At 59.1% G+C, this 54389-nt stretch carries 63 protein-coding genes and 2 pseudogenes (2 of these 65 running past the window's edge); 20 read left to right on the top strand and 45 right to left on the bottom strand.

Annotated features, from left to right (window positions below):
- The 3 genes from hemN to AB4O41_RS28355 all read right to left on the bottom strand — a co-directional run.
- On the bottom strand, positions 1–1073 hold the 5' portion of the coding sequence (gene hemN, locus AB4O41_RS28365) for an oxygen-independent coproporphyrinogen III oxidase (RefSeq protein WP_460145574.1). 316 nt of this gene lie to the left of the window's left edge; 1073 of the gene's 1389 nt are visible here — the first part of the coding sequence; the start codon lies at positions 1071–1073; the stop codon falls past the left edge of the window.
- Between the two features lie 22 nt (positions 1074–1095).
- Positions 1096–2442, bottom strand: a complete 1347-nt coding sequence (locus AB4O41_RS28360) for an oxygen-independent coproporphyrinogen III oxidase (RefSeq protein WP_460145573.1) — start codon at positions 2440–2442, stop codon at positions 1096–1098.
- Between the two features lie 117 nt (positions 2443–2559).
- On the bottom strand, positions 2560–3003 hold the full coding sequence (locus AB4O41_RS28355) for a CopD family copper resistance protein (protein WP_460145572.1): 444 nt from the start codon (positions 3001–3003) through the stop codon (positions 2560–2562).
- Between the two features lie 228 nt (positions 3004–3231).
- Between AB4O41_RS28355 and pseH the strand changes: the two genes are divergently transcribed.
- Positions 3232–3786 (top strand): UDP-4-amino-4,6-dideoxy-N-acetyl-beta-L-altrosamine N-acetyltransferase, encoded by a 555-nt coding sequence (pseH, locus tag AB4O41_RS28350; RefSeq protein ID WP_460145571.1) that lies wholly within the window; start codon positions 3232–3234, stop codon positions 3784–3786.
- Positions 3787–4330: 544 nt separating this feature from the next.
- Here the strand turns inward: pseH and AB4O41_RS28345 are convergent.
- A complete protein-coding gene (locus AB4O41_RS28345; RefSeq protein ID WP_460145570.1) occupies positions 4331–4885 on the bottom strand; it encodes a TetR/AcrR family transcriptional regulator in 555 nt (184 codons plus the stop codon).
- Positions 4886–5011: 126 nt separating this feature from the next.
- On the opposite strand from AB4O41_RS28345, the gene AB4O41_RS28340 reads away from it, so the two are divergent.
- Both AB4O41_RS28340 and AB4O41_RS28335 read left to right on the top strand, forming a co-directional pair.
- Complete coding sequence (locus tag AB4O41_RS28340) at positions 5012–5632, top strand: DJ-1/PfpI family protein (protein ID WP_460145569.1); 621 nt, start codon at positions 5012–5014, stop codon at positions 5630–5632.
- A 416-nt stretch (positions 5633–6048) separates the two neighbouring features.
- Positions 6049–6579 (top strand): DUF2867 domain-containing protein, encoded by a 531-nt coding sequence (locus tag AB4O41_RS28335; RefSeq protein ID WP_460145568.1) that lies wholly within the window; start codon positions 6049–6051, stop codon positions 6577–6579.
- Positions 6580–6758: 179 nt separating this feature from the next.
- Here AB4O41_RS28335 and AB4O41_RS28330 read toward each other — a convergent pair whose 3' ends face one another.
- Together AB4O41_RS28330 and AB4O41_RS28325 are read right to left on the bottom strand one after the other, a co-directional pair.
- Entirely contained in the window at positions 6759–6899 is a 141-nt protein-coding gene (locus tag AB4O41_RS28330) for a transposase family protein (RefSeq protein WP_460145567.1), read from the bottom strand.
- 40 nt (positions 6900–6939) lie between these two features.
- A complete protein-coding gene (locus tag AB4O41_RS28325; RefSeq protein WP_460148447.1) occupies positions 6940–7194 on the bottom strand; it encodes a hypothetical protein in 255 nt (84 codons plus the stop codon).
- Between the two features lie 237 nt (positions 7195–7431).
- On the opposite strand from AB4O41_RS28325, the gene AB4O41_RS28320 reads away from it, so the two are divergent.
- Both AB4O41_RS28320 and AB4O41_RS28315 read left to right on the top strand, forming a co-directional pair.
- Positions 7432–8124 (top strand): SOS response-associated peptidase family protein, encoded by a 693-nt coding sequence (locus tag AB4O41_RS28320; protein ID WP_460145566.1) that lies wholly within the window; start codon positions 7432–7434, stop codon positions 8122–8124.
- 139 nt (positions 8125–8263) lie between these two features.
- On the top strand, positions 8264–8677 hold the full coding sequence (locus AB4O41_RS28315; protein WP_367375161.1) for a CBS domain-containing protein: 414 nt from the start codon (positions 8264–8266) through the stop codon (positions 8675–8677).
- A 132-nt stretch (positions 8678–8809) separates the two neighbouring features.
- Here AB4O41_RS28315 and AB4O41_RS28310 read toward each other — a convergent pair whose 3' ends face one another.
- The gene (locus AB4O41_RS28310; protein ID WP_460145565.1) at positions 8810–9064 is read right to left on the bottom strand and encodes a hypothetical protein; all 255 of its coding nucleotides are present in this window, start codon (positions 9062–9064) and stop codon (positions 8810–8812) included.
- Positions 9065–9792: 728 nt separating this feature from the next.
- A complete protein-coding gene (locus AB4O41_RS28305) occupies positions 9793–9987 on the bottom strand; it encodes a hypothetical protein (RefSeq protein ID WP_030130625.1) in 195 nt (64 codons plus the stop codon).
- 188 nt (positions 9988–10175) lie between these two features.
- Here AB4O41_RS28305 and AB4O41_RS28300 point away from each other — a divergent pair, with 188 nt between their 5' ends.
- Positions 10176–10370, top strand: coding sequence for a hypothetical protein (locus AB4O41_RS28300; protein WP_460145564.1), 195 nt, complete (start codon positions 10176–10178; stop codon positions 10368–10370).
- A gap of 265 nt (positions 10371–10635) precedes the next feature.
- On the opposite strand, the gene AB4O41_RS28295 is transcribed toward AB4O41_RS28300, so the two are convergent.
- The 4 genes from AB4O41_RS28295 to AB4O41_RS28280 form a co-directional block, all read right to left on the bottom strand.
- Positions 10636–10866 carry a hypothetical protein gene (locus AB4O41_RS28295; protein WP_367375158.1) on the bottom strand — a complete coding sequence of 77 codons (231 nt, stop codon included), beginning with the start codon at positions 10864–10866 and terminating at the stop codon, positions 10636–10638.
- Between the two features lie 127 nt (positions 10867–10993).
- Entirely contained in the window at positions 10994–11329 is a 336-nt protein-coding gene (locus AB4O41_RS28290) for a hypothetical protein (protein WP_460145563.1), read from the bottom strand.
- A gap of 75 nt (positions 11330–11404) precedes the next feature.
- Positions 11405–11641 carry a hypothetical protein gene (locus tag AB4O41_RS28285; RefSeq protein ID WP_038982782.1) on the bottom strand — a complete coding sequence of 79 codons (237 nt, stop codon included), beginning with the start codon at positions 11639–11641 and terminating at the stop codon, positions 11405–11407.
- 98 nt (positions 11642–11739) lie between these two features.
- Positions 11740–12966 (bottom strand): RtcB family protein, encoded by a 1227-nt coding sequence (locus AB4O41_RS28280; protein ID WP_460145562.1) that lies wholly within the window; start codon positions 12964–12966, stop codon positions 11740–11742.
- Between the two features lie 91 nt (positions 12967–13057).
- Here AB4O41_RS28280 and AB4O41_RS28275 point away from each other — a divergent pair, with 91 nt between their 5' ends.
- Positions 13058–13297, top strand: a complete 240-nt coding sequence (locus AB4O41_RS28275; RefSeq protein ID WP_095054805.1) for a hypothetical protein — start codon at positions 13058–13060, stop codon at positions 13295–13297.
- Positions 13298–13308: 11 nt separating this feature from the next.
- The gene (gene osmE, locus AB4O41_RS28270; protein ID WP_460145561.1) at positions 13309–13668 is read left to right on the top strand and encodes an osmotically-inducible lipoprotein OsmE; all 360 of its coding nucleotides are present in this window, start codon (positions 13309–13311) and stop codon (positions 13666–13668) included.
- A gap of 58 nt (positions 13669–13726) precedes the next feature.
- Here osmE and AB4O41_RS28265 read toward each other — a convergent pair whose 3' ends face one another.
- A complete protein-coding gene (locus tag AB4O41_RS28265; protein WP_460145560.1) occupies positions 13727–13945 on the bottom strand; it encodes a DUF2188 domain-containing protein in 219 nt (72 codons plus the stop codon).
- Between the two features lie 221 nt (positions 13946–14166).
- On the opposite strand from AB4O41_RS28265, the gene AB4O41_RS28260 reads away from it, so the two are divergent.
- Positions 14167–14529, top strand: coding sequence for an NUDIX hydrolase (locus AB4O41_RS28260; protein WP_460145559.1), 363 nt, complete (start codon positions 14167–14169; stop codon positions 14527–14529).
- 44 nt (positions 14530–14573) lie between these two features.
- Here AB4O41_RS28260 and AB4O41_RS28255 read toward each other — a convergent pair whose 3' ends face one another.
- The 8 genes from AB4O41_RS28255 to AB4O41_RS28220 form a co-directional block, all read right to left on the bottom strand.
- Positions 14574–15347 carry a 1,6-dihydroxycyclohexa-2,4-diene-1-carboxylate dehydrogenase gene (locus tag AB4O41_RS28255; protein ID WP_460145558.1) on the bottom strand — a complete coding sequence of 258 codons (774 nt, stop codon included), beginning with the start codon at positions 15345–15347 and terminating at the stop codon, positions 14574–14576.
- Positions 15348–15553: 206 nt separating this feature from the next.
- Positions 15554–16567, bottom strand: a complete 1014-nt coding sequence (gene benC, locus AB4O41_RS28250; RefSeq protein ID WP_460145557.1) for a benzoate 1,2-dioxygenase electron transfer component BenC — start codon at positions 16565–16567, stop codon at positions 15554–15556.
- A gap of 10 nt (positions 16568–16577) precedes the next feature.
- Positions 16578–17066 (bottom strand): benzoate 1,2-dioxygenase small subunit, encoded by a 489-nt coding sequence (gene benB, locus AB4O41_RS28245; protein WP_460145556.1) that lies wholly within the window; start codon positions 17064–17066, stop codon positions 16578–16580.
- Positions 17063–18427 carry a benzoate 1,2-dioxygenase large subunit gene (gene benA, locus AB4O41_RS28240; RefSeq protein ID WP_460145555.1) on the bottom strand — a complete coding sequence of 455 codons (1365 nt, stop codon included), beginning with the start codon at positions 18425–18427 and terminating at the stop codon, positions 17063–17065. Before benA ends, benB begins: the two co-directional genes overlap by 4 nt.
- 241 nt (positions 18428–18668) lie before the next feature.
- Positions 18669–19628: an AraC family transcriptional regulator gene (locus tag AB4O41_RS28235; protein WP_460145554.1), complete on the bottom strand. Its 960-nt coding sequence runs from the start codon at positions 19626–19628 to the stop codon at positions 18669–18671.
- Positions 19629–19820: 192 nt separating this feature from the next.
- Positions 19821–20750 carry a catechol 1,2-dioxygenase gene (gene catA, locus AB4O41_RS28230; RefSeq protein ID WP_460145553.1) on the bottom strand — a complete coding sequence of 310 codons (930 nt, stop codon included), beginning with the start codon at positions 20748–20750 and terminating at the stop codon, positions 19821–19823.
- Between the two features lie 55 nt (positions 20751–20805).
- Positions 20806–21096, bottom strand: a complete 291-nt coding sequence (catC, locus tag AB4O41_RS28225) for a muconolactone Delta-isomerase (protein WP_460145552.1) — start codon at positions 21094–21096, stop codon at positions 20806–20808.
- A 10-nt stretch (positions 21097–21106) separates the two neighbouring features.
- Positions 21107–22267, bottom strand: coding sequence for a muconate cycloisomerase family protein (locus AB4O41_RS28220; RefSeq protein WP_460145551.1), 1161 nt, complete (start codon positions 22265–22267; stop codon positions 21107–21109).
- Positions 22268–22394: 127 nt separating this feature from the next.
- On the opposite strand from AB4O41_RS28220, the gene AB4O41_RS28215 reads away from it, so the two are divergent.
- On the top strand, positions 22395–23285 hold the full coding sequence (locus AB4O41_RS28215) for a LysR family transcriptional regulator (RefSeq protein WP_460145550.1): 891 nt from the start codon (positions 22395–22397) through the stop codon (positions 23283–23285).
- Between the two features lies 1 nt (position 23286).
- Here AB4O41_RS28215 and AB4O41_RS28210 read toward each other — a convergent pair whose 3' ends face one another.
- From AB4O41_RS28210 to AB4O41_RS28185, 6 genes are all read right to left on the bottom strand, one after another.
- The gene (locus tag AB4O41_RS28210) at positions 23287–23538 is read right to left on the bottom strand and encodes a DUF1652 domain-containing protein (RefSeq protein ID WP_460145549.1); all 252 of its coding nucleotides are present in this window, start codon (positions 23536–23538) and stop codon (positions 23287–23289) included.
- 188 nt (positions 23539–23726) lie between these two features.
- A complete protein-coding gene (locus AB4O41_RS28205) occupies positions 23727–24626 on the bottom strand; it encodes a polysaccharide deacetylase family protein (protein ID WP_460145548.1) in 900 nt (299 codons plus the stop codon).
- 169 nt (positions 24627–24795) lie between these two features.
- Positions 24796–25743, bottom strand: coding sequence for an ABC transporter substrate-binding protein (locus tag AB4O41_RS28200; protein ID WP_460145547.1), 948 nt, complete (start codon positions 25741–25743; stop codon positions 24796–24798).
- Positions 25744–26071: 328 nt separating this feature from the next.
- Positions 26072–26230, bottom strand: coding sequence for a hypothetical protein (locus AB4O41_RS28195; protein WP_007895518.1), 159 nt, complete (start codon positions 26228–26230; stop codon positions 26072–26074).
- A 60-nt stretch (positions 26231–26290) separates the two neighbouring features.
- The gene (locus AB4O41_RS28190) at positions 26291–26602 is read right to left on the bottom strand and encodes an AzlD domain-containing protein (RefSeq protein WP_162830927.1); all 312 of its coding nucleotides are present in this window, start codon (positions 26600–26602) and stop codon (positions 26291–26293) included.
- The gene (locus AB4O41_RS28185) at positions 26602–27300 is read right to left on the bottom strand and encodes an AzlC family ABC transporter permease (RefSeq protein WP_460145546.1); all 699 of its coding nucleotides are present in this window, start codon (positions 27298–27300) and stop codon (positions 26602–26604) included. Before AB4O41_RS28185 ends, AB4O41_RS28190 begins: the two co-directional genes overlap by 1 nt.
- 393 nt (positions 27301–27693) lie before the next feature.
- On the opposite strand from AB4O41_RS28185, the pseudogene dapA reads away from it, so the two are divergent.
- Positions 27694–28568: pseudogene (dapA, locus tag AB4O41_RS28180) on the top strand (4-hydroxy-tetrahydrodipicolinate synthase).
- Between the two features lie 60 nt (positions 28569–28628).
- Positions 28629–29012, top strand: a complete 384-nt coding sequence (locus tag AB4O41_RS28175; RefSeq protein WP_460145545.1) for a DUF2784 domain-containing protein — start codon at positions 28629–28631, stop codon at positions 29010–29012.
- Between the two features lie 15 nt (positions 29013–29027).
- On the opposite strand, the gene AB4O41_RS28170 is transcribed toward AB4O41_RS28175, so the two are convergent.
- Together AB4O41_RS28170 and AB4O41_RS28165 are read right to left on the bottom strand one after the other, a co-directional pair.
- Positions 29028–30605: a sensor domain-containing diguanylate cyclase gene (locus AB4O41_RS28170; RefSeq protein ID WP_460145544.1), complete on the bottom strand. Its 1578-nt coding sequence runs from the start codon at positions 30603–30605 to the stop codon at positions 29028–29030.
- Between the two features lie 148 nt (positions 30606–30753).
- The gene (locus AB4O41_RS28165; RefSeq protein ID WP_460145543.1) at positions 30754–31281 is read right to left on the bottom strand and encodes a DUF3087 family protein; all 528 of its coding nucleotides are present in this window, start codon (positions 31279–31281) and stop codon (positions 30754–30756) included.
- A gap of 227 nt (positions 31282–31508) precedes the next feature.
- Between AB4O41_RS28165 and ppnN the strand changes: the two genes are divergently transcribed.
- Positions 31509–32882 carry a nucleotide 5'-monophosphate nucleosidase PpnN gene (gene ppnN, locus AB4O41_RS28160; protein WP_367375143.1) on the top strand — a complete coding sequence of 458 codons (1374 nt, stop codon included), beginning with the start codon at positions 31509–31511 and terminating at the stop codon, positions 32880–32882.
- 191 nt (positions 32883–33073) lie between these two features.
- On the opposite strand, the pseudogene AB4O41_RS28155 reads toward ppnN, so the two are convergent.
- The 12 genes and pseudogenes from AB4O41_RS28155 to AB4O41_RS28100 all read right to left on the bottom strand — a co-directional run.
- Positions 33074–33226, bottom strand: a pseudogene (locus AB4O41_RS28155) (DUF6124 family protein); the annotation flags it as partial.
- A gap of 484 nt (positions 33227–33710) precedes the next feature.
- Positions 33711–35138: an FAD/NAD(P)-binding protein gene (locus tag AB4O41_RS28150; protein ID WP_460145542.1), complete on the bottom strand. Its 1428-nt coding sequence runs from the start codon at positions 35136–35138 to the stop codon at positions 33711–33713.
- A gap of 14 nt (positions 35139–35152) precedes the next feature.
- On the bottom strand, positions 35153–35920 hold the full coding sequence (locus AB4O41_RS28145; RefSeq protein ID WP_460145541.1) for an ABC transporter ATP-binding protein: 768 nt from the start codon (positions 35918–35920) through the stop codon (positions 35153–35155).
- A 3-nt stretch (positions 35921–35923) separates the two neighbouring features.
- Positions 35924–37264, bottom strand: a complete 1341-nt coding sequence (locus tag AB4O41_RS28140; protein ID WP_460145540.1) for an ABC transporter substrate-binding protein — start codon at positions 37262–37264, stop codon at positions 35924–35926.
- 25 nt (positions 37265–37289) lie between these two features.
- A complete protein-coding gene (locus AB4O41_RS28135; protein WP_217858502.1) occupies positions 37290–38339 on the bottom strand; it encodes a branched-chain amino acid ABC transporter permease in 1050 nt (349 codons plus the stop codon).
- A 4-nt stretch (positions 38340–38343) separates the two neighbouring features.
- Entirely contained in the window at positions 38344–39225 is an 882-nt protein-coding gene (locus AB4O41_RS28130) for a branched-chain amino acid ABC transporter permease (RefSeq protein ID WP_460145539.1), read from the bottom strand.
- Complete coding sequence (locus AB4O41_RS28125; RefSeq protein ID WP_460145538.1) at positions 39225–40001, bottom strand: ABC transporter ATP-binding protein; 777 nt, start codon at positions 39999–40001, stop codon at positions 39225–39227. The genes AB4O41_RS28130 and AB4O41_RS28125 overlap by 1 nt, the downstream gene beginning before the upstream one ends.
- On the bottom strand, positions 39998–40903 hold the full coding sequence (locus tag AB4O41_RS28120; RefSeq protein WP_460145537.1) for an AMP-binding protein: 906 nt from the start codon (positions 40901–40903) through the stop codon (positions 39998–40000). The genes AB4O41_RS28125 and AB4O41_RS28120 overlap by 4 nt, the downstream gene beginning before the upstream one ends.
- Before the next feature lie 139 nt (positions 40904–41042).
- Entirely contained in the window at positions 41043–42446 is a 1404-nt protein-coding gene (locus tag AB4O41_RS28115) for an LLM class flavin-dependent oxidoreductase (protein ID WP_460145536.1), read from the bottom strand.
- Positions 42446–42883 carry an acyl-CoA dehydrogenase gene (locus AB4O41_RS28110; protein WP_460145535.1) on the bottom strand — a complete coding sequence of 146 codons (438 nt, stop codon included), beginning with the start codon at positions 42881–42883 and terminating at the stop codon, positions 42446–42448. Before AB4O41_RS28110 ends, AB4O41_RS28115 begins: the two co-directional genes overlap by 1 nt.
- 10 nt (positions 42884–42893) lie before the next feature.
- Positions 42894–44096 carry an SfnB family sulfur acquisition oxidoreductase gene (locus AB4O41_RS28105; RefSeq protein WP_460145534.1) on the bottom strand — a complete coding sequence of 401 codons (1203 nt, stop codon included), beginning with the start codon at positions 44094–44096 and terminating at the stop codon, positions 42894–42896.
- A gap of 155 nt (positions 44097–44251) precedes the next feature.
- Positions 44252–44815 (bottom strand): helix-turn-helix domain-containing protein, encoded by a 564-nt coding sequence (locus tag AB4O41_RS28100; RefSeq protein WP_448724523.1) that lies wholly within the window; start codon positions 44813–44815, stop codon positions 44252–44254.
- A 15-nt stretch (positions 44816–44830) separates the two neighbouring features.
- Between AB4O41_RS28100 and AB4O41_RS28095 the strand changes: the two genes are divergently transcribed.
- The 7 genes from AB4O41_RS28095 to AB4O41_RS28065 all read left to right on the top strand — a co-directional run bounded on the left by AB4O41_RS28095 (position 44831) and on the right by AB4O41_RS28065 (position 52150).
- Complete coding sequence (locus tag AB4O41_RS28095) at positions 44831–45838, top strand: DMT family transporter (RefSeq protein WP_460148445.1); 1008 nt, start codon at positions 44831–44833, stop codon at positions 45836–45838.
- 236 nt (positions 45839–46074) lie between these two features.
- Entirely contained in the window at positions 46075–49005 is a 2931-nt protein-coding gene (locus AB4O41_RS28090) for a monovalent cation/H+ antiporter subunit A (RefSeq protein ID WP_460145533.1), read from the top strand.
- Positions 49005–49349 (top strand): Na+/H+ antiporter subunit C, encoded by a 345-nt coding sequence (locus AB4O41_RS28085; protein ID WP_008029186.1) that lies wholly within the window; start codon positions 49005–49007, stop codon positions 49347–49349. Before AB4O41_RS28090 ends, AB4O41_RS28085 begins: the two co-directional genes overlap by 1 nt.
- Complete coding sequence (locus AB4O41_RS28080; RefSeq protein WP_460145532.1) at positions 49346–51031, top strand: monovalent cation/H+ antiporter subunit D; 1686 nt, start codon at positions 49346–49348, stop codon at positions 51029–51031. Before AB4O41_RS28085 ends, AB4O41_RS28080 begins: the two co-directional genes overlap by 4 nt.
- Complete coding sequence (locus AB4O41_RS28075) at positions 51028–51516, top strand: Na+/H+ antiporter subunit E (protein ID WP_460145531.1); 489 nt, start codon at positions 51028–51030, stop codon at positions 51514–51516. Before AB4O41_RS28080 ends, AB4O41_RS28075 begins: the two co-directional genes overlap by 4 nt.
- Complete coding sequence (locus AB4O41_RS28070) at positions 51513–51791, top strand: K+/H+ antiporter subunit F (protein WP_008012107.1); 279 nt, start codon at positions 51513–51515, stop codon at positions 51789–51791. The genes AB4O41_RS28075 and AB4O41_RS28070 overlap by 4 nt, the downstream gene beginning before the upstream one ends.
- Entirely contained in the window at positions 51788–52150 is a 363-nt protein-coding gene (locus tag AB4O41_RS28065; RefSeq protein ID WP_460145530.1) for a Na+/H+ antiporter subunit G, read from the top strand. Before AB4O41_RS28070 ends, AB4O41_RS28065 begins: the two co-directional genes overlap by 4 nt.
- 124 nt (positions 52151–52274) lie before the next feature.
- Here the strand turns inward: AB4O41_RS28065 and AB4O41_RS28060 are convergent, their stop codons facing one another.
- From AB4O41_RS28060 to AB4O41_RS28045, 4 genes are all read right to left on the bottom strand, one after another.
- Positions 52275–52712 carry a DUF3995 domain-containing protein gene (locus AB4O41_RS28060; protein WP_123360815.1) on the bottom strand — a complete coding sequence of 146 codons (438 nt, stop codon included), beginning with the start codon at positions 52710–52712 and terminating at the stop codon, positions 52275–52277.
- A 235-nt stretch (positions 52713–52947) separates the two neighbouring features.
- The gene (locus AB4O41_RS28055; protein ID WP_460145529.1) at positions 52948–53964 is read right to left on the bottom strand and encodes an ABC transporter substrate-binding protein; all 1017 of its coding nucleotides are present in this window, start codon (positions 53962–53964) and stop codon (positions 52948–52950) included.
- A gap of 119 nt (positions 53965–54083) precedes the next feature.
- Positions 54084–54287 (bottom strand): hypothetical protein, encoded by a 204-nt coding sequence (locus AB4O41_RS28050; protein ID WP_123360817.1) that lies wholly within the window; start codon positions 54285–54287, stop codon positions 54084–54086.
- A protein-coding gene (locus tag AB4O41_RS28045; RefSeq protein WP_460145528.1) for a hypothetical protein crosses the window boundary here: on the bottom strand, positions 54287–54389 show its final stretch. The gene runs 368 nt beyond the window's last position; the window shows 103 of its 471 coding nt (coding positions 369–471); its start codon lies off the right edge, out of view; its stop codon occupies positions 54287–54289. Before AB4O41_RS28045 ends, AB4O41_RS28050 begins: the two co-directional genes overlap by 1 nt.

The raw sequence follows: 54389 nt of genomic DNA, 5'->3' as shown, positions 1-54389 counted from the left end.
TGATCGATACGGGCGTAATACTGCGAAAGCTCCTTGACGCTCTGGCTGTAGCTGTCGCCGACCTTGCCGATCGAAGACACTCCCAGGCCGATCAAGTCGCAGTCGGCATGGGTCGAGTAGCCCTGGAAATTGCGTTGCAGGGTGCCATGGGTGCGGGCCAGCGCCAGTTCATCATCCGGCAAAGCGAAATGATCCATGCCGATATAGACATAACCGGCCTCGGTCAGACGGCGGATGGTCAGTTCCAGCAATTCCAGCTTGCGCTCAGGTGGTGGCATGTCCGCCGGGCGAATCAGCCGTTGCGCACGCACCAGCTCCGGTAAGTGGGCGTAGCTGTAAGCGGCAATCCGGTCCGGACGCAGAGCGATGATCTTGCCGAGGGTGACGTCGAAACTGTTCACCGTTTGCAGTGGCAGGCCGTAAATCAGATCGACGCTGATCGACTTGAATTGCGCCTCACGCGCCGCCGCGACCAGCGCATAAATCTGCTCTTCACTTTGCTGGCGATTGACCGCCGCCTGCACGTCGGGATCGAAATCCTGCACGCCGAAGCTCAGGCGATTGAACCCCAGTTGGCGCAGCGACTGGATTTGCTCGGTGCTGATGGTGCGCGGATCGACCTCGATGGAAAACTCATGGTCATCGCTGTCGTCCATGTCGAACGCCTGGTGCAGGCAGTCCATCAGGTCCGCGAGCTGTTCACTGGTCAAATACGTCGGCGTGCCCCCGCCCAGGTGCAGCTGCGTGAGTTTGCGCGTGCTGTCGAACAAGGCCGCCTGCATGGCGATTTCACGCTTGAGATACGTCAGGTATTCGACGGCCCGATGGGTTTTCTGGGTGATGATTTTGTTGCAGGCGCAGTAGTAGCAAAGGCTCTTGCAGAACGGGATATGGATATACACCGACAATGGCTTGGGCACCGCCGCCAGGTTGCTGTCGGAGGCGGCACGCTGATAGTCGTCGACGGCAAACGCCTGATGAAACTGCGGCGCCGTGGGGTAAGAGGTGTAGCGCGGCCCGGGGCGGTCATACTTTTCGACCAGGGCTCGATCGAAATCGAATGCAGGTTTCATGATCAATCAACTCGCAGTTGGGTTAATGCGTTGCACTGCCCAAATCCTTTTCAAACAGGTTGCAGATGGCATCTGCTTCCGGCCGGCCGGCGGGAAGAATGCTGATGAAACGGTCCGACAATTCAATCAATCCGTCACGACTCAATTGCTCCAGCAATGGCCAGACAGATGCAAAATACTTGGGGAAAATCAGCCCATAGCGCCGCTCGATGGCGCGGATATCCAGCTCTTGATCACACGCCAGTCGCTCCATGACCATGTGTCTTATCTGATCCCCCGCCTCGAAACGCCAGCCACGAGACGTCGGCAATTGGCCCCGGTCCAGCTGCTGCTGATAACGCTCGATCGCGTCGGTGTTTTGCGTATACAAATCGTCGATCTGACTGATAGCCCCCAAACCGAAGCCGATATGGTCGCAATAACCGTGACGGGTAAAACCGTCACAGGTGCGACGCAACCGGCCGCGCTCCTGAGCGATCGCCAGATCATCATCGGGCCGCACAAACTGCCCCATTCCGATGTAGTGATAACCTGCGCCCATCAACTGTTCGAAGGCGATCTGGCGCATCGCGCCTTTATCGTCCTGGCTGCACAGTTCCCTGACCTTGTCGCCGAGCCTTGGACGATAACGGCGTGGTGGTCGCGCATAGTCGAACACCATCAGCCTGTCCGGCTCCAGCTCAATGATCGCCGCCAGTTTCTGCGCGAAGCTTTCTGGCGTTTGCCAGGCATGACCAAAACCCAGATCGACATTGATCGATCGATAACCAAAGGTGCGGGCAGCATCGATCAGTGAATGAATGGGTGCCGGGTTCTGGTAGCAGGCCACCGACATGTCACAGTCGGTATCGATATCCGGAACGCCAATGCTGACGTGATTGAATCCCTGGTTGCGTAGCGCGCCCATGGTCGACCAATCGGTAGAGTGAAGGTCGACGTCGACGCTGTAGTCGCCGCACTCATGCTGGAGAAAGTTGAATCGACCGCGCAGATGATTCATCAGGCGCTCGAGATGAGCGATGGTGGGTGTTCCGCCGCTCAGATGAAATTGTTCGACCCGTTGCTCCGCTCCCAGATGACAACCGACGAGGTCGATCTCCTGTTCCAGGCGTTGAAGGTACTGTTCGATGTCGTCGTGCTCGCAGGCGACATCGCGCGGGGAACAAAAGGCTGGCTTGAGGCTGGAAGGCAACTGCACGTTCAGGGCGATCGGGCGTCGTTTCTGGCGGCTGACGCGCAAGGCACGAAGCAAATCCAGAGAGCCGATGCCGTCATGAAACTTTTGCGTGTCGGCATGGCAGTTGGGGTCGAGTACGCCCTGATCGCACCGAGCGATCAGATCGCCGGGGGCGTGAGAAAAATCGAGCATGACAGGTCTCCGAGACTGGCTGCGGATCAACAGTGTCCGGGATTGGCGAGCAATGCTCCTTGACTTGTATCAAGCGCAAGCCAAGTGCTTGCAGGACAGACCTTGGGGCAAGACCGCTCACCACGTCAGGTAAAACATACCCTTGGCCAGCAGTACGATGACGACCATATGGCAGAACACACTGGCATGGATGAAATGCAGGTATCGAGCGTTCATTCGGCCGCTTTTGAACAAAAACATGGCAGCCAGGAAATGCAGCAGCACACTCACGGCGACCATGATTTTCAACAGCAACAAGGTGCTGAACGATGAGGCCATTGGCGTTGCAAGGACGGGCAAATAGCGCAGCCAGACCATGCCCAGCCCCGCGCCGAACAATACCAACAGCACCCATGGCATCAGGGTGCGGGCTCGGCGGCCAATACCCTCCTCGACCAGCAACATCACCTTGGCGGGCAACTGTTTGCGGATGCTTTCCAGAAAAAGGACTTCGAAAAACACCGTGCCGATAAAGATCAGGGCGGCAAACAGATGAAAGGTTAGAAACAGCGGATAGAGCATGAATGTTCTCCCTCTATTCAGCTGTCGGTTTCTCCAGAGAATACAGAGCAGGTCGACTCAGGCGATTGACATCAATCAAGAAAACCGCGAATCCCGGATGCGTCCTGGCCGCGTGTCGCGAACGCAAGCGGCGACCCTGTTTTTGAAGGCATTGCAAAACTATTTGATGGTGTCGTCTTGAGTATTTATTAAACTCTTTCGTTATCACATCCACGCAAGGACATCTGGATGCAATTTGTCCCATTGATTGACGCCAGCCACGCCGTTCAAGCTCATGTGCGCACGCTTCGAAACCAGGAAGATGTTCGAAAGTACATGTACACCTCCCACGAAATTACAGAGAGCGAGCACGAGGGTTGGTTGACCTCGTTGAAGGGAAACAATCGCCAGGCGGTGTTCGTAGCCACGAGAAATGGACAGGCCATCGGTATTGTTTCGCTGAACGCCATTAATGCCATACAGAAAACAGCTGACTGGGCGTTCTACCTAGACACAGAGATTCAAGGAAAAGGCTTGGGGAGCATCGTGGAATTCTGGATGCTTGACTATGCATTCAATGAAGCCGGCATAGAGAAGCTCAATTGCGAGGTCCTGGAAACAAATCCGCTGGTGATTAAAATGCACCAAAAATTTGGCTTTGAAATTGAAGGCGTTCGACGCAAGAATATTCTAAAAGACGGAAATCGGATTGACGTGATACTCCTCGGTATCACGAAAGAAGAATGGAAAAACAAGCGCCCCACGCTTGAACCTCTGATCCTGCGTCTGAACAAACAGGGATGAGAATGGTGAGTGTTCAAGACCGCGTTGCCATGCTGGTTAAATCGTAAGCGTACGGGGAATACGCCCTGTGCAGGGTATGCGTGTGGTGAAGGCCATACTCAAGTTAGTGCCGTAGGCCAGTGGCATGGACGTTAGCCCTAGGAGACCAATGGCGTGCACTAGAGCTGGAGATTGGTAGATCGCGTTAGCTAGGCGGCTTGCCTTGAAGGGAATGGCGTTCAAGCAGCCATTCGGCGAAGGAATTGAGTACTGCCGAGAATTTAGCTGCCGTTGAGGTTGGATTTTTGGCGTGCTTTAAAAAATACTCGATCTCAGGTCTCATCTTCGGTGCTAGCCGGAGGAAGTGCTCCACATGATCCTCAAGTGTAAAAGGCCATGATTGGTCGTGCTCCAGACGTAGGACGTTCGTCGACCTTATAGCCTTGCGGGATGACTCCCGTTGTAGTCGACGCAATTCAATGACATCCGTTGCATGCTCGATCTTATCAGCACACTTCCCTAAGACGGATGCGAAGTCTCCATTAATCGCCATTGCTATAGCGACTTAGGCCCGCCACGGTGGAAGAGCCCCTTCGAAAAGTGAAAAGGCTCGATACAGGAAACTGTTGAAGCGAGCGGCGTCACGCCGCAGCCCTGCCTGTTGACCACCAATCAGGCACAGATGGGCCACCTGACCAATCACTTCTGCTTCGCCTGGCATATGGACCAAGCGGCGGCACGTCCGTATCGCGAAGTCCAGTCGTCTTGTATCAACACGCTGCTGAAACTCGCCTACCAACGGATCGTGCCGCGACCAGGCTCGGATGGAAACTTCCCGCAAAGGTTGTTTCTCAGCGGCAATACTCAAGTAGCGTTTCAAGGTTTCGCCCGCGCTACGACCCTGCGCCGCATAAGCGAGCATGCGCTCCGTGTAGTCTTCTTCCCAAGCGGCCAGCAAGGTGCGGACAAAGTCTTCGCGATTGCGGAAATGGTGATAGAACGATCCGCGGGTCACATTCAATCGGCGCGATAGACTCTCGGCCGAAACGCCAATATGCCCTATTTGGTCGAGGGCCTCAAAACCAGCCGCGATCCAATGGTTACGAGTTAGTTTTCTCACCAGTTATTTCGCTCCATATTTAGCGCCATACAGACTGTGTATGGTGCGCAACCGATTGATACGCTGCGAACACCAGCAAAGATGGCCGTTGCGTTTTGCACGCCAGCACTTTTCATGGAGCTCGCCTTGAAGAAAATCGCTCTGGTTGCTTTCGACCAATTCACTGATATCGACCTATTCCTGATGTGGGACATTCTAGGCCGCAACACTGAGGACTGGCATGTCCGAATATTGGGTTCCAGCTCTATTGTGCGATCGGCGCACGGCCTGCCTGTTTCGGTACACGGTCCGCTTTCCGAGGCCAATAGTGCCGACGCGGTATTGTTCGTCAGCGGCAAGGAAGGGATACCCGCTGCACTTGCCGCCCCAGATTTCCTGCCGTCGTTTGAACTTGACTCCAGGCGCCAGCGAATCGGCTCCATATGCGCCGGAGCTTTCATTCTCGAACGGCTTGGGCTGCTCAGCGGCCAAGCAACTACACACCCGGATGCACGATCGAGCTTGCAAGCTCTGGGACTTGAGCTCGTGGACCAGCCTCTTGTATGCCAGGGGAACGTTGCAACCGCTGGCGGATGCCTTTCGGCGCTCTATCTGGTGGGATGGTTGGTTGAATCCTGGTTCGATGTCGACAAGCGCCGTGCGACGTTGCTCCCTGTTCTGCCAGCTGGGCAGCAAGAGCTCTATGATGCCTTGATCGGGCTCAGTATTCGACAAGGAGAAGTTGGAGCCTCAACTACATCCAGTTAGTCCATGCTCGCTCAGCGAGGCTCTGGACCTCATCAAGGCGTGGACATTGGTTATCCGGACGGCATCGCCACGACACATGCGAGCTCCGCTCCTGGTGCGCTACTGCGCCTGGAACCTGAAGTTGCCGTGAACCCCACACTTGAATACGTACCTGATAGCCTAAGTAGGCACGCCGCAATATGGAAAAAGAGCCGCTTGTACAGCGAGATTCCTCCACTATGCAGATACCTCGTGTGCTTGGGAATGAGCAGTGAGCGCGGTTGTCCCTGCCCGGCTTGAAAGTCGGTAACCATCACTTCTAAGCTAGACAAGCACTTACAGGGCGACAAGGAGCGTTATACGACAAACCATCGCAACAAGAAACGCGACATGGCATGTCGTCTAATTAGTAGTTAGAACTCAGGAGAGATCCCCCGATGCCCCGAGAATTTGAGCTCATCATGTCCGTGCCAGTCCCCTCAAGGTCCGGCATCACCCACCTTTACAAGTCGATGAACCTGGCGGACGCTTTTGCGATTCGGCTCCCTGCGGGCACATCTAGCAATCCAGATTTGCTAGCTCGATTCATCCTTTCCCACCAGCCATCCTGGATCGGATGGCTCATGAAAGTCCGAGACACTATCGTTGCCTGTTTTGGTCTCAAGACAGCCAAACATTTGGCATTACTTGCTAATCGGATTGGAATCTTCAAGGTCTACAGCACGAACCAGACTGAAATCGTGTTGGGAGAGGACGACAAGCACCTCGACTTCCGGATATCGATCCTATGTTCTGGAGAGGCAGAACCAGAAGGCAGTCGCCAGCTCGTTTTTTCAACCGTGGTCCAGTGCCACAACCGTCTAGGCCGGGCCTACATCTTCGTTATTGCCCCATTTCACCGCTTGGTTGTTAAGGCCAGCCTCCTCCGTGCAGCGCGCGTCGGTTGGCCTCTGGCTACCTGCCCCTAAGGCTGAGAGCGCTGTGTGCCCCCTGAGGTCTAGCCCTTCCATCGAAAGGCTGTTCTGGCAAGCCTGGCCAAGTCTCTCATGTCAAACGTTGGGCCTCTAAGATTCATTGTAAGCGTACGCCCAACTCACCTTGCGTTAGTCAGGCCGGCACCCACTCATGCGGTAGCAGTTGCCCGATCTCACTCGCCCGCCCCGTCTTCATGCACCAGAACTTTCATCCGATTGGCACGGCGATTGGCAAAGAGATAAGCACAGTGCAGCTTCGCCGCACCGAACACAGCAATGACCCGGGCTAACGCGGTCTCGGTACCAGCACGCATGTCCATCGGTCCAGTGGCAAGCAGATGGCGTCGATGCGAATCATCGCAACAGGTCTCGCAGAAAGGTGGCACAGGCGGCAGCGCTTTCGGCCGGCCAGTTCACTTTGACGGTGCCACGCGGGTGCTGGATTTCAACGCAGATGCTCGATGAAGGAGCCAGGGGATGCCCTCCGGCTAGCTGAAAAGGCAGCGGAATGAAAGCAGGTTGCAGCGCCATGGCTTTGCTCGTTTGTACCCGAATCCATTTATGGACGAGGTTCGCGTTAAGGCTGTGTTTCTGCGCAACGCTGGCAATCGAAGCTCCGGGCTGGGCGCACTCCTGGACAACCTGGGCCTTGAAGGATTTGGACTAGGAACCGCGTTGTGGCTGCATGGAAAGACCCGCTTAAAAGGCTAGAAATGGTATCCGCTTAAATTAGGTGGACACCATCGCCTTTGGCGTCGAGGCCAGAAAGGTGAGTTGGCCGGACGGTTACGTTAGATCACCCTGAAACCATTGTCTAAGCTTAAGCTTCAGCATGAGGGCTCAGCCATGTGCGGACGACTTTCGCAGTATCGAGGTGTTCACGAATTCGTGGCGGCGCTGAGTATGCCCAACGCCTTGGTCAATAATGCTGGCGATCAGCCGCTCGAGCTCTACAACGCCGCACCGTCGACTCAGCTCGCCCTCTTCCACGAAGAAAGCGGCGTGCTGCATGCCGACAGGGTTTGTTGGGGCTGGCGACCGCATTGGGCCAGGGATCACGCGACACCGATCAACGCCAGGGTTGAGAAAGTCGCCCACGACCCATTCTTCAAGGAGATATGGCCGCACCGGGCAATTATTGCCATCGACAACTGGTTTGAATGGGTTTACGAAGGCGGTCCGAAGAAACAGCCGTACCTGATCCGTCGCAAGGATCGTGCGCCGATCCTGTGCGCCGCCATCGGTCAGTATCCAAGGTACGAAAAGGAGTCGGACGAGCATGATGGCTTCGTGATCATCACCGCGGACAGTCAGGGCGGCATGGTGGATATTCACGACCGTCGGCCAGTGACGCTCAATCCCGAACTGGCCCGGGAATGGATTGCCCCATACACGCACAAGGAGCGCGCTGAACAGATACTCCTGCAGCAAAGCGAACCTTGCGACGTCTTCGAATGGTTCAAAGTGGACGTGGCCGTGGGCAATGTGAGGAACCAGGGCTCAGAACTGATAGAGCCTATCGACGGCCCGCGCATATGACTCGCCCGCCTGAATCTCCTGTGACGCCCCGCCACCATGACGAGCGGAGCTAAAACAATCTGAACCCGCACTTCCCCTCCAAAGTCGAAAAAAATGGCAGCCCTTAATCACTGAAGCATCACTTTAAAGGAGTCTTTTCATGAAGATTTCGGAAGTTATGACGAAAGATGTTTTAACAGCCAAGCCAAGCCAGACGATCCAGGAGGCCGCAAACATGATGGCCAGGATCGATAGCGGCGCCATCATGGTTGAGCAACAAGAGCGTCTGATTGGCATGATCACGGACCGGGATATAGCCATTAGAGCCGTAGCCGAAGGACTCCCCGGCAAAACCCCTATCAGTAAAGTAATGACTGGCGGCATCCGCTATTGCTTTGAGGATGAAGACATAGAGCAGGTGGCAAAGAACATGGCGGACGTGCAACTGCGTCGCCTGCCCGTGCTCAACCGAGACAAGCGTCTGGTTGGTGTCGTATCGCTGGGAAACATTGCCAGCACTCGATCTCAATCTGCCGCTGCTACGGTTTTGCGCGGGGTGGCACAGGCTCATTGACCGGGCCGCTCGCCTGGCCTGGGATCCCGTTCGAAACCCGGCTTCAGGGTCAGGCGAGTCCTTCAGCACATCCACCACAACCGTCTCGCAGAGATAACCTTCCGCTGGGTCATATGTTTATTGCACGACACATCAGTTGGGCTCGACGAGCAGGTCTTTGTCCTCCGCGCCTAGCGCCGGCTCTTGATCTTCCAATTTGTCGGTTTCACGCTTCTTTTTCAGCCGGGCTCGAGCGCGCTCGGTGTCATAGGTCTTTGCGTCGGCCAAGCCATTCAGGGTTGTTGAAATCCGATAGAAACCACCGCACGGCTCACAATAAATGCGCAAGCCGCCCCCGAACGAAAGATCTTCCAGCGCACTAGTGTTTCCACACAGCGGACAGTTCATAGCCACCTCCTGATCATTCAGTTAGTCGCTTTCAGCCCGCCATCAATGCTGACAACCCGGACCGGGAGGGTAACCAATAGCGGGGACATGTTGATATCGACAGGGGCTATCCATGGAGGTTGCTTGTTTTTTTGTCGATAGATCGAGCAATACCTGCGTGAGCCTCTGTAGGCGCTGCCGAAGGCTCGGGCCGCGTTCGGACGATCTTTTGATCTTGATCTTTCAGGAGCCGCTGAAGGTCAAAAGATCGCAGCCTTCGGCAGCTCCTACAGGGGAACAGGGTTATAGCCAGGACAGACGGATTCTAATCCGAAGTCAGCGGCTGCCTGGAACGAATCGGCGCGATGAGCGACCTATCCTCAGTGTCACGGTGCAATAAGGACACGTTGTAATCGTAGGTGGATATCAACGGCACCGGCTCGTCATTGCGGGACATTTTAAGCCATCGCCTTGTGCGTTCGATGTCAAAGAACTCGTTCTTGAATTTCATTTTCGCCACAAGGTTCGCCGAGACCTTGTAGTGTCCACATCCGGCCGGGCATTTGACTTCTGACCAGTCTCCAGCCGCGTGAACAGTATTAGAGACAGCCTGACAGATTAGGCACTTCATGTTCGATCTCCGTATCCATGAACTACCAACTGTAGACGATCTCCGACCAAGGAGCGTTCACTTGGAAGAAAGTAAGAGCATCAAAAGTGAAGAGCCCAGCGCAATGGCTGGGCTCCGGTTATCTTCTGTTTTCCAGCATCTTATCGGCGAGTGCTTTGGCCCTTTGGATTAACAGATTCTGCCTGTCTTCGTGGGTGGCTTCTCCAACCACCGGTGCCGTCAGATTGCTTTCCGCAATCAACGCGGCACAGAAGTATTGATCCCAAACAGCGCTTTGCTCCGACTCCTGTCTATTCATTTGGTCGGCGATCATATGCGGCTCCTTTTGATGAGGTAGCCTCTTAAGTTTACGCCCGAATCGTGGACTACCCGCGTCGCGAAGGATGACCGGCACCTCATTGCAATCCGTTCACTGGCGACAAGTCGTTTCCTCAACTAGGATTTTTAGCGCACAGGACTTCGCCCACTGTGTTGTCGGGCGATTCATCAAAGGAGAGATAGATGACATCTACTCAAATTTCCGAGCAAACCTATCGTGGGTGGTCCAACCCCATCTTGCTCGAACTCAAGGAGAGAGAAGATCAGTTAAGCCCTTCGGCACGCCAGGCCCTGCAAAATGTCCTGGTCGAGAGGAGGCTTCTTGACACTGGCAACCCATCTGGCAGCGATCGGCGCAGGGCTGATCCGGCCAAGTAACGACAGGCATCAATAACGTTGTCAATTCACGCTCATTACCGACGCTGCTGGCTCTCTGCCGGCAGCGTGCATATAAGCCCTTACCATATTCCAGACAAAAAAAAAGCCCAGGCAGCTGATGGACGCCTGGGCTTTAAAAATGCATAAACCGTGGTGGTGAACGCGGGGCAATATTACCCAATCGCGCAACTTGTAACAAGATATTCTGACTCACCATCCAGTTACTAAATCTCCTAACTCATTAAATATCCACACTATTTTTAAGTCATCTACTGACAACTCCACTCCCGACTCCATCGATTGAAGCGGAAATAGCCCCCCGTGCATCGCGCACCAACTCACGCCATTCGGCGTTATTGATGAGGCCGGCCCCCTCCATTTCATCCGCCACTTTCAGCAGTTTGTCGTAGTGTTCTTCACAATCCATCCCGGCTTCCGGTTCTCTCAAGAGCCGGTACCAGGCATCGAGGGCTGCCTTTTTTCGATCATCATTCATAGCCAAACTCCCAAGGACTGTTTGCTCTTGGAAGTTAGTTGAGGAGTAACCGTTCCTGGATTCAGACATATGGCTGCGACATACGGCACAGCCGTCCCCCATAAACGAACAACGAACGAAGCGAGCGTTACAAACAATCCCGAACAGCTTGGCGCAGTGCCCCTGACTTGGCCCACGGTGGTCCTTGGTAAAGCGATACCCGGCTGCCATCCTTTGATTTCACGATAACCAGAATTTCGTCAGCCGTGATAATGCTCGGCGCGGTAATCCGGTAGCCATTGGAAATCGCCGATTGCGTCGATCCCGGAATGTCCTGACGCCACAACGGCAATACACACGCGGCATATTCCTTGGGCGCCTTATCGCTGTATTTGCTGATATTGGGCTCGCCGGGCACCACGGATGCGGGTAATGAACAGCCCGCCAACACAGCTACCGCTATTCCCGCTATCAACATGCGCATAACGCTTTCTTTCCTGAAAAACGGGAAATGTAGCCTGTACTTATGCATACATCCAGCGGACAGCCGGCGATGTCTCTATAAAGGGGCTTCGCCCTGCCCCGGCTCGGCCCCCGAGCCGGAATCGGGATACGACCTCGCATTCAGGTACGTCATCCATCGCTCGTACGCTTCATGCTGCCATTTCGTGACCCGCTCCCATTCCGGGCCGCTCAACTGATGGGCCGAGATCAGTTTCATCATTTCCGTGGTTGCCGCATCCAGGTCAACGATCAGCTCATGCGCGTGATGTCTGAAATCATCGGTAGTCGTCATTCGAGATGGCCTCTCTAGCGAATAAATCATTACCTCAATACGACAGCAGAGCTGTTCACTCGCGTTAATGTTCCCGACCAATGGAAGCCCTTCCCTTCCTACCCCTTCACACAGACCACCTGTCGCAAGGTGTGCAGTACTTCCACCAGATCACGCTGGGCGTACATGACTTTGTCGATGTCCTTGTAAGCCATCGGAATCTCGTCGATCACCGCCGCATCCTTGCGACATTCCACATGAGCGGTCGCGCGGATCTGGTCTGCGACGGTGAAGGTATTTTTGGCTTTGGTGCGGCTCATGGTACGACCGGCACCGTGACTGCAGGAACAGAACGATTGCTCGTTGCCGAGACCGCGAACGATGAAGCTTTTGGCCCCCATGGAGCCGGGAATGATCCCCAGTTCGCCCTTTTTCGCCGACACCGCGCCCTTGCGGGTGACCAGGATGTCTTCACCGAAGTGCCGCTCTTTCTGCACGTAATTGTGGTGGCAGTTCACAGCCTCCAGCGCGACCTCGAAGGGTTTTCGGATCACTTGCCGCGCCGTCTGAATCACCGCCTGCATCATCAACGCCCGGTTCTGCCGGGCGAAGTCCTGAGCCCAGCCCACCGCTTCAACGTAGTCATCGAAATGCCGGCTGCCTTCCTTGAAATAGGCCAGATCGCGGTCCGGCAGATTGGCGATGTGCTGGCGCATGTCCGCCTGGGCCAACTGAATGAACAGGGTCCCGATGGCATTGCCAACGCCGCGAGAACCGCTGTGCAGCATGAACCAGACGCGGTTGGCCTCGTCCAGGCAGACCTCAATGAAGTGATTACCGGTACCGAGGGTGCCCAGGTGCTGACGATTGTTGGTGCTGGCGAGTTTCGGGTATTTGTCGGTGATTGCCTTGAACCGTGAACTCAGCGCCGCCCAGGCTTGATCGGCTTGCTGTGGAACGTGATTCCAGGCGCCCTCATCGCGGCGGCCACGACTCAACGTGCGGCCATGGGGCACGGCTTTTTCGATGGCGCTGCGCAGGCCGTGCAGGTTGTCCGGCAAGTCGGCGGCGGTCAGTGAAGTACGCGCGGCAATCATGCCGCAGCCGATGTCCACTCCCACGGCCGCCGGAATGATCGCGCCCACGGTGGGGATCACGCTGCCGATGGTGGACCCTTTGCCCAGATGCACATCCGGCATCACCGCCAGGTGCTTGAAGATGAACGGCATCTTCGCGGTATTGATCAATTGCTGCCGGGCTTCGCTTTCAACCGGTACACCCTCGGTCCAGAGTTTGATCGGCTTGCCGTTGGCGACTTCCAGCAGTTGGTAGACAGGTTGTTGCATGATTTCGACTCTCTTGCGATCAGACGAACATAACGCTCCAGACAGGTAAATGGGACTACTATTTCGTAGCGGGGAATTGCAGGAGGTCATCATGTGGCTTAACGAATATGAACAGCAACTTCGGCGCGACCTGCAAGGTGTAGCCTCGGATTTGAGGTGGTCGGCGGTAGAGCTTTTGCGCATCGCAGAGCAGTTGCGCCTGGCTGGCAATGATGTGGACGCAGAGGCAACACTAAGGCTGTGCGCGTTGTTCCAGGGCGATGAAGAGCGACTGGCGGGCTATGCTGAAGAAGTAAAAGCAAAATCCATCAGTCGAATGAAAGCTCACTAGAGAGCGCTGCCATGAACAAGCGTCTATGCGCGCTGATCGCCGTGCTGGCGGCGTCAGGTGGCTGCAACACGGAATCACACGTTTATCGAGACCAACCGCTGGTCGCCAAGGTCGAGACCGGCATGAGCAAGGAACAAGTCCAGCAGATTGGCGGCCAGCCTTTATCGACAACTCAGCGCACGGTGGAACCTGGCACCTGCTTTGACTACAAGCTGACCCAAGCCGGCCATCAGCAGCCGTACAATGTCAGCTTCGATGGCACGGGCAAGGTCGACCACAAAAGTTTCATGACCTGCGCGGAATGGAGTCGCGTCCAACAAAAAGCCAGAGAGTATTCCCCCTCCACGGGCGGGATGGGCGGTGGTTACTGAGCCCCGTGTAGCAGTTGCTACAAATACAAAGCCCCGGCGAACCGGGGCTTCAAGCGCACTATTTGTCTGATTTCTGGCTTTCTGATTTGTGGCTACGCGACGCTTTACCCGACTGGGCTCTGTAGGCGGGAAGCGCAGCCGCATAGGCCAGTGCTTCCTCTCTACTGCCAAAGGCTCCAAGCCGGTCACCTTTGGTGCACACCCGCCAAGGGCCGTTGTTCACGCTGAGTACGTCATAGCCGTTCATGTGCATTTTAGTCATCATCGGAACGCTCATAGTCACCTCCATTTCGGCAGTGATAGTCCTGGATCGACTCATCTACCTTACACCCGACCTTCCCTGAAGTGCCAACCAGACGTCGCGTCAGGATTCCGGCATTTCATTGCACTTTCAGCCGCCCTGTCGACTCAAACCCTTGAAGCAGACACTTCTGCGGATTTCGGTCTGAATATTGCATTTTTATGACTGTTTTGTGACAAACGGCAGTCGGGTAACCCATGAAAGTACGTGCAACCGTCATTTGCGAGCAGGATCGGCATATCCTCCTCGTGCGCAAGCCCAGGGGGCGCTGGACCCTGCCGGGCGGAAAAGTCGAGCCTGGCGAAACTGCTGCGGGCGCGGCCACAAGAGAGCTTTACGAAGAAACAGGGCTTGAGGTCGACGACCTGCTGTACTTGATGGAGTGGGAAACGGCCAGCACCCGGCACCATGTCTACGAGGCGTTGGTCGTGAACATCGCAGCGGCTCGGCCACAAAATGAAATTTTCGACTGCATCTGGTATCCGCTGGACGCGGTACAGAACCTGAACACAAGCGACGCCACACTCAGAATCGTCAAAGCGTTTCAGCGCCGCTTGTAGGCGGCAGGTTGTCCAGAATCGGGCCAATTTTGCGTGCGAGCCCGTCAGCCCGGATCGCCGCCACCGACCGGCATGATCATGCCGGTGATATAGGAGGCTTCGTCGCTGGCCAGAAACAGAATAGCGCTTGCCTGCTCATCCAGCGTGCCATAGCGCTTCATCAAACTGCTGTCGAGGGTCTGGTCGACAATCTGCTGATACCAGAGCTTTTCCTGAGCGCTTTGTTCCGCAGCGTTACGCGGGATCAGCCGTGGCGGCGCCTCGGTGCCACCGGGGGCGGTCGCGTTGACCCGCACGCCACGACCGGCCGTTTCGAACGCCAGGCAAGCGGTCAGCGCGTTGACCCCACCCTTCGCCGCACCGTACGGCACGCGATTGACGCTACGGGTCGCAATGGACGAAACGTTGACGATGGCGCCGCTCTCTTGTTCAAGCATGAACGGCAGCGCGGCATGACAACACCACAGTGTCGGGAACAATGAACGGCGGACTTCGGCTTCGATCTGCGCCTCTTCATAGTATTCGAAAGGCTTGGCCCAGATCGTGCCACCAACGTTGTTGACCAGCACATCGAGGCGATCAAAACGTTCGACAGCGGTGCGCATCACGCGCCTGCATTCGCCGTATTGCTCAAGGTCGGCAGTCAGGGCAAGTACCTGGCTGCTCTGCCCCAATTTCTTCTGGAGTTCGAACACCAAATCGGAGCGGTCGACCAGAATCAACCGCGCACCTTCGGCGGCCATGCGTTCAGCCACACACCGGCCGATACCTTGGGCGGCACCGGTAATCAGCGCGACTTTTTCGTGGAATCTGTTCATGTGTACCTCGTGACGAAGGATGCCGGTCCGTTAAGACGTACCGGACGAAACACTGTCCTGTGGGAGCGAGCCTGCTCGCGATAGCTGTCTCACTGGCGACATCCCGGGTGAATGTTCCGGCCTCTTCGCGAGCAGGCTCGCTCCCACATTGGGATCTTTGCCGAGCACGGTATTTGTGTACGACTTCGCTCCCACAACAGCGCGACTCAGGCCGCGCTGGCGGCAAATTTTTCGTAGTAGAAGTTCGCAGGCCTGATGCCTTGTTCGCGGATGAACTGGCTGACCGCTTCGACCATCGGCGGCGGGCCGCACAGGTAGACGTCGACGTCGCCATCGTTCAAATGCCGTGGCTCGATGTGTTGGGTCACGTAGCCCTTGAGCGGATGCCGACTGTCGGGATTGGCCACACAGGCACTGAAGCTGAAGTTCGGAATGCGTGCGGCGAAGGCTTCGAGTCGATCGAGTTCCACCAGGTCGAAATCGTTGGTCACGCCGTAGATCAAATGCAGCGAATGCTCGCTGCCCTGTTCGGCGATTCTTTCCAGCATCGCGGTGAACGGCGCCAGACCAGTACCACCGGCCAACAGCAACAATGGACGGCGGATGTCGCGCAGATAGAAGCTGCCCAACGGCCCGGCCAGGCTCATGCTGTCGCCAGCCTTGGCCATGCCGGTCAGGAAACTGCTCATCAAGCCGCCGGGCACGTTGCGAATCAGAAAGCTGACTTCGCCGTCACGCTGCAACGAGCTGAACGAGTAAGCGCGGGTCTGCTCGCTACCGGGCACCCCGAGGTTCACATACTGCCCCGGCAGGAACGCCAGCTTGCTCAGGGCCTCGCCCTTGATCGACAGCGCGATGGTGCTGTCGGACAACTGGCGCACGGCGCTGATGGTCGCGTCGTAACTGGCCTGACGGGTACGACAGACATCCGATGAAACCGGCACCCGCACTACGCAATCGCTTTGCGCACGCATCTGGCAGGTCAGGACAAAGCCCTGCTGCGCTTCGTCGGCGCTGAGGGCGTCTTCGATGTAGTCCTCGCCCAAGTCGTAGCGGCCAGCCTCGGCGAAGCACTTGCAGGTTCCACAAGCGCCGTCGCGGCAGTCCAGTGGAATATTGATGCCCTGGCGATATGCGGCGTCGGCCACGGTTTCCCCAGCATTGGCGTCGATGAATCGGGTGACGCCGTCTTCAAAATTGAACGCAATGGAATGAGTCATGACGGCCGCCTCAGAGGTGGTAAACATCAATGACCTGACGAACGTAGTCGTTCTTCAGGATCACTTTCTTGGCCAGGATCTGCGTGTTTTCACCGCGCACATCCAGGGTGTAGAAACTGCTGCCGAAATAGCTGTCGACGGTCTTGTAGCGAAAGCTCAGGGTGTGCCAGTTGAAGCGCACCTTGCACAGCCCGTCGGCCTGTTCGATCAGCTCGATATTGCTGAGGTTGTGCGAAGTGCGTGTGTCCGGCACGCTGGCGCTGGAACGCTCGGTCTTGATGCGGAAGATGCGGTCTTCCAGGCCCGTGCGGTTGCCGTACCAGATCAGCGAGATTTCCCGTTGCGGGTCTTCAGTCAGCTCATCGTTGTCGTCCCAGGACGGCATCCAGAATGTGGCGTTCGGCGCGTACAACTCCAGCCAATCGTCCCATTGTTTGTCGTCGAGGTAGCGCGCTTCGCGGTAGAGAAAATCGCGCACGGCGTCATAAGTAATGGTCATTGCACGGCCTCCACTGCAATCAGGCCGGATTGTTCAGCGGCCAAGGCCTTGAGCATTGTTTGCTGCCAATACTTGTGTTGCAGCACGAACAGGCCTTCGTCTTCGGTGCGCACGCCGCTGAGCAGCGGATGCAGGTCGATCTCTTTGGCCGCGTCATCGGCGCCTTCGACCCAGTGCTCGGCGCCACGGGACATGTCGTTCCACGCGGTGACGCTGCCCTGGTAACCCGTCTGGCAGGAGCGAAACTCTTCCAGATCGTCTGGGGTCGCCATGCCGCTGACGTTGAAGAAATCCTCGTACTGACGAATCCGGCTCGACCGGGCGTGGTCGCTTTCGCCTTTGGGGGCGATGCAGTAAATGGTGATTTCGGTGCGGTTGACCGAGATCGGCCGAGCGATGCGAATCTGCGAGCTGAACTGGTCCATCAGGTACACGTTCGGGTACAGGCACAGGTTGCGCGAGTTCTCGATCATCCAGTTGGCGCGCGCCTGGCCGAAGTCCCGGGCCAACTCGTCGCGACGCTCGTACAGCGGACGGTCCTCAGGGTTGGACCAGCGGGTCCAGAGCAGCATGTGGCCCTTGTCGAAGGAATAGAAACCACCGCCCTGCCTGGCCCAGGTACCGGCGCTCATGGTCGGATTGCAATCGCCGGCTTCGCGCTGCTTGCGCTGGTTCTGGGTCGCCGCGTAGTTCCAGTGCACCGAGCTGACGTGATAACCGTCGGCACCGTTTTCAGCGGTGAGTTTCCAGTTGCCTTCGTAGATGTAGCTGGAGGAGCCGCGCAGCACTTCCAGGCCATCGGCGGACTGATCGACGATCATGTCGATGATCTTCGCCGATTCACCCAAGTGCTCTGCCAACGGCACCACGTCGGCCTTGAGGCTGCCGAACAGGAAGCCGCGATAGGATTCGAAACGCGCGACTTTGGTCAGGTCGTGGGAGCCTTCGCAATTGAAGCTCGCCGGGTAGCCGGCCGCCGCCGGATCCTTGACCTTGAGCAGCTTGCCGGAGTTGTTGAAGGTCCAGCCGTGGAATGGGCAGGTGTACGTGCTCTTGTTGCCGGTCTTGTGTCGGCAGAGCATCGCTCCACGGTGGCTGCACGCGTTGATGAAGGCGTTCAACTCATCGTCTTTGTTGCGCGCGATAAAGATCGACTGACGCCCCATGGTGGTGGTGTAGAAATCATTGTTGTTGGGGATCTGGCTTTCATGGGCCAGGTACAGCCAGTTGCCTTCGAAGATGTGTACCATCTCGAGGTCGAACAGCCGCGGATCGGTGAACATCTCGCGCTTGCAGCGATAGATGCCCTGCTCAGGGTCTTCTTCAAGCAGGGAGTGAAGGTATTCAGGTCGCAGGGTCATGGCCGCCGCCTCCATTGTTTTTATTCAGGCAGGGCCATGCTAGGACGAGGGGATGGGGCGGACTATCCGCGGGGTGCAGACCTGTATCCGTTTTGTGCAGAGTGATGATCGTTCCCACGCTCTGCGTGGGAATGCAGCCCGGGACGCTCTGCGTCCCAAAAGCGGACGCGGAGCGTCCGTTGAGGCATTCCCACGCGGGAGCGTGGGAACGATCAAACAGCGGTGGGTGGCGTTTGCGAGGTCAGTGGCGGCGTTTCAGGGTGTCCGATGGCAACTCACCGAACTGTTTGCGGTAGCTGTCGGAGAACCGGCCCAGGTGCAGAAAGCCGTAATCCATGGCCACTTCCGTGACGTTACGCACGTTGCAGGTCGGGTCGCTCAGGTTGGCGTGGATGCGTTCGAGCTTCTTCTGCCGGATGTAGTTTTTCGGCGTGGCCCCCGCGTTGCGTTCGAACAACCCATACAGCGAACGCAGGCTCATCCGCGCCTGGCGTGCCAGTTCTTCGCTGTCGATGTCCTGCTTGAGGTTGCACGCGATGTAATCGACCAGCGTCTCGAACATGGCCGAGGATGAGCCGGGTTCAGTGCGCATGACGTTGGTCTTCATCAGGCCAAGCATCTTGCTGACAACGATTTGCGCATAGTGCTCCTGCACCCGGGGAATCTGCTCGGTGGCTTCGGCTTCCTGGCAAATCATCGCCAGCAGACCGACAAAACCTTCCAGTTCATTGAGCTGATAACGGTTTTCCAGAAACCGTACGCCCTGCCCCGGATATCGCCAGCGCTGCTCTTCGCACACCGCCTCCAGCAGCCGCGTGGGGACTTTCAGGATGAATTTTTCGCAATCACTGGAATAGGTCAGATCCACCGGATCGTCGGGGTTGATCAGCAACAACTCGCCGGGTGCGAAGTAATGCTCCTGACCATGGCCACGCCACAGGCAGTTGCCGCGCAGCAACACTTGCAAGTGATAGATGCTGTCCAGCGCACCGGACGTGACCCGCACGCTGGCACCGTAACTGATGCGGCACAGGTCGAGGCTGGCGAACTTGCAATGATCGAGGCTCGCCAGCGGTCGGCCGGCCCGAGGCATCCGGAGGCAATGATTGCCGACATGCTGATTGACGTAGCCCGACACCGCGTAGGGGTCGGCATGGTCGAAGACTCTGCTGCGATGACTCAACAATTGCGCTTGCATCATCGGTTCACTCTCATTGTTGTTATAGGGTGCGTCGGGCCATTCCAGGGCAGTGCTCGCCTCGATGTGCCAGTTGACCGACCTGTGGGAGCGAGCCTGCTCGCGAAAGGGCCATCAGCTTCAACATCAACGTTGACTGACACTCCGCTATCGCGAGCAGACTCGCTCCCACAAAGGTTCGGCGGGTCGAGGGCATCAGTCCTCGAGCGCGCGAACCCGTTCGTGGCGTTGCTGCTCCTCAGGCTGGGCAGACGACAGCAGCGTGAAGTCAAAATCGATTTCGGCAAAACGACCGCTGACGCCGTGGGCCGCCGCACGCTGCGGATCATCGCTGAAGGTGATTTTGGCAATCAACTCATCACGGGTGGCGTAGGCGAAATCGTCATGCAGGTACTGATCACCGTCGAGGTTGATCTGGGTGGTCAGGTGACGATGGTCCGCTGCCGAAATGAAGAAGTGAATGTGCGCCGGACGCTGGCCATGACGGCCCAGTTGATCGAGCAATTGCTGGGTCGGACCGTCCGGCGGGCAGCCGTAGCCCGACGGCACGATGCTACGAAAACGATACCGGCCCTCGGCATCGGTGACGATGCGTCGACGCAGGTTGAATTCCGACTGAGCGGTATCGAAGTACGAATAAGTGCCACCGGTGTTGGCGTGCCAGACATCCACCACCGCGCCGGCCAGCGGCTCGCCGGCGGTGTTACGCACTTGGCCTTGCATGAACAAAACCACACCAGGATCGACACCGTCATCCAACCTCGCTTCGCCTTCCGACAGCGGCGCACCGGCCACATACAGAGGCCCTTCGATGGTCCGCGGCGTGCCGCCGGCCTTGCCGGCCTGCTCATCTTCGGCATCCATCAGCAGGTCGAGGTAATGCTCCAGGCCGAGCCCGGCCACCACCAACCCGGCCTCTTGACGCGCACCCAGCACGTTGAGGTAGTTGACGGCTTTCCAGAACTCTTCCGGGGTCACGGCCAGGTCTTCGATGATGTTCACCGAATCGCGCAGGATGCGGTAAATCAGCGCCTTGACCCGCGGATCGCCGGCTTCGTTATGCAGACCGCTGGCGTCTTCGAGAAACTTCTGGGCACTGGCAGTGTGGGAAATCTTGACGTTCATTTTGGTGGGTTCCTCATCTTGTCATTATTAGCGTAGCGAACTGAACAGCCCGGGTTCAGCGGTCATCCTCGCGAATGGAAGAAGGATGCCGGCACAGCGCGTTGACCTCGATCGCCATGTACGGGTACAGCGGCAATTGCATCAGCAGGTCGTGCAGTTCCTGAACGCTGTCGACATCGAACACGCTGTAATTGGCGTAGAGCCCGGCGATGCGCCACAGATGACGCCACTTGCCTTGCGATTGCAGGCGCTGGGCCAGGGCTTTTTCGTCGGCCTTGAGCTGAGCGGCGCGTTCCGGGTTCATGTCGACCGGTAAATTCACGGTCATTTTTACGTGAAACAGCATGATGCCCTCCTCAGGCTTGATGAACGGCAGTGGATATGGCGGTGGAGATTCTGTCCCGACGGAAAAACGCCAGGCGCTCTTCATCCAGGCTTAGGCCCAGCCCCGGTGTTTGCGGGACGTGCAGTTGGAAATCGCGATAGACCAATGGCTCGCTGAGGATGTCTTCGGTCAACAGCAGCGGGCCGAACAACTCGGTGTCCCAGCTCAGGGTGTTGAGCGTGACGAAGGCATGGGCCGAGGCCAGCGTGCCGATACCGCCTTCGAGCATGGTGCCGCCGTACAGGCCAATGCCGGCCGCCTCGGCAATCGCGGCGGTTCGCAGCACGGCGCGTGGGCCGCCATTCTTGGCGATTTTCAGGGCGAATACCGAAGCCGCGCCTTCGCGAGCCAGGTTGAAAGCATCTTCCACGCACTCGATGGATTCATCGGCCATGATCGGCGCCGGGCTCATGGCATTCAGGCGCACCATGCCGGCGCGGTTATTGCGCGAGATCGGTTGTTCGATCAGGTCGATGCCGTTGCTGCCGAGGATCCGGCAGGCGCGCAGCGCGATCGCTTCGTCCCAGGCCTGATTGACATCGACCCGCACGCTGGCGCGATCGCCCAGCGCTTTTTTGATCGTAATGACATGGGCCAGGTCCCGGTTGACCTCGCCAGCGCCGATTTTCAGCTTGAAGATTCGATGGCGACGCAGGTCGAGCATTTTTTCCGCTTCCGCGATGTCCTTGGCGGTGTCGCCGCTGGCCAGGGTCCAGGCTACCGGCAGCGCATCGCGAACGCGGCCGCCCAGCAGTTCGCTGACCGGCAGGCCCAGGCGCTTGCCTTGGGCGTCGAGCAAGGCGCTTTCGATACCTGACTTGGCGAAGGTGTTGCCACGGATGCTGCGCTCCAGGCGCAACATCGCGGCATTCACATTGCCGCTGTCCTGGCCAAGCAGCAATGGCGCGAAGTGTTTGTCGATGTTGGTCTTGATGCTTTCCGGACTTTCATTGCCATAGGCCAGACCGCCAATGGTGGTCGACTCGCCGATACCTTCGATGCCATCGGCGCAGCGCACGCGAATGATCACCAGGGTCTGGTTCTGCATGGTGTGCATCGCCAGCTTATGGGGGCGTATGGTCGGCAGATCGACGATGATCGTCTCGATCGATTCAATGGCAGTTGCACGCATGTCGATACCCGTCAGGTTCTTAAAGTTCTGGAACGGATTCTCGTACGGCTTTTTCCGAGCGGCCAATATAGAATTGGTCTGGCTCGATACCTTTAAGGTATTTAACAGATCGACGTCCGGAGGCCTCATGGAACTGCGTCACCTGCGGTATTTTCAGGTGTTGGCTCAAACCCTCAACTTCACCCGCGCCGCCGAACTGCTGCACATCGCCCAACCGCCGCTGAGCCGGCAGATCCAGCAGCTGGAAGATGAACTCGGGGTGCTTCTGCTGGAGCGCGGCCGACCGTTGAAGCTGACCGACGCCGGGCGGTTTTTCCATGAACATTCCACCGCCCTGCTCGAACAATTGGGCAAGGTTTGCGACAACACACGGCGGATCGGACTGGGCGAAAAGACCTGGCTGGGGATTGGCTTTGCGCCATCGACCCTCTATGGCGTGTTGCCGGAACTGATTCGCCGACTGCGCAGCGGTGAACCGCTGGCGCTTGAGTTGGGACTCTCGGAAATGACCACATTGCAGCAGGTGCAGGCGCTCAAGGCCGGGCGCATCGACATTGGTTTCGGGCGCATTCGCATCGACGACCCGGCGATCATCCAGACTGTTTTGACTGAAGACCGGCTGGTCGCCGCCCTCCCCGCCGGCCATCCATTACTGGCCGGGCCGATCAGTCTTCGTGAACTGGCAAAAGAACCCTTCGTGCTCTACCCCGGCAACCCGCGGCCCAGTTACGCCGATCATGTAATCGCGTTGTTTGAATCCTATGGCGTACATATCAACGTGGCGCAATGGACCAACGAACTGCAAACAGCAATCGGTCTGGTGGGTGCGGGAATCGGGGTGACGCTGGTGCCGGCTTCAGTGCAGTTGCTGCACCGCGATGACATTGGCTTCACCCCGGTGCTGGAAGACAACGCGACCTCGCCGATTATTCTCAGCAGGCGCGTGGGCGATGTATCGCCGGGGTTGAATCATTGTTTGCAGATGATCGATGAACTGCTGCCCAGAGAAGACTCGTAAATCAGGCCATCACACCGGCAAATGCTCTGCGCCCGGCGCGCATTTCTGTGCGAAGTTCGCCGATCAGGTTGGAAATATCGCGGACACTGGTCAACTCTTCGGGCGATACACCGGTGATCAACAGCTCAATCCGCCCGGTGGTGCGATCGAAGACCTTGATCCGCAACGTTTCATCGCGATTCACGGTGCATTCGCAGGACAGCGGCTTGAAACCGGATTCAACTATTTGGCAAAGCTGCGCAAGTGGAACCATGGCGGACGCCCTCCTTGACGGTTTTTCGATTGGATCCACTCAGAATAGATCAACTTGCGCAACACGCCAGCTTTCGTAGGAGTTGGCGAAGCCTGCGATCTTTTGATCTTCGGCATTTTCGAATCCGCTGAAAATCAAAAGATCGCAGCGGCAGCTCCGCCGCTGCACAATCAATCGTCCGGCATCGCTCAGTGAGCATCCCCGTCCCACAACCAGTTCCAGATCCCTGGCAACTCAACCGCCTCAGAACTGTCACGGACCGTACGCGCCATGGCCGCCCGCTGTAGCGCTGCCGTGTCGTCGTAAAACGCTTTCTGCGCCGTGACCAGACCTGCGGCACTGGCACTGTCGAGCAGGATTTGCAGGTATTCCCGGGTATGCCGGGCGGTGTAGCGATTCAGGTCATGAAAGGTCACCACCACCGGAATCACCCCGTCCACTGTCGGCAACTCGCCGAGGGCAATGCGCTCGCGGACTTCGGACAGCTGCCGCAGCATATTGGCCCGCCGACGGGGGCTGGCGTTGAAGCCCCAGATCTTGCCGTCATTGGCGCTCAAGTCGGTCAGCAGTACGTGCATGCCATGCTGTTGATAGGCCGCAAAGGTGCGCTTGTCGTAGTTCCAGAACGGCGGGCGCACCAGGGTCGGCGAGGCTTTGGTGATCGCGGCGATGTCTGCGCTGCCATCAGCGAGCGACTGTTCCAGTTCTTCCGGGTCCAGCGAACGATGGTTGGTGTGCCGGGGCGTGGCCGTGTGGAAGCCCAACAGGTGACCTTCGGCATGCTCGCGACGCATGATCTGCCGGCCCATGTCACTGCCGCCGGCGCGAGAGGCCCGGGTCTGCACGAAGAACACCGCTTTAATGTCCGGTTGCAGCGGATTGCGCGCGAGGCTGTCGAGCACGGTGACCGTCGGGTTGTAAAAACCGGACGCGCTGGGCCCGTCGTCGAAGGTCAACAAAAAGCGGATCGGCGCTTGCGTGCGCAGACCCTGTTGCGTCTGCGGCGTCATTTCAATGGGCGCGGCGATGCAGCCAAACAGCCCGACGGCGATGGCGAACGCGGAGAAAACCTTGACCAGCTGCTTCATGTTTTGCCTTGGACCAGACCTTGCGGTCATCACGTTTAATGGCAGAATTCCCTTGCCCATTCATCCTTCGACCGACCCGCAGATCGCTGCGAGCCGAGGTTGGATAAGGGTACACAGAGTTTGGTTCCGGCGCCCGCTCCCGGACTCGCGTTATGCCTTCGATTTTCGGTTATTGCGCCAGCGCCTGCTGGAACGAGCTGTCGATAATCGGCGCCGTGGCCAGGGCGGCCGGCAATGCCTTGACCTTGAACAGGAAGTCCGCGGTGCTTTGCAGATCTGCTGTGGCTTGTTGATCCACCGGGCCGACGGTCATGTGCGCCTGGCGCAGCCAATGGCGCGAGACGTTCTGGTCCAGGTTGGCCTTTTTCGCCCAAAGATCGGCGTACTCATCGGTATGGCTGTCGACCCAGGCCCGGGCCTTTTTCAGGCGGCCCAGGAAGTCGGCAATGGCTTCGCGTTTGCTGTCGATCGAAGGCGTCGAAGCGGCGATGGCACTCAGGCCGGGCATCAGGTTTTTGGCGGTGAGAATCGGCCGGGCGCCGGAGAACAGAATCTGCTGGGAAATGTAGGGTTCCCAGACCGGAAACGCATCGATGCTGCCTTGGGGTAACGCGGCGGCGGCGTCAATCGGCATCAGTTTGATGAAGTCGACGTAGTTATCCGGTAAATCGGCTTGTTCCAGAGCGCGCAAGGTCAACTGCTGGCTCCAGGCGCCGGGCCAGTAAGCGACTTTCTTGCCCTTGAGATCGGCGATGGTCTTGACCGGCGAGTCCTTGGGCACCAGCAAGGCGATGGTGTCCGGGTTCTGCCGCGACACGCCGATCAGCTTGACCGGTGCCTGTTTGGCGGCCAGAAACAGAAATCCCGAATCACCGAGAAAACCCAGGTCCAACGCGCTGGTATTGAGCGCCTCGGCCAGCGGCGCAGCGGCCTGGAAGTGTTTCCAGTCGACGCTATAAGGCGCTCCTTGCAGCACACCCGACGCCTCTACCGATGCGCGAATGTTGTAGTAGTTCTGATCGCCGACGTGCAACACCACAGGGTCGGCGCCGTAGGTCAAAGGCGCGGTAAACAGGGCGCTGGCCAACAGACCGCGCAGGTATTGGGAGAGATTCATCGGGACTCCTGGAGGGTTATTTTTATAGACCTTAACGCTCTTACAGAGGCAAATTTAAATTCTATTTATGCATAAGCTCATGTCCGGGAGCAGGGAGTGTTTACCCCGCAACAATGGCTCAACAGACTGCATTTCCCCGTGCATTTCTTCCAGCGACACATTGCCTTACCTGCGGGCTTGCTCGCGAATGCGGTGTTCCATTCAGCATTGATATTGACTGACACACCGCTTTCGCGAGCAAGCCCGCTCCCACAGGGAATTGCATTTCAGGTCGGAAACTAAAAAGCCCCGCCATCAACGGCGGGGCTTTTGGGTATGTACAACCCGATCAAGGCTTCAGCGGGCGCTCCTGGTCGCGGTCCGACAGCTCTTTACCGTCATCAGGATGCTTCCAGTCCGGCGTCGAACGCCTCTGTTGCTCAAGCTCTTCCTCCGTCGGTTCATCAATGTCCTCATCCGGGTCCGGACGCTTTGGTTCAGTGGCCATGCTCACCTCTCTTCCTGAAGGGATCTCCTTTAAGCGTAGAACAGTTCTGCGCTAGACGACTCAGAGCCACCACCGCAGCAAAAAGAAGAACCCCATACTCAACAACATGCTGAGCAACGTGTTGCGGGTGTAAAGCACCAGTCCCACGGCCACCAGCGAACTGATCAGATAGGGGTTGTCCCACTGCAGGTTCAGCTGTTTGTCGGGCATGAACACGATGGGCCCGCAGATTGCTGTGAGCATGCCCGGCACCGCGAAACCGAGGAACTGCCGGGCATTACTGCTCAAGCGTACCGGCAGTCGAGGCTCGAGAAATACGTAGCGGTTCAGGAATACCAGCAGGCCCATCCCGATAATCACAGCCCAGACCATCATGTGCGCCCCACATAGAATTTGTTGCAGATAAAGCCTGCGGTCATGCCCGCCAACCCCGACAACACCAACGCCGAGCCCCATTGCCAATAGCTGAACAGCACCGAACAGAACAGTGAGACCGCCACGCACACCACCGTCGGAACGTTGCGCACCACTGGCGTGATCAAGGCGATAAAGGTCGCCGCGATGGAAAAGTCCAGCCCCAGATGTTCAAGGCCCGGAATGCTGCTGCCCAGCACAATGCCCGCCAGGGTGAAGAGGTTCCACGCGATGTAAAACGTCAGGCCCACGCCCAAGGCGTACCAACGATTGAACTGCTGTTTGTCATGCTGGCTGGTCAGGGCGAACAACTCGTCGGTGAGCAAAAAGCCCAACCCCACACGCCAGCGGCCCGGCAACGGGGAAATCACTGAACGCATGCTCATTCCGTAAAGCAAATGCTGGGAGGTCAGCAACAACGTGGTCAACAGAATCGAAAAGACCCCGGCGCCCCCCTTGAGCATGCCGATGGCGACCAATTGAGCCGCGCCGGCAAACACGATGCTCGACAGCCCCTGGCCTTGCAGCGGTGTGAGATTGGCCTCGATGGCCATAGAGCCGGCGAGCAACCCCCAGGGCGCGGTCGCCAGGGACAACGGCATGATGGCCGCGGCACCGCGAAGGAATGCACTGCGCGGCATGAGTGTGTTGGACATAACGCTCTACAACCAGGGAAAGACCCCAGACTGTGCCAGCAGTTGCGGTGGATGGCTTGAACAATCTTGCGCACTTGCAGGCAACCGGTTCTGATTTTCGAGATTGACAAACATCGCGCCGACTTTTAAAACTGAGCACCTCATTCAGGGTGTAAGCAACCATGTCTGCAACCTTCAACCTCAACACTGTCGTCATTGGCTTGAATGCCAAGGCGCAAGGTTGCGTTGCGCACGCCCTTAAATCGAAGAAACAGTCGCTCATGTGACCGGGGCGCGCTGTCCCGTCAGATGAGCTGACAGGACATTGAGCGCGGCGGACACTCCCTCCTTCTTGCTGACTTCCTTCTACGCTTCTGACGGTGACGAAATCGGTCAACCTTCAGGAGAAAGTGCATGTCATCGTTTCAAGGTATCTGGGTTCCCATCGTTACGCCGTTTCACTATGGCGTGATCGATTTCGACGGGTTGCGGCGGCTGGTCAGTCATCTGCTGGAAAAAGGCGTCGATGGCATTGTGGTCTGCGGCACCACCGGGGAAGCCGCGGCGCTGGGCAAACATGAGCAACTGGCGGTGCTCGATGCGGTGCTGGAACTGGTTCCGCCAGAACGAGTGGTCATGGGCCTGGCCGGCAACAACCTTGCCGAGTTACTGACATTTCAAAGCGAAATCCTCAAACGTTCTCTGGCGGGTTTGCTGGTTCCGCCGCCGTACTACATCCGCCCGTCCCAGGCCGGCCTTGAAGCCTTTTTCAAGACTGTCGCGGATGCTTCCAGCGTCCCGGTCATTCTCTACGACATACCCTATCGCACCGGCATAGCCTTCGAGCAGGCGACCTTGCTCCGGATCGTCGCCCATGAGCGGATCGTCGCGATCAAGGACTGTGGCGGCAATCCAGCCACCACTTTGCCCTGCTCTGCAGCGGCAAGGTCGACGTGCTGTGCGGTGAAGACAACCAGATCTTCGGCGCTTTGTGTCTAGGAGCCAAAGGCGCGATTGCCGCTTCGGCCCATGTTCATCCCGAGCTGTTCGTGACGCTGTATCAACAGATCCGCGACAACCAGTTAGCGGCCGGTCGAACGACCTTCTTCCAGTTGCTGCCGCTGATTCACAGCCTGTTCATCGAGCCCAATCCTGCCCCGGTGAAAACCGCCCTGGCCCTTGAGGGGTTGATTCACGACGAGCTGCGCGCGCCGATGCAACACAGCAGCGAAGCCACGACGGTGCGTTTGAAAGAAGTATTGGCCGTGCTCGAAAACGGCAATCGATAGAGCACACGCGTTCAGCCCGAGTACCATGGAGCGATTCACATAACGCGTCAGGGAATCGACATGCTTTACCGAATCGCAGCCGACGGGCTGGTGCTGTCTCACTTGCTGTTCATTCTGTTCGTGCTGTTCGGCGGGCTGCTGGTGCTCAAATGGCATCACCTGGCCTGGTGGCACCTGCCCGCCGCCGCGTGGGGCGTGATCGTGGAAGTTTTCCACCTGACGTGCCCACTGACCGAATGGGAAAACCTCATGCGCCATGCGGCCGGGCAAACCGGTTATGGCGGTGGTTTCATTGAACACTACGTGTGGCCGATTATTTATCCGACCGGGCTGACACCCACGATTCAGCTGGGACTGGGCAGCGTGGTGCTGGCGATCAACGTGCTGATCTACCTGCGGCTGATCCGCTTATGGAAGCGGCACCCGACCCGTTCAGGGCAGTAACCGGTCTGGCTGAGTTCAGTTGGCAATGACACTCATGTTCCGGCCACTGGCCTTGGCCACATACAGCGCCTTGTCTGCTGCGCCGATCAAGTCTTCGGGCTGGCTCTGCGCCGTCTGGTTGTAGGCACAGACCCCCAGACTGACCGTGACGATTCCTTCGGGACTGCCGCTATGCTTGATGTCCGTTTGCTGAACCGCGCGACGGATCTTTTCCGCCACCAGAAAGGCCCCCACATAATCGGTACCCGGCAGCACCACCGTGAACTCCTCGCCACCGAAGCGCGCAGCGAGATCGCCGGGGCGCTGGATGTTGTCGGTGATGACGGCGCTGATTTTGCGCAAACACTCATCGCCCGCCAGATGACCATACTGATCATTGAAAATCTTGAAATGATCAACATCGATCATCAGCAACGCAAGGCTGGTATGGGTACGCCTGGCGCGGCCCATTTCCGCCTGGATGAACAGGTCAAATTGACGCCGGTTGGAAAGCCCGGTCAGGGCATCCTCCAGCGCCAGTAACTCAAGGCTGCGGTTGACCTCGATGAGTTCTTCCTGAGCTTCCAGCAATTCGCTCTGAATATGATTCTGCTGCTTCATGACGCGGATCAGGCGATAGCCGAGAACGCCCAGAAACCCCAGCAGCACTGACACAATGCCTGCACTGCGTATGGACTCCTGCTTCCAGCCGGCCAGGACTTCATCCTTGTCGAGCGCGGTAAAAACAATAAGCGGATAACCCTGGACCCGCCGAAACCCCGCGACCCGCTCCACCCCGTCCATGTAGGACTTGACCGTTGCCGTACCGGAATCACCCTTGGGCAACAGTTGGGTGAACAGCGGCCCCTTGGCGACGCTGGTGCCAATGTCGGCTTCGTTGAACGGGCGGCGAACGACGATGCTGGCGTCATCGGCGATCAGGTTGATCACCCCGTTGTTACCCATGTCGATGCTGTTGTACAGGTCCAGGAAATGATTGAGGTAGATCGAAGCCACCACCACCCCGGCAAACCGGCCATCGGCGTGATTGATCCGGCGTGACACGGTCATGATCCATTCACCGGTCGAGCGACTTTTTATCGACGGACCGATATGAGGACCACGGTCGGGATGATCACGGTGGTAGATGAAGTATTCACGATCGGAGTTATTGGCATTGGCCGGCACAATGTTAATGGCATTGGCGAGCCAACGTCCTTCTTCGTCGAAAACGAACAACCCGTGGATCTGTGCCAATTCACCGCGCTGGGCCTGGAGCAAACGTTGCAATCTGGGAAATTTCGCCGGCTCCATGCCGTCGTTTTCGAGGCGATCCACCAAGGCAAACAGTAATGTGTCGGCCTGTTTGATCGATGCCTGCGCCTGCGAGGCCAGGGTTTGCGCCAGGTTGGACATTTCCACTTCGCTGCCGCGCAAATGATACTGACGCGCGTTCCAGCCTTCCCCGATCACAATGGCCGTCATGGACAGGCACACTGCAACCAGCAGGAAGACTGCGTATCGAACCTTGAGTCTCGACTCAACCTGCTCAGGCACCCAAGGCGTGGCGAGGCGGGTGTTTTCAGTACGATCTTTGACGAACGGATGCCCCATGACGCTCCCTGATTCCCTTTTGACTGACGAACTTTCCGGTTCGTCCTTTAGCGCCACCCAGCCGTGGCTGGCGCTCAGACCTCTATGACTCATCAACGAATACGATAGGTGATTTGCACGAAAATGCTCATCGCCAACGATTGTAAGGTTACATCTGCGCCTGTTTCACCGCCTCAAGCCACGCCGGGTTCAATTGCATCTGTTCGGTCTCGATGCCCAGCGCTTCCATCCGCGCCTTGTGCTGATCCATCTCACGGGTCAGCTGGCTATGGTCGCTGGAATTGCCGTCCAACTGGTGCATCTGGCTCAGTCCCAGATGATAAAAACGCAGCAGCTTCATGGCGCTCGGATCGCCCTTCTCCACTGCCGCCGTCACCTGGTGCATGACGTTGGTGATGCTCATCAGGCTGCGTTTGAGCTGCCAACCGTACACCGCTGGCGCCATCCATTCCTGGGTCCAGAACTTGCCGCGTATCAGCGCCGCCATCAGCAATAACGCAGCAAATACGCCGCCCACGTTAAAGCGCAGATTGTCACCGCCAGGCTCACCGAACAGCGCCACCGCCGCCGTGGACAGCACCATCGCCAGCGCCAGGAACATCAGGGCGATGATCACCGTGCTGCGTCGTGTCTGGCGTCGATAGGTTTCGGCATTCATTGGCTGGATTTCGAACATCGCGACGGGGTTCCTTGCATCAATGGTAAAAGGCTCTGTAGCAAAAAGACTGCGGAGCATTATCGCCTCCCCGAAAGATTTAGCTATGCTGGAGCGCCTTTTCATCTTTTCATCGTCAAACGGGGAACATGGCGATACAGCGCAGTTCGTGCCATCTTCATCATGGATACACACTATTCGGATGCCATGCGCCTGCCGGCGGGTGACATCGTTTTAAGGATCATTGAATGACCCAACGACACGTAATCAACGCCTCGGTCAGCCCTAAAGGCAGCCTGGAAACACTGTCCCAACGTGAAGTACAACAACTGAGCGAAGCCGGAACCGGCGTCACCTACACCCTATTCCGCCAGTGCGCCCTGGCCATCCTCAATACTGGCGCCCACGTCGATAACGCCAAGACCATTCTGGAAGCCTACAAAGACTTCGAAATCCGCATTCACCAGCAAGACCGCGGCGTACGCCTGGAACTGCTGAACGCCCCGGCCGACGCCTTCGTCGACGGCGAAATGATCGCCAGCACCCGGGAAATGCTCTTCAGCGCCCTGCGCGACATCGTCTACACCGAAAACGAACTCGACGCCTTGAGCATCGACCTGAGCACCTCCCAGGGCATCAGCGATTACGTCTTCCACCTGCTGCGCAACGCCCGCACCCTGCGCCCCGGCGTCGAACCGAAAATCGTGGTGTGCTGGGGCGGCCACTCGATCAACACCGAAGAATACAAATACACCAAGAAAGTCGGCCACGAACTCGGCCTGCGCAGCCTGGACATCTGCACCGGTTGCGGCCCGGGCGTGATGAAAGGCCCGATGAAAGGCGCGACCATCGCCCACGCCAAACAGCGCATCCACGGCGGCCGCTACCTCGGCTTGACCGAGCCGGGGATCATCGCCGCCGAAGCGCCGAACCCGATCGTCAACGAACTGGTGATCCTGCCGGACATCGAGAAACGCCTGGAAGCGTTCGTCCGCGTCGGACACGGCATCATCATTTTCCCGGGCGGCGCGGGCACAGCCGAAGAGTTTCTGTACCTGCTCGGCATCCTGATGCACCCGGACAACGAAAGCCTGCCCTTCCCCGTGGTCCTCACCGGACCGAAAAGCGCCGCGCCGTACCTGGAGCAGTTGCACGCCTTCGTCGGTGCCACCCTCGGCGAAGCTGCGCAGCAACACTACGAAATCATCATCGACGACCCGGCTGAAGTGGCGCGGCAGATGACTCAAGGCCTCAAAGCGGTCAAACAGTTCCGTCGTGAGCGCAACGACGCGTTCCATTTCAACTGGCTGCTGAAAATCGACGAAGGCTTCCAGCGCCCGTTCGACCCGACCCACGCCAACATGGCCAACCTGCAACTGAGCCGCAATCTGCCGTCCCACGAACTGGCCGCCAACCTGCGCCGTGCGTTCTCCGGCATCGTCGCCGGCAACGTCAAGGACAAGGGCATCCGCCTGATCGAAGAACACGGGCCGTACCAGATCCGTGGCGATGCCGCCGTCATGCAACCGCTGGACAAATTGCTCAAAGCCTTCGTCGCCCAACACCGGATGAAACTGCCGGGCGGCGCGGAGTATGTACCGTGTTATCAGGTGGTGGCGTAACAATATTGATGTGAGCTTTAACATCAGCCCGCTCCCACACTTTGACAAGAAACCCCGCGTGATGCAGGGTTTTGATCGTTCCCACGCTCTGCGTGGGAATGCCTCAACGGACGCTCTGCGTTCGGCTCTGGAAGGGACGCGGAGCGTCCCGGGCTGCATTCCCACGCAGAGCATGGGAACGATCATCCTCGCTAACCTCGCGGGTCGAGGTTATCCAGCACTCGATTGACGGCCAGCTCACCAAGCATGACCACCGATTGAATCCCCAACATCATGTTGCGATATGGCATGTCCATCAACCCGGCGAACTCACTGAGCATCACGCTCGCTGACGCCAGGGATTCGGTTCGCTGCGAGACGAAAAGAGGTGGCAGCTATACGCAGGTCGCAGACCGGGACTCTAGAACCGGCAGACCCGAAGGTCTCCCACGTACAGCCGCCATAACATGAACGGACAGGCGTACCTGTTCACGAACGGAGGATGTTGTGCGTCTAGAGATACACAGGCTGCGAGACCCGATCGCTGATTCGTCAGCGACCCGGAAACGATAGAGCCCGGCTTCAAGGCGCACAAGCCGGCGGATTCTGGCGCAGTCGTAGGCAACGGCGCAAGAATGTGTAGCCTGAGTGAGTGTCTGGAAGTGTCGTTTAAACAGTGCTTGTTTAGTGGTCTGACGCTGAGCCTTGTGGTGGATGGGCTGGCCTCATCGCGGGCAAGCCCGCTCCCACAGGTATCTGCGTTGACCAAAGAATTAGTGAACGATACCGATCACTGTGGGAGCGGGCTTGCCCGCGATGAGGCCCGAAAAAACACCCTCCACCTTTCGGTCAATCCGCCAATCGCGCCGCAAGAGACTTGGCCTGGCTCGCCACGTCGGTCACCGCCGTGCTCTCCCACCACATCCCGCGCAACGGTGGGCCCATGGCGAACAAACGGCTGGCGACTTGCCCATCGGCGCTTATTACCGCGCCGTCATCCGCGGCGGCAATGCCCAGCGCCAATGGCCCCGGCCGCACCAGACCGCGCGCCAATAGCTGCTGCGGCAATGGCCTCGCTACCCGTCGCCAGTCGTATTCGATGCCACTGGAGTTGATCAGCGCCGCGCCGCTGACGATACAAATCTGCGCCTCGCCCCGACGACGAATACGAATGCTGACCTCCCCGTTCAACGAAGGCTCCAACCCTTTGAACGATGCAGCCTGAATCCGCAACCGCCCTTCCCCGTGCAACCGTTCCACCAACTCGGCACTCAATGGTGGCGAGCGATGGTGATGGCTTTCCCACCACGGCCGTACATGCCGCACAAACTGGCGACGCTGCACATCCGTCGCCTGACTCCACAACCGCCCGATGTGCGCCCGCACGGTGTCGAGCGGCGCTTGCCAGTCTATGCCCTGCGCGATGGCGTCGCGGCAATGCCGACGCAGTTCGCGCACCAACTGACGCGGCGTGCGAATGCTGTGATTCTCGGCCAGGAAATCCGCCCAGGCCGGAGGCTGTCGCCGCACATGCGGCAGCAGCCCATGCCGGGAAAACACTTCGATCGGTCCGCGATGCCCGGCCTGTTCCAGCGACACCACGGCATCGACCATGGTCAGGCCCGAGCCGATGATCAGCACCGTCGACTGCGGATCGAGCTGACGCATGGCGGTCACATCCCATGGGTCGAGCGCCGCTGCGTTCAAGCCGCTGGATTCGGTTTGCGGCGTGCGCGCGGCGGGGAACATGCCGGTGGCCAGCACCGCATAGGCACCTTGCAAACGTTGCCCGTTACTCAAGGTCAGCAATACAGCGTTGTCCCGGGTTTGCAGGTCGACCACCTCGGCCCGTACATGCTCGACACTCGAACCATTCAATGCGCCCACCGCCTGCGCTTCGGCCAAACGCTGCTGCACATAAACGCCGAACAACCCGCGCGGCGGAAACAATTCACTGATCGGCACATGCTGCTGATCCGACTCCGGCCAACCACCCGCCGCGATGTACTCGATCAGCCATTGGGTCAAATCATCAGCGTTGTCAGGATCGACGCTCATCCGCGCCGCGTTGCCGTTGAGCGTATGGCCCAACTCCACCGCGCTGTACGCTTCGCCCCGACCGAGTTCGGCGCGGGGTTCGATCACCAGCACCTGCCGCTTGCCCGGCAAGCGCATCAACTGCGCCGCCAGCATCGCGCCGCTGAGACCGCCGCCGATGATCAGGATGTCCGCGTGGCGGATGGCGTCGGTTGCCTGTCCGCTTTGGGTGTCAGTCATGGCGTTCTCATTGATCAGTGTTTACCTAAATAGAAGTCGTGCAGATCGCCCCGTGCCAGTAACTCATCGGCGGTACCGGACAGCACCACGCGACCGGTGTCGAGGACGTAGGCCTTTGAGGCGTACTTGAGTGCCACGTTAATATTTTGTTCGGCAATCAGGAAGCTCACCTGCTCGTCTCGATTGAGTTGCGCCACGATTTCGAAAATCTCCTGGACGATAATAGGCGCCAAACCCATGGAAGGTTCGTCGAGCAATACCAAAGTAGGACGTGTCATCAACGCCCGGCCAATGGCGACCATCTGCTGTTCACCACCGGAGGTCAGCCCGGCCCGGGTCTTGCGCTTGGTTTTCAGGCGTGGAAACCAAGCGTAGATGCGCTCCAGATCCGCCGCCAGGTCTTTGCGGCTCAGACCGCGAACGAAGCCGCCGCTGCGCAGATTGTCCTCCACTGTCAGTTGTGGGAACACGTGCCGGCCCTCCAGCACATGCACCATGCCCTGGCGCACGCGAACGCTCGGATTAACCCCTGCGGTATCGCGTCCGAGAAACTCGATCGTCCCTCGGCTGACCTCCGCGCGCTCGGCCCGCACCAACCCGGAAATCGCCTTGAGCGTGGTGCTTTTGCCCGCACCATTGGCCCCAAGCAACGCGACGATGCCGCCCTTGGGCACCGTCAGCGACACCCCAGCCACGGCCAGGATCGCCCCGTCGTAGATCACTTCGATGTCATTGACTTGCAACAGATCATTGGCGGCAATGTCGCTGGCGGCTTGACTCATACGTTATTCATCCCCGGTGCAGGTGCGTGGCGTCAGGCTTTTTTCCTTGGCGAACGCGGCGGATTTTTCATCGATCAATGGCCGCAGCAACGCACGGTCGGCGGGGATCCAGTCGCTGATCAGCGTCCAGTTGGCGCCGTCCCACTGCTGCACCCGCGCCGAACCGCCCCCCTCATGATCCTTGCAAGACAGCTTGAGGTTCTGCATCAGGCCGAAGTAGCCCATGTCCTTGAGCCGCGTGTCATCGATGTTCAGGTGCTCCAGGCCCCAGCGCCCTTCTTCGCCATTAAGCGGCCGCTTGCCGAATTTGCCTTGGGCGGTGCGGATCGCTTCCACCATCACTGCCGCGTTCACCAGCCCGGAGTTGTAATAGACGCTGCCGAAATTCTTCAGGTCCTTGAGGTCGCTTTTGCCCTTGTCGAGGATGGCTTGCTTGAGGCGTTTGTGGATCTCGAACTCGCTGCCGGCCGGGTATGGCGTCAGCGCCAGATAACCTTTGGCGGCGGCGCCCGCGGGCAACACGTCTTCGCTGGAACTGGCCCAGATGTCGCCGACGATGTGGTCCACCGGGAAGCCGAAACGCGCCGCCGTCTTGACCGCCACCGGCGTCGACACGCCCCAGGTGCGCAGGAACACCCAGTCCGGGTTGACCTGGCGCACTTGCCGCCATTGCGCCGATTGCTCGTTGCCTGGATCGGCCACCGGGATCTGAATGTTTTCGAAGCCGTATTTCTCCGCCAGCAGCTTCAACGGGCCAAGGGTTTCCCGACCGTAAGCCGAGTCGTGATAAACCGTGGCGATCTTCTTGCCCTTGAGTTTGTCGAACCCGCCCTCGCGCTGGGCGATGTAGTTGATCAGGCTCGAGGCCTCGCTATAGAAGGTCAGCATCACCGGAAAGTTATAGGGGAACACCGTGCCATCGGTGGCTTCGGTGCGACCGTAGCCGAGGGTAATCAGCGGGATCTTGTCGACTTCCGCCCGCTCGCTCAACGCATACGCCGCCGGTGCGCCATTGGGTGAATAGATCGCCACCGGGGCGCCATCCAGGCCTTTCTTGAAGCGCTCATAGCACTCGATGCCCTTCTCCGCCGTCCACTCGGTTTCGCATTCCTGCCAGACCAGTTTGACGCCGTTGATCCCGCCTTCCACATCGTTGATGTAGTTCAGGTAATCGAGCATGCCGGCCCACACTTGCACACCACTGGAGGCGTAAGCGCCGACCCGGTAAGTGGCCAACGGGAAGAACTGCTGGTCTGGCGAGGCCTGAACCATCGGCACCGCACTGCCGAATACCGCCAGCGTCAGGGCGACGCCGGCCAACGAACGTTTCAAGGATGCACGCATGTTGTCTCTCTACCAGGTTGGGGATTCAGAAGCGCAGCGGCCAGTGACTCAGCCGTTCACGAAGGTTGCTCAAGAGGCGAATCAGGCCTTCCGGTTCCTTGATCAGAAACAGGATGATCAGCACGCCGAAGATGATTTTTTGCAGGTTCTGCAACTGGCCGGCGTCCACCGAACCACCGAACAAGGCTTGCCCGGCATGGCTGAGCAGGATCGGCAGCAAGCTGATAAACGCCGCGCCGACAAAGTTGCCGGCGATGCTGCCCATGCCACCGATAATGATGATGAACAGGATCTGGAACGACCGGTTGATATCGAAGCTGCTGGCGCTGGCCGTGCCCAGATAAGCAAAGGCCCACAGCGCCCCGGCGATGCCGAGGTAAAACGAGCTGACGGCGAACGCCAGGTGCTTGTAGCGCACCACCGGAATGCCGATGACTGCGGCGGCGGTGTCCATGTCGCGAATCGCCATCCAGTTGCGGCCGATCTGGCTTTTCACCAGGTTCACCGCGACCCAGGTCAACAGCAGCACTGTGGTCAGGGTCAGCAGATAGCGGCCCAATGGAGTGTTGAGGTCATGGCCGAACAGCGCCAGTTTCGGCGCGGAAATGGTTCCAGACGAACCGTAGTTGTAGAACCAGGGGAATTTGACGAACAGCCATTCCAGGAAAAACTGCGCGGCCAGGGTGGTGACCATCAGGTAAAAGCCCTTGATCCGCGAACTCGGCAGGCCAAAGACAAACCCCACCACCGCGCTGATCAGCCCGCCACCGAGCAGCGCGACCGGCAAACCCAGCTCTGGCAAACGCAGTAGAAAACCATAGGTGGCAAAGGCGCCGACCGCCATGAAACCGGCCGCGCCGACCGAGGTCTGGCCGGTGTAACCGGTGAGCAAGTTGAGGCCAAGCCCGGCCAGAGACAGCACCAGGAACGGAATCAGAATAGCGTTCAGCCAATAGTCGTTGCCGGTCAGCGGCACGACCACGAAGGCGATCAACAACAGCGCAATCAAACCAATCGGCACACGGCGCTGAATCAACACCGCCGGCGCGGTTTCGCGGGTGAGGGAAATCGACATGGGTTCAGACTCGCTCGATGGCGCGCTCGCCGAACAGGCCGGCGGGACGGATGTACAGGAAGGCCAAAGCCAGGACGTAAGCGAACCACGGGGTAATACCACCGCCGATCAGCGGGCCGATGTACACCTCGGCGAGGTTCTCCGCCGCACCGACGATCAACCCGCCGACAATCGCCCCGCCAATCGAGGTGAAGCCGCCGATGATCAACACCGGCAAGGCCTTGAGCACCACCAGCGACAGCGAGAACTGCACGCCTTGGCGCGCGCCCCACAACAATCCCGCCACCAGCCCGACGATGCCGGCCACCGCCCAGACAATCTGCCAGATGCGGTTGAGGTTGATGCCGATCGACAGCGCGGCGGTGGTGTCATCCGCCACCGCGCGCAGGGACACGCCAATGCGGGTTTTGTTGAACAGCAGCGCCAACACCGTCACCAGCACGATGGCGGCCGCTGCGGCAATCAGGTCGAACTGGCTGACCATCATCCCGCCAATAAACAGCGGCACGTCGTCGATGCCCAGATCCAGCGCCCGTACTTGCGAACCCATCAAGCCCTGGGCCAGGCCTTCGATGATGAACGACAACCCGAGAGTGGCCATGAACAGGGTGATCTGCGAGCGATTGACCAATGGCCGCAACACCAGCCGTTCGATCAGCAACGCGCCGAGGATCATCACCACAACGGTCAGCAACAGCGCCAAGGCGAACGGCACGCCTTGATCGTGCAGGCTGACAAAGGTCAACGCGGCAAACAGCAGCATCGCGCCCTGGGCAAAATTGAACACGCCGCTGGCCTTGTAGATCAGCACGAAGCCGATCGCGACCAGCGAATACATGGTCCCGGCGAGCAAGCCGCCGAGCAGGGTTTCGAAGAAGAACGTCATCAGTGCACCACTCCCAGATACGCCGCGATAACGTCGGGATTGGCCTGCACCTCGGCCGGCGTACCGTCACCGACCTTGCGCCCGTAATCGAGCACCACCACATGGTCGGACAGGCCCATGACCACGCTCATGTCGTGCTCGATCAACACCACCGTGGTGCCGAGGTCGCGGTTGATGTCGGCGATGAAGCGGGCCATTTCCTGCTTCTCTTCGGCGTTCATCCCGGCCATCGGCTCATCGAGCAGCAACAGGCTGGGACCGGCGATCAAGGCACGGCCAAGCTCCACACGTTTTTGCAGGCCGTAGGACAGCTTGCCCACCGGCACATCGCGATGGGCTTGCAGTTCGAGGAATTCGAGAATGGCCTGGGCCTGCCGACGGAAGTCTTCAGCCTCACGCCGGGCTCTTGGCAGGTTCAGCGCCTGCTCAATGAAACGGCTGCGCAGGTGCCGTGACAGGCCGGTGAGGATGTTGTCGATCACACTCATTTTCTTGAACAGTGCGTTGTTCTGGAACGTGCGACCGATGCCCCGGCGTGCGGCGCTCAACGGGTCGATACGCTTGAACGGCTGTTGCTCGAACGCAATCGAACCGGCATCGAAGCGGTACACGCCGTTCAGCACGTTGAGCAGCGAACTCTTGCCCGCGCCGTTAGGCCCGATCAGCGCGCAGATCTCACCCCGGCGCACATCGAATGACAGTTCATTGATCGCCTTCACGCCTTTGAAGGACAGGGAAATACCGCTGACTTGCAGAATGGAATCAGTCGAACTCATGCGATGTCCCGTTTGAATTCAGCGAGCCAGGTCGGCTCGGGTTGAGCATCGGAAATGCGGGGGGCTTGCCAGATGAAATGCAGGTTGTGGAAGCCCAACAGGCGGCGAACGCGATTCTTGATCAAGCGTTGCAAACCTTTTTCCGGATGGGCGATGGCCCAATCGCAGAGACGTCGGCGCCAGGTGCCATTGGGAGCGAGGCGGCTGTCGATTTCTGTGGCCAATAGTTGCAGACGTTCGGCGGACAGCAGCAGCCCGGACGGCGCGACTTCACGACGGTCGCGGCTGGCGCTGCCGGGGCTTTCCGGGAAAGCCAGGGATTGGCCGCTGGTCAGCCATTGTTCCAGCAGCACCGTCAGGCCGTGCTGCCACTGAGTGCCTTCTTCGCTCCACAGTTGCGCGTCTTGATTCCAGCGGTTGAGGCGTTGCGCAGGGTCCGCCGGGCCAAACAGATCGGCGAAATTCAGCAGCGTCAGGCCTTGGTTGATCCAGAGTTGCTGCGTCTGTCGCCCCTGAACAAAGGCGTGAGTTGGACGGCTGCGCCACAAGGCTTTGTGCAGCGCCTCGGAGTCGAGGTTGTCCGGCGGCGTCAGCAGTTCGGCGCCGATATGTCGGGCGGCCAATGCGAGCAGCAACAGATCTGGCTCGAACGCGCCGCTCAGGGCCAGGCGCGAGTCTTCGGTAAAACCCTGCTGACGCAAACCATCGGCCAACCGCTCGACATCGCGCAAAACATCGATCCAGCGCCAGACGAACCACTGGCCGTGGCGTTTGTGGCGCAAGGCCGGCTGCAAGGGGCTGACCTGAGCCCAGTGGCGCAATTGCTCCAAAGCCTTGGGCAGATAGACCCGCCACTCGGCAGTGTCCGCGATTGGCGGACGTTTGAGTTCGTGTACGCTCATTGAATTACCTCTGATTCTGATCGTTCCCACGCTCTGCGTGGGAATGCCTCAACGGACGCTCCGCGTTCGGCTTCGGAAGGGACGCGGAGCGTCCGGGCTGCATTCCCACGCAGAGCGTGGGAACGATCATGAAAGGCGCCTAAGCGGACGCGGCTTTCTTCTCTTGCCGCCGCAACGCCGTCAGGTCTCGATAACCGGCACCCGGATGTATCTCCGGCAATCGCGCCCCTTCACCAAACAACTTCTCGCGCAAGGTCCCCGGTGTGTATTCGGTCTTGTACACCCCACGCTTCTGCAACTCCGGCACCAGCAACTCCACGGCGTCGATGAAGGTTTCGTGGGTCAGCGCATAAGCCAGGTTGAAGCCATCCACATCGGTCTCCTCGACCCATTCCTGCAGCAAATCGGCGACGGTCTCGGGGCTGCCGACAAACAGCGGCCCGAAACCGCCAATCCCGACCCAATCTGCCAGTTCATTCGGCGTCCAGACCTTGTTCGGGTCCGCTGTGGAGAACGCCTCCACCGCCGATTGAATCGCATTGGTGTGCACATGCTTGAGCGGTTCATCCGGTCTGAACTGGCTGAAATCGATCCCGGTCCAGCCCGAGATCAGCGCCATGGCGCCCTCATAACTGACCCAGGTTTTGTACTCCTCGAATTTGGCTTTGGCCTTGGTGTCGGTCTCGCCGAGGATCACGGTTTGCAGATTGAAGATCAGGATCTTCGACGGATCGCGCCCCGCCTCGGCCGCCCGGCGACGGATGTCGGCCACGGTTTTCTTCAGCAGCACTTTCGACGGCGCGGCGACAAACACGCACTCAGCGTGCTCGGCGGCGAACTGCTTGCCGCGACTCGAGGCGCCGGCCTGATACAGCACCGGCGTACGTTGCGGTGAAGGCTCGCAGAGGTGAATCCCTGGCACCTGAAAGTGTTTACCAACGTGCCGGATCTCGTGGATTTTGCTCGGATCACTGAAGATCCGCCGTTCGCGATCCCGCAAGATCGCACCCTCTTCCCAGCTGCCTTCCCACAGTTTGTAGCAAACCTCCAGGTACTCTTCGGCGAAGTCATAACGGGCGTCGTGTTCGGTCTGGGCTTTCTGGCCGAGGTTCTTTGCACCGCTTTCCAGATACGAGGTGACAATGTTCCAGCCGGCGCGGCCCTTGGTCAGATGATCGAGGGTCGACAGGCGTCGGGCGAACGGATACGGGTGTTCGAAGGACAGCGACGCAGTCAGTCCGAACCCCAGATGCTCGGTGACCAATGCCATTGGCGGGATCAGTTGCAGCGGATCGTTGACCGGCACCTGCGCCGCCTGACGAATCGCCGCGTCACCGTTGCCGTTGTAGACGTCATAAATGCCCAGCACGTCGGCAATGAACAAACCGTCGAACTTGCCGCGCTCAAGGATTTTCGCCAGATCCGTCCAGTATTCGAGATCCTTGTACTGCCAGGATCGATCCCGCGGATGCGCCCACAAACCCGGCGACTGGTGGCCGACGCAGTTCATGTCAAAGGCGTTGAGACGAATTTCACGGGCCATCAGACGGCACTCCCCACACCGGGTGGATGGATGCCGTTGAGGCGGAAGTTGCCAATGAGGTGGAGTTTCCAGCGCAACGGATCATCCAGCGATCCAGGCAACACGGTGCGTTGGCCGGTGAGTTCGAATTCGGCATTGCTGACGGCATTTAGCGCGTCCGCGCTGGCCAGGTGCGACTCAGCGATGGCGACGCTGATTTCCGTATCGTCATCAACGCTGTTCAGAAAGTTTTCGGCGCGTTCGAGCAGCGCGGCGGCGACTTCGATACGGATGTGCAAGTCGCCGAAGCGGCTGATGACGTAAGGATCATCGGTGGCTTGGGTCTGCTGGCGAACGAAACGCAACGTCGCATCGAACAAGCTGCGAGCGTTGTGCAGGTCGTGCTGACTTTTGGCCAGGGGCTGCCCGGCAACAATCGGTTGGGTCAAGGCATTCATGGGTCGCTCCTCAGTTCCAGGCGTGGCGCGCAGGCTTCACGCCGTTGAGCAGATAGTTGCCGATCAAGTGATATTTCCAGCGCGCCGGGTCGTGCAAGGTGTGCGTCCGGGCGTTGCGCCAGTGACGGTCGAGGTTGTACTTGCCGAGCACCGAGCGGGTGCCGGCGAGTTCGAAGAGTTTGCTGCTGGTGAGCAAGGCGATTTCGGCAGAGAGAACTTTCGCCTGGGCGACCACGACCGAGGCGCGGGCAACCGTGTCTTCATTGGCTTTGAGTAACGCGGCGTCGATGGCTTGGCCGGCTTTTTTGAGGATGGCTTCGGTGCCGTGAACCCGCCATTCGAGGTCGCCGATCGCGGCGATGCTGAACGGATCCTGCCAGCCGTGATCCTGCTGGCTGTCGATCCACGGTCGGGCTTCACGAGCGTAGCGCTTGGTTTCTTCCAGGGCGCCGACGGCGATGCCGGTGTCCACCGCAGCCTGAATGATTTGCGAGATCGGGCCGTCGGCGGTGGGTTCGTCGAACGCCTTGTGGGCCGGGATCACCGCGCTCAAAGGCACATTCACCGCGTTCAGGGTCACGCCGCCGCTGGCAGTGGTGCGCTGGCCGAAACCATCCCAGCTGTCGATTACCGTCAACCCGGGATTGTCGCGCTCGATGAAGGCGATGAAAGCTTTGTTCTCTTGATCGACCGCCACTGCCGGCACGATGTGCGCGAACAAGGCGCCGGTGCAGTAGAACTTCTCGCCGTCGATTTGCGCGGTGTCTTTATCGAATCGGATACGGGTTTCAAAGGCACCGGCATTCTTGCTTTTCGATTCGGAGAAGGCGTTGCCGAAACGGTAGCCCTGCAGGACTTTGCCAAAGTAATAGCGCTTCTGCGCTTCGGTGGCGGTTTGCAGCAGGATATCGAGCACGCCCAGATGGTTTTGCGGGATCTGGCCGAGGGACGGGTCGGCGGCGGAAATGATCTTGATCACTTCGGCGACCGTCACGTAGGACACGCCGGCACCGCCGTATTCTTTGGGAATGGTGATGCCCCATAAACCACTGGCGGAGAACTCGTCGAGTTCGGCGACCGGCAGACGTCGCTCGCGGTCACGAGCACTGGCCTCGATAGTGAAGCGCGCGGCGAGCTTGTGAGCGACGGCAATCGCCTCGGCGTCCGAGTGGATCACATGGGCGGTTTGCAAGGGTTGGGCAGAGGCTGTCATGGGCCGACTCCGGGATTCTGGTGAATGCCGAGAGCTTTTGCAGGAGTCGTGCCTGAAATTAAATTTGTTTTATTTCAATAGGTTAATTAACTATCCGAGAAACACTTGCAGCTTTAAAACAGCAAAGTGCTTATCCAGTGTTGGTCGGCAAACAGTCAGATCACCACATTACGCACAAACCGCGCCGCCACTTCCCCGTCGTTGCGATAGGAATGGGGCTGGTTGCTGGCGAACATGAAGAACTCACCAGCGGCGATTTTCTGTGGCTGGTCGCCGAGCATCAGGGTCAGGCAACCTTCGAACACATAGAGCTGTTCGCTCCAGCCTTCCGCATCCGGTTCCGATGGGTAATGTTCGCCCGGTTCGAGGCGCCATTCCCACAGTTCAACTTCGCGGGTGGCGGTGGCTTTCGACAACAGCACCGCTTTACTGCCGGGGATGGTGCCGGCCCAGGCCAGTTCGTTGATGCGACTCGGGTCGCGGGCGTCGGGAGCCTGGATCAAGTCGCTGAAGGCTACATCCAGCGCTTCGGCCACGCGGTCGAGGGTGGTCAGGCTGACGTTCTTCTCGCCGGCCTCGATGGCCACCAGCATCCGGCGGCTGACCCCGGACTTTTCGGCCAAAGCGGTCTGGCTCATGTCGGCGGCGTGGCGCAGACGTCGAACGTTCTGGCTGACGTGCTGGAGAACCGAAGCCCGTTGGGTGGAATCTTTGTGCACTATATTGCTCACTTGATGGTGTTGCGCAGTATACTGCCCAACTTCCGGCGCATTGTGCGTCTCCCTCAGGTAGCGCGCAAGGTCATGACGTCGGTGAACTCCTCCCCTGCTTCCTCCCGTTTCTCACGGTTCAGCAAAGCTGAGTGCGTGTTGGTGCTGATCACCATGGTCTGGGGCGGGACCTTTTTGCTGGTGCAGCACGCGATGACCGTCAGCGGGCCGATGTTTTTCGTCGGTCTGCGTTTTGCGGCGGCGGCAAGCATCGTTGCCCTGTTCTCCTGGCGTCATCTGCGCGCACTGACCCTGTTCGAACTCAAGGCCGGGTCGTTCATCGGCGTGGCGATCATGCTCGGTTATGGCTTGCAGACCGTGGGTTTGCAGAGCATTCCCAGTAGCCAGTCGGCGTTTATTACGGCGCTGTATGTGCCATTCGTGCCGTTGCTGCAATGGCTGGTGCTGGGTCGGCGGCCGGGGTTGATGCCGAGCATCGGGATCATGCTGGCCTTTACCGGGTTGATGCTGCTGTCGGGACCTGCCGGCGCTTCGTTTAATTTCAGCCCTGGTGAAATCGCCACATTGATCAGCGCCGTGGCGATTGCGGCGGAGATCATTTTGATCAGCACCTATGCCGGCCAGGTCGACGTGCGCCGGGTGACGGTGGTGCAACTGGCGGTGACTGCGGTGCTGGCCTTTTTGATGGTGGTGCCGACTCAGGAGGTGATTCCGGGGTTCTCCTGGTTGTTGTTGTGCAGCGCACTGGGCCTGGGCGCGGCGAGTGCGGCGATTCAGGTGGCGATGAACTGGGCGCAGAAGAGTGTTTCGCCGACGCGGGCGACGCTGATCTATGCCGGGGAGCCGGTGTGGGCCGGGATTGTCGGGCGAATTGCCGGGGAGCGGTTGCCGGCGATTGCGTTGGTCGGGGCGGGATTGATTGTGGCGGCGGTGATTGTCAGTGAGTTGAAGACTAAGGGTAAGGTGGTTCTTGAGGTTGAAGACGATCTGGATCGCGAAGCCGAGCACTGATCGTTCCCACGCTCTGCGTGGGAATGCAGCCCGGGACGCTCCGCGTCCCAAGAGCGGACGCAGAGCGTCCATTGAGGCATTCCCACGCGGGAGCGTGGGAACGATCGATAGCGATCTGAAACAAGAAAAAACAGGAATTTTCCGTTTACCTTGTAGGATTCTGCGACAGCTTGGCGTTTGGTGATCCGGGAGCTGGCACGTATGATGCTTAACAAACTTCCGCAGATTAGAAGCCTATGTCCCTGATAGTTCTACTGCTTCTGCCTTTTATCGGCAGCTGTCTGGCAGCCTTGCTGCCGCACAACGCGCGTAATACCGAATCGCTGTTGGCTGGCGTGGTGGCCCTGATCGGCACCGTCCAGGTCGCCCTCTTGTACCCGCAAATCGCCCATGGCGGCGTGATTCGCGAAGAATTCTTCTGGCTACCTAGCCTGGGCCTGAACTTCGTTCTGCGCATGGACGGTTTTGCCTGGCTGTTCTCGATGCTGGTGCTGGGCATCGGCACGCTGGTTTCTCTGTACGCCCGCTACTACATGTCGCCGGACGATCCGGTGCCGCGGTTCTTCGCGTTTTTTCTGGCGTTCATGGGCGCCATGCTCGGGTTGGTAATCTCCGGCAACCTGATCCAGATCGTGTTTTTCTGGGAGCTGACCAGCCTCTTCTCATTCCTGCTGATCGGCTACTGGCACCACCGCGCCGATGCGCGACGTGGCGCCTATATGGCGTTGATGGTCACCGGTGCCGGCGGCCTGTGTTTGCTGGCGGGGGTCATGCTGCTCGGCCATGTGGTCGGCAGCTATGACCTGGACAAGGTCCTGGCCGCCGGCGAGCTGATTCGCGCACATGCCCTCTACCCTATTCTGCTTCCCCTGATCCTGATCGGCGCCCTGAGCAAAAGTGCGCAGTTCCCCTTCCACTTCTGGCTGCCCCACGCCATGGCGGCGCCGACACCGGTTTCGGCGTATCTGCACTCGGCGACCATGGTCAAGGCCGGGGTCTTCCTGCTCGCACGCCTGTGGCCGTCGCTGTCCGGCAGTGAAGAATGGTTCTACATCGTCAGCGGGGCCGGCGCCTGCACCCTGTTGCTCGGCGCTTATTGTGCGATGTTCCAGAACGACCTCAAGGGCCTGCTGGCTTACTCGACCATCAGCCATCTGGGCCTGATCACTTTGCTGCTGGGGCTGAACAGTCCGCTGGCCGCCGTGGCCGCGGTGTTCCACATTCTCAACCACGCCACCTTCAAAGCCTCTCTGTTCATGGCTGCGGGGATCATCGACCACGAAAGCGGCACCCGGGACATTCGCAAACTCAGCGGCCTTATCAAACTGATCCCGTTCACCGCCACCCTGGCCATGGTCGCCAGTGCCTCCATGGCCGGCGTACCGCTGCTCAACGGTTTCCTGTCGAAAGAGATGTTCTTCGCCGAAACCGTGTTCATCAACGCGACAGCCTGGATCGAGATGACCCTGCCCATCGTCGCGACCATCGCCGGGACGTTCAGCGTGGCCTATTCCCTGCGCTTCACGGTCGATGTGTTCTTCGGCCCGACCGCCACCGACCTGCCGCACACCCCGCACGAGCCGCCACGCTGGATGCGCGCGCCGGTGGAATTGCTGGTGTTCACCTGTCTGGTGGTGGGGATCTTCCCGGCGCAAGTGGTCGGCCCGTTGCTCGCGGCGGCGGCATTACCGGTGGTGGGCGGCACGCTGCCCGAGTACAGCCTGGCGATCTGGCACGGCTGGAACGCGCCGATGATCATGAGTCTGATCGCCATGTCATGCGGCATCACCCTCTATCTGCTGCTGCGCAATCAGCTCAAGCGCGGCCGCTTCACGCACCCGCCGGTGATCAGCCACTTCAATGGCAAGCGCCTGTTCGAGCGCAGCCTGGTGATCATGATGCGCCTGGCCCGACGTCTGGAGCGGCGGATCAGTACCCGACGCCTGCAAACCCAGCTGTTTCTGGTGGTGCTCGCCGCGGTGCTGGCCGGGTTGATCCCGATGCTGCACAGCAGCCTGAGCTGGGGCGACCGGCCGAAGATTCAGGGCTCGATCGTGTTCGTGATCCTCTGGCTGCTGGCGATTGCCTGCGCCCTTGGTGCGGCATGGCAAGCCAAGTATCACCGGCTCGCTGCCCTGACCATGGTCAGCGTCTGCGGCTTGATGACCTGCGTGACCTTCGTCTGGTTCTCGGCGCCGGACCTGGCCCTGACGCAACTGGCAGTGGAAGTGGTGACCACGGTGTTGATCCTCCTCGGTCTGCGCTGGCTGCCGCGACGGATCGAAGAGGTCTCGCCGTTGCCGAGCAGCCTGCGCAAGGCGCGGGTGCGGAGGGTTCGCGACCTTGCGCTGTCGATCGCGGTCGGTGGCGGCATGGCGTTGCTGTCCTACGCGATGCTGACCCGCCAGACGCCCAACGACATTTCCTCGTTCTACCTCAGTCGCGCACTGCCCGAAGGTGGCGGCAGCAACGTGGTCAACGTGATGCTGGTGGACTTCCGTGGCTTCGACACCCTCGGCGAAATCACCGTGCTGGTGGCGGTGGCCCTGGCCGTGTTCGCTCTGCTGCGACGTTTCCGCCCACCGAAAGAAAGCCTGCAGCTGCCGGCCCAACAGCGCTTGCTGGCACCCGACGTGGTCACCGATCTGGTCAACCCGCGTCACGCCAGCGACACCGCGCTCGGTTTCATGATGGTGCCAGCGGTGCTGGTCCGTCTGCTGCTGCCGATTGCGTTTGTGGTGTCGGTCTACCTGTTCATGCGCGGGCACAATCAACCGGGTGGCGGTTTCGTCGCCGGTCTGGTGATGTCGGTGGCGTTCATCCTGCAATACATGGTCGCCGGCACCCAGTGGGTCGAGGCGCAAATGAGCCTGCGACCGCTGCGCTGGATGGGCACCGGGCTGCTGGTCGCCACGGTCACCGGGCTCGGGGCGATGGCGGCTGGCTATCCATTCCTCACCACCCACACCTGGCATTTCACATTGCCGCCGCTGGGCGATATTCACATCGCCAGCGCGCTGTTCTTCGACATTGGCGTGTACGCCGTGGTGGTCGGTTCGACACTGTTGATCCTCACCGCCCTCGCCCACCAATCGGTACGCGGTCATAAAACCAGCGCGCAACCCAAGCCCACGGCCAAAGCGGCTGCCACGCAAGGAGCCATCTGATGGAAGAAGTCATCGCAATCGCCATCGGTGTGTTGGCCGCGTCCGGCGTGTGGCTGGTGCTGCGGCCACGGACGTTCCAGGTGGTCATGGGCCTGTGCCTGCTGTCCTACGGCGTCAACCTGTTCATCTTCAGCATGGGCAGCCTGTTCATCGGCAAGGAGCCGAACATCAAGGACGGCGTGCCTCAGGATTTGCTGCACTACACCGACCCGCTGCCGCAAGCGTTGGTGCTGACCGCGATCGTCATCAGTTTCGCCATGACCGCGCTGTTCCTGGTGGTGCTGCTCGCCTCTCGGGGCCTGACCGGCACCGACCATGTGGATGGCCGGGAGCCTAAAGAATGAATCCGATGGCGCACCTGATCGCTGCTCCGATTCTGCTACCGCTGCTGACCGCCGCGGTGATGCTGATGCTGGGCGAGAAACACCGTCCGTTAAAGGCCAAAATCAATCTGTTCTCCAGCCTGCTGGGGCTGGGCATTGCCGTGATGTTGCTGCAATGGACGCAAACCACCGGCGTGCCCGGCTCCATCGGTGTGTACCTGCCGGGCAACTGGCAGGTGCCGTTCGGCATTGTGCTGGTGGTCGATCGTTTGTCGGCGCTGATGCTGGTGCTGACCGGGATCATCGGCGTCAGCGCCCTGCTGTTCGCCATGGCCCGCTGGGACGGCGCCGGTTCGAGTTTCCACGCGCTGTTTCAGATTCAGTTGATGGGCCTGTACGGCGCCTTCCTGACGGCGGACCTGTTCAACCTGTTCGTGTTTTTCGAAGTGCTGCTGGCCGCTTCCTACGGGCTGATGCTGCACGGTTCGGGCCGGGCGCGGGTGTCGTCGGGGCTGCATTACATCTCGATCAACCTGCTGGCCTCGTCGCTGTTTCTGATTGGCGCGGCGTTGATCTACGGCGTCACCGGCACGCTGAACATGGCCGACCTGGCGCTGAAAATCCCGCTGGTGCCGGAAGCCGATCGCGGCTTGCTGCATGCCGGCGCGGCAATTCTGGCGGTGGCATTCCTGGCCAAGGCCGGGATGTGGCCACTGAATTTCTGGCTGGTGCCGGCCTATTCCGCGGCCAGCGCGCCGGTGGCGGCGATGTTCGCGATCATGACCAAGGTCGGCGTCTACACCTTGCTGCGCCTGTGGACGCTGCTGTTCTCCGGGCAGGCCGGGGCATCCGCGTACTTCGGTGGCGACTGGCTGATCTACGGCGGCATGGCGACCATCGTCTGCGCCGCCGTGGCGATTCTCGCCGCGCAACGCCTGGAACGCATGGCCAGCCTGAGCATTCTGGTGTCGGCAGGCATTCTGTTGTCGGCCATCGGTTTCGCCCAGCCGAACCTGATTGGCGCGGCGCTGTTCTATCTGGTCAGCTCGACCCTGGCCTTGAGTGCGCTGTTCCTGCTGGCCGAGTTGATCGAGCGCTCGCGTTCGGCCAACGAAATGCCGCTGTTCGATGACGGCGAGTTGCTTCCCCGGCCCCTGGAGTCTTTGCAACCGCCCAAAGGCTTCAACCTCGATGACGACCGCAAAGCCGTGGTCGGCCAGGTGATTCCCTGGACCATGGCATTCCTCGGTTTGAGCTTCATCGCCTGCGCCCTGCTGATCATCGGTATGCCGCCGCTTTCAGGGTTTATCGGCAAACTCAGTCTGCTCAGCGCCCTGCTCAATCCGCTGGGTCTGGGTAATGGCAGCGACGAACCGATATCGAATGGTGCATGGGGTTTGCTCGTCCTGTTGATTCTGTCCGGTCTGGCCTCGCTGATCGCTTTTTCGCGTTTGGGCATCCAGCGTTTCTGGACCCCACAAGAGCGGCCGTCGCCATTACTACGGCGCTTGGAATGCGTGCCGATCGTCATTTTGCTGGGGCTGAGCATTGCGCTGACGTTCAAGGCTGAACCGCTGCTGCGCTACACCCAAGCGGCGGCCGATGCATTGAACAACCCGCAGCAATACGTGATGGCGGTGCTCGATACCCGTGTGATTCCAGGCCCGCAAGCCAAGACAGCGCTGCTGGAGGTGCAACCATGAAGCGTCTGTTTCCTGCTCCGTGGCTGTCGCTGGCGTTGTGGCTACTGTGGCTGGTATTGAACCTGTCGATGAGCCCCGGCAATCTGCTGCTGGGCGCCATGCTGGGGTTCTGCGCGCCATTGATGATGCGCAAGCTGCGGCCGCTGCCGATCCGCATTCGTCGTCCCGGGGTGATCCTGCGTTTGTTCTTGCTGGTCGGGCGCGACGTGCTCGTGTCCAACCTCGCCGTGGCCTGGGGCGTGCTCAACGCGGGCCGTCGTGCGCCTCGCTCGCGGTTCATCAAGGTGCCGCTGGACTTGCGCGATGCCAATGGCCTGGCGGCGCTGTCGATGATCTGCACGGTAGTGCCCGGCACAGTCTGGTCGGAGCTGGCGCTGGATCGCAGCATTCTGTTGCTGCACGTCTTCGATCTGGATGACGAAAACCAATTCATCCAGCACTTCAAGACGACCTACGAGCGCCCCTTGATGGAGATCTTCGAATGAGCGCATTGCTGTCGAACGCGATCCTGCTGAGCCTGTTCATCTTTTCAATGGCGATGATTCTGACCCTGATCCGGCTGTTCAAGGGCCCGTCGGCCCAGGACCGGGTTCTGGCCCTGGATTACCTGTACATCATCGCCATGCTGATGATGCTCGCGCTGGGCATTCGTTATGCCAGTGACACTTACTTCGAGGCGGCGCTGCTGATAGCCCTGTTCGGCTTCGTCGGCTCGTTTGCCCTGGCCAAATTCCTGCTGCGTGGCGAGGTGATCGAATGAGGCCTGAACTGTCTCTTTGGGTGGAAATCGCGGTGGCGATTCTGCTGGTGCTGAGCAGCCTGTTTACGCTGATCGGCGCGGTCGGGCTGCTGCGGATGAAGGATTATTTCCAGCGCATGCACCCGCCGGCGCTGGCCTCGACCTTGGGCGCGTGGTGCGTGGCATTGGCTTCGATCATTTACTTTTCGGCGCTCAACTCGGCGCCGGTACTGCATGCCTGGCTGATTCCGGTTCTATTGTCGATCACCGTGCCGGTGACCACGCTATTGCTGGCCCGGGCGGCGCTGTTTCGCAAGCGCATGGCGGGGGATGATGTGCCGGCGGAGGTGAGTAGTCGGCGGACGGAAACGGGGAGTTAAGTTCAGAAGTTTTGTTGATTGGGCGGGCCTCATCGCGAGCAGGCTCGCTCCCACATTGGATCTTCCGTGTTCACAACATCCCTGAGGGAGCGAGCCTGCTCGCGATGGCAACAGTCCGGTCGACTCAAATCCAGGCGACTGCCAACAACCCGGCCCCCAACACCACACACAACGGCGAATACGCCCACGTATCCAGCCGGGCAAATCTCGAGCCCTTCTCCTGCTTGAAGAACCCCACCAAATTCGAATCGCCGATCGCCCGGGCGAACATCAGCATCGCGATCGCGCTGATCACCCATTGCAGCGACCAATGATGCACCGTAGGCAGATACAGCCCCACCCGCAGGCACACCAGCATCGCGATCAGCAGTAAACCCACCGCCACCAGCAACGTGGCAAAGCCCGAGGGCTTGAACGCGGGCCTTGATGCCTCACCGCCCTCCCCGGGTACGCGCGGCACCACCGCCTCGCTACCCCACTTGCCACCCGCCGCCCAGTACAGATGGACCAGGCTGATCAATAAAAAGATTGCTGCAATCCATTGCGCGACCAAAAGGCTCATATTCAGAGATCCAGCGTGAAATGTCGCAGCAGGATGAACTTCCTTGCGCGTTTTTGTAAGGGTATTCGCTATAAACGGTAACTCTGCTGCAAACACGATTAAAAGCGCTCCCCCGTAGAGCTGCCGCAGGCTGCGATCTTTTGATCTTTTTTTTCAAGCCAGGGCAAAAGATCGCAGCCTGCGGCAGCTCGGGGTTTATGTACACCCGAGAATTCCCAGGCGTACATAAATCGGTTTATTTCAGGGCGGCAGAGACTTTGTCTGCCACATCCTTCGGCACCCAGGCCTGCCACACGTCAGGGTGCGCCTTCATGAACGCCTCTGCCGCTTGACGTGGCGGGGTGTGTTTTTCGCTCATGTCAGCCAGGGCCTTGTTCAGCGCATCGATCGGCAAATCGACCTTGGTGAAGAACTCGACAATCTGCGGGTATTGTTTCTGAAATGGCGTGGACACGCCGATGGACAGCTTCGAGGGCAGCGAGCGAGTCGGTTTCGGATTGGGGTTGTCCGCGTCGGTCAGGGTTTTCCAGGCTTCGGCGTCGAACGGTGGCTCTTGCAGCTGAATCAGCTTGAAACGACCGAGCAATGGTGTCGGCGACCAGTAATAGAACAGCACCGGCTTGCCGCGACGAATCGACGAACTGATCTCTGCGTCCAGCGCCGCCCCCGAACCACTGCGAAAGTTCACGTAGCTGTCGTCCAGCCCATACGCCTTGAGCTTCTGCTTGTTGACCACCTCCGACGTCCAGCCGATCGGGCTGTTCAGAAAGCGCCCCTTGCCCGGGGTTTCCGGGTCTTTGAACACGTCTTTGTAGCGTGGCAGATCACTGATACTGCGCAGATCCGGCGCCAGCGGCTTGATGCCCTTGGCCGGGTCGCCCTTGATCACATACTCCGGCACCCACCAGCCCTCGGTGGCACCCTTGACCGTATCGCCCAGGGCCGCGACTTTGCCCTCGGCCTCAGCCTTGACCCAGACCGGGCTGCGACCGGCCCATTCTTCGCCAATGACCTGAATGTCATTGTTGGCCAATGCGGTCTCCAGGGTAATCGTCGTCCCCGGCAAGGTGTCGGTCGGCAAGCCATAGCCCTTCTCGACAATGATCCGCAGGATATCGGTGATCAGGCTGCCGCTTTCCCAGTTCAGGTCGGCGAAGTGAATCGGCGTCTGGGCAGCGAACACCGGAACGGGTGAAGCCAATAAACCGAACGTGGCCAGGGTAGCGGCCAGTAACCGTCGAAATCCCTTCATGCTTATGCACCTCGCACTGTTCACAGCAATAGCAGGATGGCCTGACAAAGAAGACCGCAAGCCTCTGAATACTCAGTCATCTGACTGTAGTTGAGGTTCCTGCTTTCGAGGGGCGAGGATTAATTTTCGGAAGGTTCCTGCAAGCGCGCAAGCTCTCTTCTGACCATGCTGGCGTACGCCGCCGGACGCAACAGGTAGATCTGTGACGCCACCCAACTCAGCCAGGCTCCCTGCAGAACGGCCTTTTGAGCCAACAAGCGCTGCGCCTCGGCGTGGGCACTGGCCTGGTTCTGTTCGTGGAAATCGGCGCGGGTCAGGGTCATTACTCGCTGGCCTTGAAGGTCACCAGTTCACCTTTACGCCACTTGGCGGCCTTGGCGGTCACGGCTTTCAGGGTTTTGGTCAGGCCTTCCTGCAATTGTTGA

The sequence above is a fragment of the Pseudomonas sp. S2_A02 genome, assembly GCF_054668495.1.
This window is presented reverse-complemented; position numbering and strand designations above follow the sequence as displayed.

Excerpts from the sequence above, each read along its gene's own strand:
- AB4O41_RS28360 (WP_460145573.1), bottom strand. The coding sequence starts at position 2,442 with ATGCTCGATTTTTCTCACGCCCCCGGCGATCTGATCGCTCGGTGCGAT.
- AB4O41_RS28355 (WP_460145572.1), bottom strand. The coding sequence starts at position 3,003 with ATGCTCTATCCGCTGTTTCTAACCTTTCATCTGTTTGCCGCCCTGATC.
- pseH (WP_460145571.1), top strand. The coding sequence starts at position 3,232 with ATGCAATTTGTCCCATTGATTGACGCCAGCCACGCCGTTCAAGCTCAT.
- AB4O41_RS28335 (WP_460145568.1), top strand. The coding sequence starts at position 6,049 with ATGCCCCGAGAATTTGAGCTCATCATGTCCGTGCCAGTCCCCTCAAGG.
- AB4O41_RS28330 (WP_460145567.1), bottom strand. The coding sequence starts at position 6,899 with ATGCGTGCTGGTACCGAGACCGCGTTAGCCCGGGTCATTGCTGTGTTC.
- AB4O41_RS28320 (WP_460145566.1), top strand. The coding sequence starts at position 7,432 with ATGTGCGGACGACTTTCGCAGTATCGAGGTGTTCACGAATTCGTGGCG.
- AB4O41_RS28315 (WP_367375161.1), top strand. The coding sequence starts at position 8,264 with ATGAAGATTTCGGAAGTTATGACGAAAGATGTTTTAACAGCCAAGCCA.
- AB4O41_RS28310 (WP_460145565.1), bottom strand. The coding sequence starts at position 9,064 with ATGAACTGTCCGCTGTGTGGAAACACTAGTGCGCTGGAAGATCTTTCG.
- AB4O41_RS28305 (WP_030130625.1), bottom strand. The coding sequence starts at position 9,987 with ATGATCGCCGACCAAATGAATAGACAGGAGTCGGAGCAAAGCGCTGTT.
- AB4O41_RS28300 (WP_460145564.1), top strand. The coding sequence starts at position 10,176 with ATGACATCTACTCAAATTTCCGAGCAAACCTATCGTGGGTGGTCCAAC.
- AB4O41_RS28295 (WP_367375158.1), bottom strand. The coding sequence starts at position 10,866 with ATGAATGATGATCGAAAAAAGGCAGCCCTCGATGCCTGGTACCGGCTC.
- AB4O41_RS28290 (WP_460145563.1), bottom strand. The coding sequence starts at position 11,329 with ATGCGCATGTTGATAGCGGGAATAGCGGTAGCTGTGTTGGCGGGCTGT.
- AB4O41_RS28285 (WP_038982782.1), bottom strand. The coding sequence starts at position 11,641 with ATGACGACTACCGATGATTTCAGACATCACGCGCATGAGCTGATCGTT.
- AB4O41_RS28280 (WP_460145562.1), bottom strand. The coding sequence starts at position 12,966 with ATGCAACAACCTGTCTACCAACTGCTGGAAGTCGCCAACGGCAAGCCG.
- AB4O41_RS28275 (WP_095054805.1), top strand. The coding sequence starts at position 13,058 with ATGTGGCTTAACGAATATGAACAGCAACTTCGGCGCGACCTGCAAGGT.
- osmE (WP_460145561.1), top strand. The coding sequence starts at position 13,309 with ATGAACAAGCGTCTATGCGCGCTGATCGCCGTGCTGGCGGCGTCAGGT.
- AB4O41_RS28265 (WP_460145560.1), bottom strand. The coding sequence starts at position 13,945 with ATGAGCGTTCCGATGATGACTAAAATGCACATGAACGGCTATGACGTA.
- AB4O41_RS28260 (WP_460145559.1), top strand. The coding sequence starts at position 14,167 with ATGAAAGTACGTGCAACCGTCATTTGCGAGCAGGATCGGCATATCCTC.
- AB4O41_RS28255 (WP_460145558.1), bottom strand. The coding sequence starts at position 15,347 with ATGAACAGATTCCACGAAAAAGTCGCGCTGATTACCGGTGCCGCCCAA.
- benC (WP_460145557.1), bottom strand. The coding sequence starts at position 16,567 with ATGACTCATTCCATTGCGTTCAATTTTGAAGACGGCGTCACCCGATTC.
- benB (WP_460145556.1), bottom strand. The coding sequence starts at position 17,066 with ATGACCATTACTTATGACGCCGTGCGCGATTTTCTCTACCGCGAAGCG.
- benA (WP_460145555.1), bottom strand. The coding sequence starts at position 18,427 with ATGACCCTGCGACCTGAATACCTTCACTCCCTGCTTGAAGAAGACCCT.
- AB4O41_RS28235 (WP_460145554.1), bottom strand. The coding sequence starts at position 19,628 with ATGATGCAAGCGCAATTGTTGAGTCATCGCAGCAGAGTCTTCGACCAT.
- catA (WP_460145553.1), bottom strand. The coding sequence starts at position 20,750 with ATGAACGTCAAGATTTCCCACACTGCCAGTGCCCAGAAGTTTCTCGAA.
- catC (WP_460145552.1), bottom strand. The coding sequence starts at position 21,096 with ATGCTGTTTCACGTAAAAATGACCGTGAATTTACCGGTCGACATGAAC.
- AB4O41_RS28220 (WP_460145551.1), bottom strand. The coding sequence starts at position 22,267 with ATGCGTGCAACTGCCATTGAATCGATCGAGACGATCATCGTCGATCTG.
- AB4O41_RS28215 (WP_460145550.1), top strand. The coding sequence starts at position 22,395 with ATGGAACTGCGTCACCTGCGGTATTTTCAGGTGTTGGCTCAAACCCTC.
- AB4O41_RS28210 (WP_460145549.1), bottom strand. The coding sequence starts at position 23,538 with ATGGTTCCACTTGCGCAGCTTTGCCAAATAGTTGAATCCGGTTTCAAG.
- AB4O41_RS28205 (WP_460145548.1), bottom strand. The coding sequence starts at position 24,626 with ATGAAGCAGCTGGTCAAGGTTTTCTCCGCGTTCGCCATCGCCGTCGGG.
- AB4O41_RS28200 (WP_460145547.1), bottom strand. The coding sequence starts at position 25,743 with ATGAATCTCTCCCAATACCTGCGCGGTCTGTTGGCCAGCGCCCTGTTT.
- AB4O41_RS28195 (WP_007895518.1), bottom strand. The coding sequence starts at position 26,230 with ATGGCCACTGAACCAAAGCGTCCGGACCCGGATGAGGACATTGATGAA.
- AB4O41_RS28190 (WP_162830927.1), bottom strand. The coding sequence starts at position 26,602 with ATGGTCTGGGCTGTGATTATCGGGATGGGCCTGCTGGTATTCCTGAAC.
- AB4O41_RS28185 (WP_460145546.1), bottom strand. The coding sequence starts at position 27,300 with ATGTCCAACACACTCATGCCGCGCAGTGCATTCCTTCGCGGTGCCGCG.
- AB4O41_RS28175 (WP_460145545.1), top strand. The coding sequence starts at position 28,629 with ATGCTTTACCGAATCGCAGCCGACGGGCTGGTGCTGTCTCACTTGCTG.
- AB4O41_RS28170 (WP_460145544.1), bottom strand. The coding sequence starts at position 30,605 with ATGGGGCATCCGTTCGTCAAAGATCGTACTGAAAACACCCGCCTCGCC.
- AB4O41_RS28165 (WP_460145543.1), bottom strand. The coding sequence starts at position 31,281 with ATGTTCGAAATCCAGCCAATGAATGCCGAAACCTATCGACGCCAGACA.
- ppnN (WP_367375143.1), top strand. The coding sequence starts at position 31,509 with ATGACCCAACGACACGTAATCAACGCCTCGGTCAGCCCTAAAGGCAGC.
- AB4O41_RS28150 (WP_460145542.1), bottom strand. The coding sequence starts at position 35,138 with ATGACTGACACCCAAAGCGGACAGGCAACCGACGCCATCCGCCACGCG.
- AB4O41_RS28145 (WP_460145541.1), bottom strand. The coding sequence starts at position 35,920 with ATGAGTCAAGCCGCCAGCGACATTGCCGCCAATGATCTGTTGCAAGTC.
- AB4O41_RS28140 (WP_460145540.1), bottom strand. The coding sequence starts at position 37,264 with ATGCGTGCATCCTTGAAACGTTCGTTGGCCGGCGTCGCCCTGACGCTG.
- AB4O41_RS28135 (WP_217858502.1), bottom strand. The coding sequence starts at position 38,339 with ATGTCGATTTCCCTCACCCGCGAAACCGCGCCGGCGGTGTTGATTCAG.
- AB4O41_RS28130 (WP_460145539.1), bottom strand. The coding sequence starts at position 39,225 with ATGACGTTCTTCTTCGAAACCCTGCTCGGCGGCTTGCTCGCCGGGACC.
- AB4O41_RS28125 (WP_460145538.1), bottom strand. The coding sequence starts at position 40,001 with ATGAGTTCGACTGATTCCATTCTGCAAGTCAGCGGTATTTCCCTGTCC.
- AB4O41_RS28120 (WP_460145537.1), bottom strand. The coding sequence starts at position 40,903 with ATGAGCGTACACGAACTCAAACGTCCGCCAATCGCGGACACTGCCGAG.
- AB4O41_RS28115 (WP_460145536.1), bottom strand. The coding sequence starts at position 42,446 with ATGGCCCGTGAAATTCGTCTCAACGCCTTTGACATGAACTGCGTCGGC.
- AB4O41_RS28110 (WP_460145535.1), bottom strand. The coding sequence starts at position 42,883 with ATGAATGCCTTGACCCAACCGATTGTTGCCGGGCAGCCCCTGGCCAAA.
- AB4O41_RS28105 (WP_460145534.1), bottom strand. The coding sequence starts at position 44,096 with ATGACAGCCTCTGCCCAACCCTTGCAAACCGCCCATGTGATCCACTCG.
- AB4O41_RS28095 (WP_460148445.1), top strand. The coding sequence starts at position 44,831 with ATGGTGTTGCGCAGTATACTGCCCAACTTCCGGCGCATTGTGCGTCTC.
- AB4O41_RS28090 (WP_460145533.1), top strand. The coding sequence starts at position 46,075 with ATGTCCCTGATAGTTCTACTGCTTCTGCCTTTTATCGGCAGCTGTCTG.
- AB4O41_RS28085 (WP_008029186.1), top strand. The coding sequence starts at position 49,005 with ATGGAAGAAGTCATCGCAATCGCCATCGGTGTGTTGGCCGCGTCCGGC.
- AB4O41_RS28080 (WP_460145532.1), top strand. The coding sequence starts at position 49,346 with ATGAATCCGATGGCGCACCTGATCGCTGCTCCGATTCTGCTACCGCTG.
- AB4O41_RS28075 (WP_460145531.1), top strand. The coding sequence starts at position 51,028 with ATGAAGCGTCTGTTTCCTGCTCCGTGGCTGTCGCTGGCGTTGTGGCTA.
- AB4O41_RS28070 (WP_008012107.1), top strand. The coding sequence starts at position 51,513 with ATGAGCGCATTGCTGTCGAACGCGATCCTGCTGAGCCTGTTCATCTTT.
- AB4O41_RS28065 (WP_460145530.1), top strand. The coding sequence starts at position 51,788 with ATGAGGCCTGAACTGTCTCTTTGGGTGGAAATCGCGGTGGCGATTCTG.
- AB4O41_RS28060 (WP_123360815.1), bottom strand. The coding sequence starts at position 52,712 with ATGAGCCTTTTGGTCGCGCAATGGATTGCAGCAATCTTTTTATTGATC.
- AB4O41_RS28055 (WP_460145529.1), bottom strand. The coding sequence starts at position 53,964 with ATGAAGGGATTTCGACGGTTACTGGCCGCTACCCTGGCCACGTTCGGT.
- AB4O41_RS28050 (WP_123360817.1), bottom strand. The coding sequence starts at position 54,287 with ATGACCCTGACCCGCGCCGATTTCCACGAACAGAACCAGGCCAGTGCC.